This is a genomic window from Streptomyces sp. NPDC000348, from assembly GCF_042898795.1.
In the GTDB taxonomy this organism is placed as follows: domain Bacteria; phylum Actinomycetota; class Actinomycetes; order Streptomycetales; family Streptomycetaceae; genus Streptomyces.
This window is the reverse complement of the sequence record NZ_JBIAZD010000016.1, coordinates 1-56,062: the sequence shown is the minus strand read 5'-3', so window position 1 is coordinate 56,062 and position 56,062 is coordinate 1. Positions and strand designations below refer to the sequence as shown.

51 protein-coding genes, 2 pseudogenes and 1 riboswitch (1 of these 54 cut by a window edge) are annotated in these 56,062 nt (G+C 71.6%); of the genes and pseudogenes, 34 read left to right on the top strand and 19 right to left on the bottom strand.

Annotation, left to right across the window (positions count from 1 at the left end; translation table 11 throughout):
* The 5 genes from ACFY3N_RS27100 to ACFY3N_RS27080 all read right to left on the bottom strand — a co-directional run.
* Nucleotides 1–447: the 5' portion of a hypothetical protein gene (locus tag ACFY3N_RS27100; RefSeq protein ID WP_390819354.1), read on the bottom strand. The gene continues 159 nt to the left of window position 1, outside the view; 447 of the gene's 606 nt are visible here — the first part of the coding sequence; its start codon is at nt 445–447; the stop codon falls past the left edge of the window.
* 31 nt (nt 448–478) lie between these two features.
* Nucleotides 479–874 carry a hypothetical protein gene (locus ACFY3N_RS27095; protein ID WP_390819353.1) on the bottom strand — a complete coding sequence of 132 codons (396 nt, stop codon included), beginning with the start codon at nt 872–874 and terminating at the stop codon, nt 479–481.
* Nucleotides 875–900: 26 nt separating this feature from the next.
* Nucleotides 901–2,481 carry a putative T7SS-secreted protein gene (locus ACFY3N_RS27090; RefSeq protein ID WP_390819352.1) on the bottom strand — a complete coding sequence of 527 codons (1,581 nt, stop codon included), beginning with the start codon at nt 2,479–2,481 and terminating at the stop codon, nt 901–903.
* Nucleotides 2,482–2,575: 94 nt separating this feature from the next.
* Nucleotides 2,576–2,779: a DUF397 domain-containing protein gene (locus tag ACFY3N_RS27085; RefSeq protein WP_390819351.1), complete on the bottom strand. Its 204-nt coding sequence runs from the start codon at nt 2,777–2,779 to the stop codon at nt 2,576–2,578.
* A gap of 8 nt (nt 2,780–2,787) precedes the next feature.
* Nucleotides 2,788–3,639, bottom strand: a complete 852-nt coding sequence (locus ACFY3N_RS27080) for a helix-turn-helix domain-containing protein (protein WP_390819350.1) — start codon at nt 3,637–3,639, stop codon at nt 2,788–2,790.
* A 216-nt stretch (nt 3,640–3,855) separates the two neighbouring features.
* Here ACFY3N_RS27080 and ACFY3N_RS27075 point away from each other — a divergent pair, with 216 nt between their 5' ends.
* The 6 genes from ACFY3N_RS27075 to ACFY3N_RS27050 all read left to right on the top strand — a co-directional run bounded on the left by ACFY3N_RS27075 (nt 3,856) and on the right by ACFY3N_RS27050 (nt 10,918).
* On the top strand, nt 3,856–4,281 hold the full coding sequence (locus tag ACFY3N_RS27075) for an ATP-binding protein (RefSeq protein ID WP_390819348.1): 426 nt from the start codon (nt 3,856–3,858) through the stop codon (nt 4,279–4,281).
* A gap of 33 nt (nt 4,282–4,314) precedes the next feature.
* Nucleotides 4,315–5,196 (top strand): hypothetical protein, encoded by an 882-nt coding sequence (locus ACFY3N_RS27070; protein WP_390819347.1) that lies wholly within the window; start codon nt 4,315–4,317, stop codon nt 5,194–5,196.
* Nucleotides 5,197–5,332: 136 nt separating this feature from the next.
* Nucleotides 5,333–8,287: a BTAD domain-containing putative transcriptional regulator gene (locus ACFY3N_RS27065; RefSeq protein WP_390819346.1), complete on the top strand. Its 2,955-nt coding sequence runs from the start codon at nt 5,333–5,335 to the stop codon at nt 8,285–8,287.
* Nucleotides 8,284–9,042 (top strand): prepilin peptidase, encoded by a 759-nt coding sequence (locus ACFY3N_RS27060; RefSeq protein WP_390819345.1) that lies wholly within the window; start codon nt 8,284–8,286, stop codon nt 9,040–9,042. Before ACFY3N_RS27065 ends, ACFY3N_RS27060 begins: the two co-directional genes overlap by 4 nt.
* 69 nt (nt 9,043–9,111) lie before the next feature.
* Entirely contained in the window at nt 9,112–10,311 is a 1,200-nt protein-coding gene (gene mqnC / locus ACFY3N_RS27055; RefSeq protein WP_390819344.1) for a cyclic dehypoxanthinyl futalosine synthase, read from the top strand.
* A 7-nt stretch (nt 10,312–10,318) separates the two neighbouring features.
* Complete coding sequence (locus tag ACFY3N_RS27050) at nt 10,319–10,918, top strand: hypothetical protein (RefSeq protein WP_390819342.1); 600 nt, start codon at nt 10,319–10,321, stop codon at nt 10,916–10,918.
* 37 nt (nt 10,919–10,955) lie between these two features.
* On the opposite strand, the gene ACFY3N_RS27045 is transcribed toward ACFY3N_RS27050, so the two are convergent.
* Entirely contained in the window at nt 10,956–11,981 is a 1,026-nt protein-coding gene (locus ACFY3N_RS27045; protein WP_390819341.1) for a chitinase, read from the bottom strand.
* Between the two features lie 187 nt (nt 11,982–12,168).
* Between ACFY3N_RS27045 and ACFY3N_RS27040 the strand changes: the two genes are divergently transcribed.
* Genes ACFY3N_RS27040 through ACFY3N_RS27025 form a run of 4 tightly spaced genes read left to right on the top strand, consistent with a single transcriptional unit; the run spans nt 12,169 to nt 16,650 of the window.
* Entirely contained in the window at nt 12,169–12,540 is a 372-nt protein-coding gene (locus ACFY3N_RS27040; RefSeq protein WP_390819340.1) for a hypothetical protein, read from the top strand.
* Nucleotides 12,537–14,798, top strand: a complete 2,262-nt coding sequence (locus tag ACFY3N_RS27035; RefSeq protein ID WP_390819339.1) for a bifunctional polysaccharide deacetylase/glycosyltransferase family 2 protein — start codon at nt 12,537–12,539, stop codon at nt 14,796–14,798. Before ACFY3N_RS27040 ends, ACFY3N_RS27035 begins: the two co-directional genes overlap by 4 nt.
* Entirely contained in the window at nt 14,798–15,958 is a 1,161-nt protein-coding gene (locus tag ACFY3N_RS27030; RefSeq protein ID WP_390819338.1) for an acyltransferase, read from the top strand. The genes ACFY3N_RS27035 and ACFY3N_RS27030 overlap by 1 nt, the downstream gene beginning before the upstream one ends.
* Nucleotides 15,955–16,650, top strand: coding sequence for a demethylmenaquinone methyltransferase (locus tag ACFY3N_RS27025; protein WP_390819337.1), 696 nt, complete (start codon nt 15,955–15,957; stop codon nt 16,648–16,650). The genes ACFY3N_RS27030 and ACFY3N_RS27025 overlap by 4 nt, the downstream gene beginning before the upstream one ends.
* Here ACFY3N_RS27025 and ACFY3N_RS27020 read toward each other — a convergent pair.
* Entirely contained in the window at nt 16,637–16,978 is a 342-nt protein-coding gene (locus ACFY3N_RS27020) for a PASTA domain-containing protein (RefSeq protein WP_390819336.1), read from the bottom strand. The two genes, ACFY3N_RS27025 and ACFY3N_RS27020, sit on opposite strands and share 14 nt — an antisense overlap.
* 119 nt (nt 16,979–17,097) lie before the next feature.
* A complete protein-coding gene (locus tag ACFY3N_RS27015; protein WP_390819335.1) occupies nt 17,098–17,604 on the bottom strand; it encodes a GNAT family N-acetyltransferase in 507 nt (168 codons plus the stop codon).
* A 97-nt stretch (nt 17,605–17,701) separates the two neighbouring features.
* On the opposite strand from ACFY3N_RS27015, the gene ACFY3N_RS27010 reads away from it, so the two are divergent.
* Complete coding sequence (locus tag ACFY3N_RS27010) at nt 17,702–18,985, top strand: geranylgeranyl reductase family protein (protein ID WP_390819334.1); 1,284 nt, start codon at nt 17,702–17,704, stop codon at nt 18,983–18,985.
* Nucleotides 18,986–19,276: 291 nt separating this feature from the next.
* Here the strand turns inward: ACFY3N_RS27010 and ACFY3N_RS27005 are convergent, their stop codons facing one another.
* Nucleotides 19,277–20,119 carry a C40 family peptidase gene (locus ACFY3N_RS27005; protein ID WP_390819333.1) on the bottom strand — a complete coding sequence of 281 codons (843 nt, stop codon included), beginning with the start codon at nt 20,117–20,119 and terminating at the stop codon, nt 19,277–19,279.
* Nucleotides 20,120–21,034: 915 nt separating this feature from the next.
* Here ACFY3N_RS27005 and ACFY3N_RS27000 point away from each other — a divergent pair.
* The 15 genes from ACFY3N_RS27000 (at nt 21,035) to recQ (ending at nt 39,235) form a co-directional block, all read left to right on the top strand.
* Nucleotides 21,035–21,394, top strand: a complete 360-nt coding sequence (locus tag ACFY3N_RS27000) for an NADH-quinone oxidoreductase subunit A (RefSeq protein WP_003974383.1) — start codon at nt 21,035–21,037, stop codon at nt 21,392–21,394.
* Nucleotides 21,395–21,407: 13 nt separating this feature from the next.
* Entirely contained in the window at nt 21,408–21,962 is a 555-nt protein-coding gene (locus ACFY3N_RS26995; protein WP_010041554.1) for an NADH-quinone oxidoreductase subunit B family protein, read from the top strand.
* Nucleotides 21,959–22,702: an NADH-quinone oxidoreductase subunit C gene (locus tag ACFY3N_RS26990; RefSeq protein ID WP_390819332.1), complete on the top strand. Its 744-nt coding sequence runs from the start codon at nt 21,959–21,961 to the stop codon at nt 22,700–22,702. Before ACFY3N_RS26995 ends, ACFY3N_RS26990 begins: the two co-directional genes overlap by 4 nt.
* On the top strand, nt 22,699–24,030 hold the full coding sequence (locus tag ACFY3N_RS26985) for an NADH-quinone oxidoreductase subunit D (RefSeq protein ID WP_390819331.1): 1,332 nt from the start codon (nt 22,699–22,701) through the stop codon (nt 24,028–24,030). The genes ACFY3N_RS26990 and ACFY3N_RS26985 overlap by 4 nt, the downstream gene beginning before the upstream one ends.
* Nucleotides 24,027–24,896, top strand: a complete 870-nt coding sequence (nuoE, locus tag ACFY3N_RS26980; protein WP_390819330.1) for an NADH-quinone oxidoreductase subunit NuoE — start codon at nt 24,027–24,029, stop codon at nt 24,894–24,896. The genes ACFY3N_RS26985 and nuoE overlap by 4 nt, the downstream gene beginning before the upstream one ends.
* Nucleotides 24,896–26,245, top strand: coding sequence for an NADH-quinone oxidoreductase subunit NuoF (gene nuoF / locus ACFY3N_RS26975; RefSeq protein WP_390819329.1), 1,350 nt, complete (start codon nt 24,896–24,898; stop codon nt 26,243–26,245). The genes nuoE and nuoF overlap by 1 nt, the downstream gene beginning before the upstream one ends.
* Entirely contained in the window at nt 26,242–28,770 is a 2,529-nt protein-coding gene (locus tag ACFY3N_RS26970) for an NADH-quinone oxidoreductase subunit G (RefSeq protein ID WP_390819328.1), read from the top strand. Before nuoF ends, ACFY3N_RS26970 begins: the two co-directional genes overlap by 4 nt.
* Nucleotides 28,767–30,143 (top strand): NADH-quinone oxidoreductase subunit NuoH, encoded by a 1,377-nt coding sequence (gene nuoH / locus ACFY3N_RS26965; RefSeq protein WP_390819327.1) that lies wholly within the window; start codon nt 28,767–28,769, stop codon nt 30,141–30,143. The genes ACFY3N_RS26970 and nuoH overlap by 4 nt, the downstream gene beginning before the upstream one ends.
* Nucleotides 30,136–30,777: an NADH-quinone oxidoreductase subunit NuoI gene (nuoI, locus tag ACFY3N_RS26960; protein WP_390819326.1), complete on the top strand. Its 642-nt coding sequence runs from the start codon at nt 30,136–30,138 to the stop codon at nt 30,775–30,777. Before nuoH ends, nuoI begins: the two co-directional genes overlap by 8 nt.
* Nucleotides 30,774–31,631, top strand: a complete 858-nt coding sequence (locus ACFY3N_RS26955; protein WP_390819325.1) for an NADH-quinone oxidoreductase subunit J — start codon at nt 30,774–30,776, stop codon at nt 31,629–31,631. The genes nuoI and ACFY3N_RS26955 overlap by 4 nt, the downstream gene beginning before the upstream one ends.
* Nucleotides 31,628–31,927 (top strand): NADH-quinone oxidoreductase subunit NuoK, encoded by a 300-nt coding sequence (gene nuoK, locus ACFY3N_RS26950; RefSeq protein ID WP_003974374.1) that lies wholly within the window; start codon nt 31,628–31,630, stop codon nt 31,925–31,927. The genes ACFY3N_RS26955 and nuoK overlap by 4 nt, the downstream gene beginning before the upstream one ends.
* A gap of 14 nt (nt 31,928–31,941) precedes the next feature.
* On the top strand, nt 31,942–33,906 hold the full coding sequence (gene nuoL, locus ACFY3N_RS26945) for an NADH-quinone oxidoreductase subunit L (RefSeq protein WP_390819324.1): 1,965 nt from the start codon (nt 31,942–31,944) through the stop codon (nt 33,904–33,906).
* 5 nt (nt 33,907–33,911) lie between these two features.
* Nucleotides 33,912–35,483, top strand: coding sequence for an NADH-quinone oxidoreductase subunit M (locus tag ACFY3N_RS26940; protein WP_390819323.1), 1,572 nt, complete (start codon nt 33,912–33,914; stop codon nt 35,481–35,483).
* Nucleotides 35,480–37,129 carry an NADH-quinone oxidoreductase subunit NuoN gene (gene nuoN, locus ACFY3N_RS26935; protein WP_390819322.1) on the top strand — a complete coding sequence of 550 codons (1,650 nt, stop codon included), beginning with the start codon at nt 35,480–35,482 and terminating at the stop codon, nt 37,127–37,129. The genes ACFY3N_RS26940 and nuoN overlap by 4 nt, the downstream gene beginning before the upstream one ends.
* 171 nt (nt 37,130–37,300) lie before the next feature.
* Nucleotides 37,301–39,235, top strand: a complete 1,935-nt coding sequence (recQ, locus tag ACFY3N_RS26930) for a DNA helicase RecQ (protein ID WP_390819321.1) — start codon at nt 37,301–37,303, stop codon at nt 39,233–39,235.
* A 157-nt stretch (nt 39,236–39,392) separates the two neighbouring features.
* Here recQ and ACFY3N_RS26925 read toward each other — a convergent pair whose 3' ends face one another.
* A complete protein-coding gene (locus ACFY3N_RS26925; RefSeq protein ID WP_390819320.1) occupies nt 39,393–40,331 on the bottom strand; it encodes a M56 family metallopeptidase in 939 nt (312 codons plus the stop codon).
* A 168-nt stretch (nt 40,332–40,499) separates the two neighbouring features.
* Nucleotides 40,500–41,714 (bottom strand): fumarylacetoacetase, encoded by a 1,215-nt coding sequence (gene fahA, locus ACFY3N_RS26920; protein WP_390819319.1) that lies wholly within the window; start codon nt 41,712–41,714, stop codon nt 40,500–40,502.
* 179 nt (nt 41,715–41,893) lie between these two features.
* On the opposite strand from fahA, the pseudogene ACFY3N_RS26915 reads away from it, so the two are divergent.
* Together ACFY3N_RS26915 and ACFY3N_RS26910 are read left to right on the top strand one after the other, a co-directional pair.
* Nucleotides 41,894–42,013: pseudogene (locus tag ACFY3N_RS26915) on the top strand (DegT/DnrJ/EryC1/StrS family aminotransferase); the annotation flags it as partial.
* A gap of 361 nt (nt 42,014–42,374) precedes the next feature.
* A complete protein-coding gene (locus ACFY3N_RS26910; RefSeq protein WP_390819318.1) occupies nt 42,375–43,247 on the top strand; it encodes an HAD family hydrolase in 873 nt (290 codons plus the stop codon).
* Here ACFY3N_RS26910 and ACFY3N_RS26905 read toward each other — a convergent pair.
* Entirely contained in the window at nt 43,211–43,684 is a 474-nt protein-coding gene (locus ACFY3N_RS26905; RefSeq protein ID WP_390819317.1) for a transglycosylase SLT domain-containing protein, read from the bottom strand. The two genes, ACFY3N_RS26910 and ACFY3N_RS26905, sit on opposite strands and share 37 nt — an antisense overlap.
* A 5-nt stretch (nt 43,685–43,689) precedes the next feature.
* A riboswitch (cyclic di-AMP (ydaO/yuaA leader) is annotated at nt 43,690–43,858 on the bottom strand.
* 572 nt (nt 43,859–44,430) lie between these two features.
* On the opposite strand from ACFY3N_RS26905, the gene ACFY3N_RS26900 reads away from it, so the two are divergent.
* The 4 genes from ACFY3N_RS26900 (at nt 44,431) to ACFY3N_RS26885 (ending at nt 48,794) form a co-directional block, all read left to right on the top strand.
* Nucleotides 44,431–45,441: a polyprenyl synthetase family protein gene (locus tag ACFY3N_RS26900; RefSeq protein ID WP_390819316.1), complete on the top strand. Its 1,011-nt coding sequence runs from the start codon at nt 44,431–44,433 to the stop codon at nt 45,439–45,441.
* 241 nt (nt 45,442–45,682) lie between these two features.
* Nucleotides 45,683–46,903 (top strand): outer membrane lipoprotein carrier protein LolA, encoded by a 1,221-nt coding sequence (locus ACFY3N_RS26895; RefSeq protein ID WP_390819315.1) that lies wholly within the window; start codon nt 45,683–45,685, stop codon nt 46,901–46,903.
* Nucleotides 46,904–46,960: 57 nt separating this feature from the next.
* On the top strand, nt 46,961–47,938 hold the full coding sequence (locus tag ACFY3N_RS26890) for an ABC transporter ATP-binding protein (protein WP_390819314.1): 978 nt from the start codon (nt 46,961–46,963) through the stop codon (nt 47,936–47,938).
* The gene (locus ACFY3N_RS26885) at nt 47,925–48,794 is read left to right on the top strand and encodes an ABC transporter permease (protein WP_390819313.1); all 870 of its coding nucleotides are present in this window, start codon (nt 47,925–47,927) and stop codon (nt 48,792–48,794) included. Before ACFY3N_RS26890 ends, ACFY3N_RS26885 begins: the two co-directional genes overlap by 14 nt.
* A gap of 164 nt (nt 48,795–48,958) precedes the next feature.
* Here ACFY3N_RS26885 and ACFY3N_RS26880 read toward each other — a convergent pair whose 3' ends face one another.
* From ACFY3N_RS26880 to ACFY3N_RS26870, 3 genes are all read right to left on the bottom strand, one after another.
* Nucleotides 48,959–49,543, bottom strand: coding sequence for a flavodoxin family protein (locus tag ACFY3N_RS26880; protein WP_390819468.1), 585 nt, complete (start codon nt 49,541–49,543; stop codon nt 48,959–48,961).
* A 103-nt stretch (nt 49,544–49,646) separates the two neighbouring features.
* Nucleotides 49,647–50,822, bottom strand: a complete 1,176-nt coding sequence (locus tag ACFY3N_RS26875; protein ID WP_390819312.1) for an amidase — start codon at nt 50,820–50,822, stop codon at nt 49,647–49,649.
* A 34-nt stretch (nt 50,823–50,856) separates the two neighbouring features.
* The gene (locus tag ACFY3N_RS26870; RefSeq protein WP_390819311.1) at nt 50,857–51,345 is read right to left on the bottom strand and encodes a DUF6668 family protein; all 489 of its coding nucleotides are present in this window, start codon (nt 51,343–51,345) and stop codon (nt 50,857–50,859) included.
* 158 nt (nt 51,346–51,503) lie between these two features.
* On the opposite strand from ACFY3N_RS26870, the gene ACFY3N_RS26865 reads away from it, so the two are divergent.
* Complete coding sequence (locus tag ACFY3N_RS26865) at nt 51,504–52,688, top strand: tetratricopeptide repeat protein (RefSeq protein WP_390819310.1); 1,185 nt, start codon at nt 51,504–51,506, stop codon at nt 52,686–52,688.
* A gap of 86 nt (nt 52,689–52,774) precedes the next feature.
* On the opposite strand, the gene ACFY3N_RS26860 is transcribed toward ACFY3N_RS26865, so the two are convergent.
* The 3 genes from ACFY3N_RS26860 to ACFY3N_RS26850 all read right to left on the bottom strand — a co-directional run bounded on the left by ACFY3N_RS26860 (nt 52,775) and on the right by ACFY3N_RS26850 (nt 55,375).
* Complete coding sequence (locus ACFY3N_RS26860) at nt 52,775–53,248, bottom strand: VOC family protein (protein WP_390819309.1); 474 nt, start codon at nt 53,246–53,248, stop codon at nt 52,775–52,777.
* 39 nt (nt 53,249–53,287) lie between these two features.
* Nucleotides 53,288–54,358 (bottom strand): EamA family transporter RarD, encoded by a 1,071-nt coding sequence (gene rarD, locus ACFY3N_RS26855; protein WP_390819308.1) that lies wholly within the window; start codon nt 54,356–54,358, stop codon nt 53,288–53,290.
* 162 nt (nt 54,359–54,520) lie between these two features.
* Entirely contained in the window at nt 54,521–55,375 is an 855-nt protein-coding gene (locus tag ACFY3N_RS26850; RefSeq protein ID WP_390819306.1) for an SDR family oxidoreductase, read from the bottom strand.
* A gap of 140 nt (nt 55,376–55,515) precedes the next feature.
* On the opposite strand from ACFY3N_RS26850, the gene ACFY3N_RS26845 reads away from it, so the two are divergent.
* A complete protein-coding gene (locus tag ACFY3N_RS26845) occupies nt 55,516–55,854 on the top strand; it encodes a winged helix-turn-helix transcriptional regulator (protein ID WP_390819467.1) in 339 nt (112 codons plus the stop codon).
* Nucleotides 55,855–55,888: 34 nt separating this feature from the next.
* Here the strand turns inward: ACFY3N_RS26845 and ACFY3N_RS26840 are convergent.
* Nucleotides 55,889–56,062 (bottom strand): annotated as a pseudogene (locus ACFY3N_RS26840) (2-oxoacid:ferredoxin oxidoreductase subunit beta); the annotation flags it as partial.

The window sequence follows — 56,062 nt, the reverse complement described above, 5'->3', positions numbered from 1 at the left end:
GTCGCCCTGGGCGACGGGGACGTCCTCGACGCCGTAGGTCCGCGCGGCGAGGCCGACCTCGGGGATCTCGACGGTCGTCACCTTGCGCCAGGCGTCGCCCTCACGGCGGGGTGTGACGGTCCGCAGGCTCTCGGCGATGGCGCGCGGGTCGGTGGACAGGGCGACACCCTGCCGGTTCCTGGCGCCGAGCACCGAGACCGTGACGGTGGCGGAGAGCGGCACCCCGTCGAAGTTCTCCGCCATACAGCCCAGGTAGACCGCACCGGAGTCGTGGGCGTCCTTGGCCATCCTGCGGAGCATGGTGGTCAGGTCGCCGCGGTAGGGGGCGAGTTCGGGGGTTTCCCGCACCCGTTCGTCGACAAGGGCACGGATGGTCGCTTCCCGCCCCTCGGGACGGATGGCGAACTCCCACCAGGAATCCGGAACCGCCAACGAAAAGCTCGGCATCGATGGAATCTTTCTGATTCGGTCCGGCAGCCTAGTCCAGGCTGATTCCGAGGTCCTCGGTCGAGATTTCGATCAGTCGGCTCTCCGGCACTGTCGGTGCCGCGTAATCCAGGGACCGGATGTGTTCGAGGAAATCGTCCGGAAGGGATACATGATATTTGGCGATGTAGTAGGGGAGGTCTTCCCGCCAGAGCCAGGTTCCGTCCGTGATCAGCGATCCGATGCCCGTCATGTTGGGTGCCTCGGGGTCCAGGACATCCGGTCCGGCGCTCATCTCGCTCCAGATTTCCGTTCCGCTCCTCAGATAGTCCAGAATCCTCCGCTCGTCTGGATGCCCGGAGGGCCTGACGGCGTCCTTGATGGACCCGTTCTCGGGAAGTCCCCATCCAGGTGACAGTTCAGTGAAGAATCCAACAGGCCGAATCATCGATACTCCTTGCAGCGCCGCTGTCCTCAGACCATGGGAAGGAAAGTGAGCCAGACTCCGCCGTCCTTGATGTGTGGTGTGAAGGGACCCTCGCCGTAGCTCGGGACGCCGACAGCGTTGGTCGGAGCCTTGACAGGAACTCCAAGGGAGTTCGCAAGGTTCTGAATCACCTGCGGCTGGGCGGCCCCTGAATGGCAGGTGAGCATCCTTATGGGTTCGCCGGTGTAGCCCGGTATTCGGTTGATTGTATCAAGAACGTGATTCGGGTGAACGATGTGACCCCCCGCCCTCGCTCCTGCGCGGTTTGCCTCACCGGCAATCATGAGACCGTCTCTCGTGCCGTGGATGATGACATCCTGATATCCAGGGAGTCGCTTCGCCACATCGAAGTTCCGCAGAGTGGCGGGATCGTAGCCAATGGCGGTTGCTCCGTCCTTGTGGTAAACCGGGACGTCTGAGGGGAGAGCGTCGTCGGCGGCCCGCCCAGGAGGGCCCACATGTAGGGAATCCGCCTTCCACCAACGGCTCTTCCCCATCATGCTGAAGGTGAGCAGCCGGACGTTCTTCAGTGCGCGGACGCTGTTGGCGAGGTTCTTGAGGCCACCGCCGATTCCCCCCATGAAGCCGCCACCGAGTGCCTTGAGGCCGCCGGCTTTCCACAGCTTGCCCAGCTTGGCGAGGCTGGTGAAGCCCTTCGTGGCGGGAATGCAGTCCAGGGCGGCCCACAGCAGGTCGCCCCAGCCCGCCTGGCCCTTGATCACTTTTCTTAACGTGTCGGCGAGTACGACGAGGGCGGCCGCGAAGACCAGCCACCCCAGGGGCCCGCCCACGATCATCACGATGATGCCGACGACCGTCACGACCCATTTGCAGACGGTGACGATCTCGTCCCAGTTGTCGGTGACCCAGTCGCCGATCTCCTCCCACCAGCTGCGGTTGGGGATGCCGGCGTCGGACGCCTCCCTCAGCTTGGTCACCGTGCGGCGGGCGGCCTCCTGCCGGAGGCCCTTCGCCTGGGCGGCGAGTTTCCTGGCCGCTTCGAGTGCGCTCTCGGCCGCCTCGACCTTCCGCTCGGCCGTGTCCTGGCGGGACTTGGCGTGCTGGGCGTTGCGCGTGGCGTGGCGGACCTCGTCCTCGTCGGGCTTGGGAATCTCCTTGCCGCCGCTCTTCGACGGGTCGTAGGAGTCCGCCTTCGCGGTGGCGGTGCGTACCCAGTCGTTGGCATCGGTCAGCGCCTGCTGGGCGGTGGTGAGTTCGGCGCGCGCCTTGCGGCCGTCCCGCAGTGCCTTGTCGGCCTTCTCCTGGGCGTCCTCCAGGTCCGGCCAGAAGCCGGCGAGGGCGTCACCCGCCAGGTCGTACGACTTCTTCAGCTTCCGCAACCGCTTGGGCGCGTCCGCGAACTCCTCCGCGAACACGTCGGCCGTCTTGCCGGCCCAGGAGAGGATCTCGTCCTCCTTGGCGATCCCCTTGAGGTCCCGCAGGGCCTCGCCCACGTCGTCGGCGAAGTCGTGGAGGACACCGGCGAGTTTCCGTATGCGCTGAGGATCGCCCGGAGTCGGGTCCTCCTCCAGGTCGAGTATGTGCCAGTCCGTCGGCCTGTGTGACACGTGTGTACCCCCGTAACGCCTGCACCGTCCGTGTCGGAACGCGCTGCGAACTTACCAGGAGTGATTCGAACGGGGGTGTGGCCGACCGCTCCGGTCATCGACTGGTGCGTGAGTCACCTGACTTGAGGGATTCGACGAAGGCGTGGAAAGCGGGGGACGGGAAGGAGAGGGGGCCGTGGGTGGGGTGTTTGGAGTCGCGTATGGCGACTCGGGTGTGCAGCGGTGCGATCTCCACGCAGGTATTGCCGTCGCCGCCGCCGGAGAACGAGGACTTCCGCCAGTGCAAGGGCTCGGTCATGGCTCGTCTCACAGTTCCTTCGTCACGTGGTGGATGAAATCCAGCGAAGCTGCGGGATCCAGCGACGCCCGCTCCACTTTACGGAACAGTGTTCGAAGTTGGTTCAGCTGAGGTTCCGCGTCGATGAAGGCGGTCCCGGTGGGGAAGTCCCTCAGCACGGTGTCCAGTTGGGGCAAGGGGCCGCATGCGTGCATCATCGAGGCGTCGGCACCCGCGAAGCCGTCCTGATCGGTGGGGATGACGCGCACGGTCGCGTGACCGTCCTCGATCTGCGTCAGGATCTGGCGGAGTTGCGCCTGGGTCACCCGGCGGTCGGCCACGCGGACCCGGAGGGCGAACTCGTGGATGATCGTCTCGTACGGTGTCGGGTTGTCACCCCCGATCACGGCGCGCCGTCTCATCCGGTGTTCGACGCGAGGTGCCAGTTCGCTCTCGGGCAGGCCCGGCATCATGTAGGTGTACACCGCGCGGGCGTAGTCAGGGGTCTGAAGCAGCCCGGGAACGTGCGTGATCACGATCTCGCGCAGGGCCGTGGCATGGTGCTCGACCTCGGCGGTGTCCAGGAACACCGGAGGCAGTACTCCCCGGTACTCCTCCCACCACCCGTGCGTGCGGTCGGTGGCCATCGTGACGAGCGCGTCGATCAAATCCTCGTCCGTGCAGGCGTAGTGCGCCGCGAGGCGACGCACGCGTTTGGCGCTCACGCCCGCGACGCCGGACTCGATCTGGCTCATCTGCACGGAGTCGGCTCCGAGCAGCTCCGCGGCCTCCCTCGACTTCATGCCCATCGCCTCGCGCAGTTTGCGCAGCTCGGCGCCCAATCGCACCCTGCGGGCCGTGAGATGTCTCTTCGGCGGCAACCCCTGCCTCCTGGTCTCAAGTGCCTGGCCCACGTACCTCGTTCGAGGGTCAGAATACGGCAGGCGCTTGCGACTTCCTAAAGTTAGGAAATACCGTCGGTGATGTTCCGCACACGGTGTGGAACCGTCTGATGCCGGAAGTGCACCGCTTCGTCGTGCCTTGGCGGAGCGGCGGTGCCACCGGCCGACATCCCTTTCTCCGAGCGGAGTTCACTCATGCCCGAAAGCGAGTCCATCGACCCGGCGACCCCGTGGGAGTACACCTTGTCCATCCCCAACGACCCACGAGCCGTGACCATCTGCCGCCGCACCCTCCGGCTGATCCTCACGATGCACGGCCTGATCGGCCTCGTCGACACCGCCGAACTGCTGGCCACCGAGCTGGTCGCCAACTCCGTACGGCACACCAAAGGGCCGGCGGCGCTGCGCGTGCGCTGGGCGGACGGTGTGCTGCGGATCGGGGCGTGGGACACGGACCCGGAACCGCCCGGGCCGCCGGGGCGCTGGGAGCGGCTCGCCGAGGCGGAGGAGGGGCGGGGGCTGGCCCTGGTGCGGGCCTGCGCGGACCTGTGGGGCTGGCAGCCCCACGCGAGGGACGGCAGCCGGGGCAAGTACGTGTGGTGTGACCTCGTCGCGGCCTGACTCGTTAATCGTGCCGACCAGGAAGGAGAGCTGATGGTCAGCTCGTCGCACGAGGCGCTGCACAGGGTCTTCCAGAAGGACCCCGCGCTGCTGACGCGGGCATTGCAGCGTGTGTTGAACATCCACTTCCCCGAGCCGCGAGAGTTCGCGGTGCTGAACGCGGACCTGACCGAGATCGAGCCGGTCGAGCGGCGCGTGGACACGCTGATGCGCGTGGAGACGGATCAGGGGACGTACCTCCTGGTCGTCGAGGCGCAAGGGAAAGTGGACGAAGCCAAGCGGGGCAGCTGGGCTTACTACCTGTCGTACTTGTATGCGAAGTACCGTTGCGAGCCGGTTCTCATCGTGATCACTCAGAGCAGGGCCACGGCGCGGTGGGCGGCTCGGCCGATCAGGCTCGGACTGCCCGGCTGGCACTCGCTGACCGTTCGGCCACTTGTGCTGAGCCCGGAGAACGTTCCGGTGATCACGGACGAACAGGAGGCGGAGCGGGATGTGCCGCTTGCGGTGCTCTCGGCCATGACACATGGCCGGGGAAAGCGGGCTGCCGCCATACTGGAACCGCTGGCTACCGCCTTGCGGACCATGGACGCCGAGAGTGCGGCCGTTTTCGTTGCGTTCGTCGACTCGTGCCTGATCGATACCCAGGCCAAGGAAATCTGGAGGGACCTGATGGCGGCGATCCACTACTTCTTCCGGCACCCGGTGGCGGAACAGGTGCGCGAGGAGGGCCGGGAGGAGGGCCGGGTCGAGGATCGTGTCGCGATGACGCTGCGCATCCTGGAGTGGCGGGGAATCCCCGTGCCCGATGTCGTACGGGAGCGGGTCCAGGCCTGCACCGACCTCGATCAGCTCGAGCTCTGGGCCCAGCGGGCCGTTCACGCCACCCGGGCCGAGGACCTGTTCGGCGGTTGACCGGCCGATCCGCCGGTGCGGTCCGGGAGGTTGGGGCGGGAGGAACGGCTTTGGCCTTCGACTGCGGCCATTCGAGTCAATAAGATCCCCGTAGGCTCAGCAGACCCTCCTCCCACACGACCCCAGGACACCCGCCATGCCGCGACGCCGCAGTCCCAGCCCGTCCAGCTCGACGGCTCCGAGGAACAGGACGCCGCAGCCGGTGCGGGTGCGGCGGCGGTCGTTCGGGGACTTCGTCAAGGCGTTCCTCGCCTTCGTGGCGCTGCTCGTGCTGCTCGTCGGTGTGCCGTACGCGTTGGCCGTCACCGCCGGCTGGCCGTTCCCGAAGACGTTCGAGCCGATGGACTGGCTCAGGCAGGACGTCTCCGTCGAGACCTTCCTCGGCATCCTCACCTTCGTCGTCTGGCTCGCCTGGGCGCAGTTCACCGCGTGCGTGCTGGTCGAGATGAAGGCCGCGCTGTCCGGGGTCGGGGTGCCGGGACGGGTGCCCGGGGCCGGGCCCAGCCAGCTGCTCGCCCGGCAGCTCGTCGCCGCGCTGCTGCTCGTCGGCGCGACCGCCGCCGGTTTCACCCCGGGACTCGGCCAGCTCGGGCAGAGCCTCGAGGGCAACCAGCGGCCCGCCGTGGCCGCCGCCCAGCAGACCCCCGGCTTCTTCGCCCAGCAGCAGGAGCAGGCGGCCGGCGCCGCCGCCGCGCTTGCCGAGCAGGCCTCGCACGCCGAGGCGGCGGCGAGCGGCAGCAGCGCCCAGCAGCAGGGCGACACGAAGTTCTACCGGATCCAGCCGCCCGAGGGACGCCACCACGACTCCCTCTGGGAGATCGCCGAGCGGCACCTCGGTGACGGACGCCGGTACAAGGAGATCTTCGAGCTCAACAAGGACCGTACGCAGCCCGACGGTTCCAAGCTGTCCGAGGCCAGTCTGATCCGGCCCGGCTGGATCATGGAGATGCCCGGCGACGCCCGCGGCGGCGACCTCGTCGAGATGCCCGACGAGGCGCCCGAGGTCTCGCCCGAGGTGCAGCAGCAGATCCGCGACTACGACAGGACCGGGGACCACGCGCAGGGCGGTGGCGGCGGCAGCGGTGCCGCCCAGGTCTCCGTTCCCGAGCAGCGGCCGGCCCCCGCGCCCGCGCCCGCTCCCGCGAACGAGGACGCCGGTCAGCGGCAGGAGCGGCAGCACGCCGCCCCCGTCCAGGAGTCCTCCTCCTTCGGTCTCCCCGAGGCCCTCCTCGCCGCGCCCCTCCTCGCCGCCGGTCTCCTCGGCGCGCTCGGGCACCGGCGCCGGCAGGCGCTGTGGCAGTCGGCGTTCGGCGGCGTCGGCGGGCGGCGCGGGATGGAGCCGCCCACACCGGCCGGGGACGCCCAGGACGTCCAGGACGCGCTGCTGGTCGGCGCCGACCCCGAGGGCGTACGGCTGCTCGACCGGTCGCTGCGCGGGCTCGCCGCGTCCCTCGCCGCCGAGTCCCGTCCGCTGCCCACCGTCTACGCGGCCTGGCTCAGCAACGGCGACCTGCACCTCCAGCTCGCCCAGCCGTCCGGGAAGCCGCCGGCGCCCTGGCGGCTCGGGCAGGACCAGACGTTCTGGATGCTCGCCAAGGACGACGCCGAGCGGTACGAGGACGCCGACACCGCCGCCCCCTACCCCGGCCTCGTCAGCCTCGGCACCATGGACGACTCGCGGCTGCTGCTCAACCTGGAGTCCGTCCCCGGCATCGTCTCGCTGAGCGGCGACGAGGCCGACCGGGCCGCCGTGTTCGCCTCCGTCGCCGCCGAGCTGGCCACCAACGGCTGGTCGGACCGGATGACCATCACCCTCGTCGGGTTCGGCGAGGACCTGACCCCGCTCGCGCCCAACCGACTCCGCCACCTCGACGGCATCGAGGCGCTGATCGAGACCATGGAGGCCGAGACCCGGCAGCGGCGCGGCGCGCTCGGCGCCGCCGGGCACGACTCCGTGCTCACCGGGCGCACCGGGCCCGCCCAGCACACCCGTTGGGCCCCGCACCTGGTGCTGCTCGCCGCCGAGCCGTCCGCCGAGGAAGCCGTCACGCTCGCCGAACTCGCCGCCGACGCCAGCCGCCTCGGCATCGGCTACCTCGTCGGCACCGGCGGCGGCGATCTGCCGGGCGCCGCCTGGGAGATGGAGATCACCGGCGAGGGCAAGCTGCTCGCGCCCCTGCTCGGACTCGAACTCGACGCCCAGCTCCTGCCCGCCGCCCAGCAGCGCGCGGTGGTCGAGCTGTTCACCGACGCCGATCCCGAGCGCGGACCCGACGGGCCCGGCGCCACCCCGCCGTTCCTCGTCGACATCAGCGAGCAGGGGCGGCCCGCCGTCTACGCGCGCCTGGTCGGACCGTACGAGATCATCGGCCTCGACACCCCGGACGGCGAGCGCAGCGCCCTGCTCCACGAGGCGCTCGCGCTGCTGCTCCTGCACCGCGAGGGCGTGCACCCGCGCGTGCTGTCGTCCGCGCTGTGGCCGCGCGGGGTCACCGACGACGTGCGCGAGGCGCTGATCGAGCGGCTGCGCGCCTGGCTCGGCGCCGATCCCGACGGCACCCCCCGCCTCGGCACGGACTCCACCGGGCGGCTCACCCTCGCCAAGTCCGTCGTCTCCGACCTGGACGTGCTGCGGTCGCTGTACCACGAGGCCACCCAGGGCAAGGGCGTCGACAGCCGGGCCGTGCGCGGCCGGCTGCTCACCGACGCGCTGGTGCTGGTGCGCGGTCCGCTGCTCGCCGACCGGCCCGAGGGCCGCTACCGCTGGCTCACCCACGAGATCGTCGACGCCCAGCTCCCGCTGCTCGTCGCGGACACCGGCCTCGCGCTCTCCGAGTTCCACCTGGAGAAGAACCGCGCGGAGAAGGCCATCGAGGCGCTGAACGCCGCGCTGCGCACCGCCCCGGCCGACGAGCGGCTGTGGAACGAACTGCTGCGCGCCACCCACGCCCTCGACGACCCCGAGCGGCTCACCGCCCTCGCCGCCGACCTCGTCGGCCGCAGCGGCGCCCGCGGACTGCCGCCGCGCACCGAGGCGCTGCTCGACGAACTGCTGCCGGCCTGGCGCGACACGGTCGCGGCGGCGGGATGAGCGACCACCTGAGCGAGCATCTCAGCGCCCACCTGGACGTCTGGCTGATCGCCGCCGCCGCGCTGTGGGGCGCGGCGGCCGGCGCGGTGCTGCCCCGCGCGGCCTACCGGTTCTCCGCGCCGGCCGGCGAGGCGTGGCACACCGAGTGCCCCGGCGGGCACCCGGTCGGCGGCTGGCTCGGACGGGCCCGGTGCGGGTCCTGCGCGGGACCCCCGTACGGACCCGGCGCGGCTCCCGTCGTCGTCACCGCCCTCGTCTGCGCCGCCCTCGCCGCCGCCACCGGCACCCGGCCCGAGCTGGGCGTCTGGCTGCTGCTCGCGCCCGTCGGCGTGCTGCTGGCGGTGGTCGACCTCCGGGTGCAGCGGCTGCCCGACCCGCTCACCCTCCCCTTCGCCGGGACCGCCCTCGCCCTGCTCGGCCTCGCCGCCCTCGCCCCCGAGCACGCGGGGGAGTGGACCACCGCCCTGCTGGGCGCGCTCGCGCTGGGCGCCGGCTACTTCGTGCTGTTCCTCGTCAACCCGGGCGGCATGGGCTTCGGCGACGTCAAGCTCGCGCTCGGCGCGGGCGCCGTCCTCGGCTGGTACGGCTGGCCGACCGTGATGCTCGGCACCCTCGCCGGGTTCGTGCTCGGGGCGCTGTACGGGGGTGCGCTGGTCGTCGCCCGGAAGGCGGGCCGCAAGACGGCGATCCCGTTCGGGCCGTTCCTGATCAGCGGTGCCTTCGCCGGGCTGCTGATCGGGGCCTACGCGGCCTGACGTCGGCCGCCCACAAGCGCTGGCGTACGCTGGATCGGTCCGTCCACAACCCCTCCGAAAGGGACGCCGGTGACCGAGAAGGCCGACCTTCAGACCGTCCTCGACCGTGCCGCCGCCGGTGGGCGGATCACCCCCGAAGAGGCCCTCGACCTCTACCGCGACGCCCCGCTGCACGCGCTGGGCGCCGCCGCCGACGCCGTGCGCAGGCGCCGGTACGCCGGTACGGAGCACATCGCGACGTACATCATCGAGCGGAACATCAACTACACGAACGTGTGCGTCACGGCGTGCAAGTTCTGTGCCTTCTACGCGGCCCCCAAGGACACCGCCAAGGGCTGGACCCGCGACCTCGACGACATCCTGCGGCGCTGCGCCGAGACCGTCGAACTCGGCGGTACGCAGATCATGTTCCAGGGCGGTCACCACCCGGACTACGGCGTCGAGTACTACGAGGAGCACTTCGCCGCCATCAAGAAGGAGTTCCCGCAGCTCGTCATCCACAGCCTGGGGGCGAGCGAGGTCGAGCACATGGCGCGGATCAGCGGGGTGGGCGTCGACGAGGCGATCCGGCGCATCCACGCGGCCGGGCTCGACTCCTTCGCCGGAGCGGGCGCTGAACTGCTCCCCGCCCGTCCCCGCAAGGCCATCGCGCCGCTCAAGGAGTCCGGGGAGCGCTGGCTGGAGATCATGGAGATCGCGCACAACCTCGGTGTCGAGTCCACGTCCACCATGCTCATGGGGACCGGCGAGACCAACGCCGAGCGGATCGAGCACCTGCGGATGATCCGTGACGTGCAGGACCGCACGGGCGGCTTCCGCGCGTTCATCCCGTACACCTACCAGCCCGAGAACAACCACCTGAAGGGCCGCACCCAGGCCACCCTCTTCGAGTACCTGCGGATGATCGCCATCGCCCGCCTGTTCCTCGACAACGTGGCCCACATCCAGGGCTCCTGGCTGACCACCGGCAAGGAGGTCGGCCAGCTCTCCCTGCACTACGGCGCGGACGACCTCGGCTCCATCATGCTGGAGGAGAACGTCGTCTCCTCCGCCGGCGCCAGGCACCGCTCCAACCGGCTGGAGATCATCGACCTGATCCGCAAGGCGGGGCGGGTCCCGGCGCAGCGGTCGACGACGTACGAGCACCTCGTCGTCCACGACGACCCGGCGAACGACCCCGCCGACGACCGCGTGGTCTCCCACATCTCCTCCACCGCCATCGAGGGCGGCACGGCCCACCCGGAGCTGAAGCTCCTGGCGTCCAACTGACGTACCCGTGCTGACCCTTCACACCGCCGACGCCTCGCCCGAGATCGCCGTCGTGGTCGACGGCGCGCACATCGCCGCCGTCGGCCCGTACGAACAGCTGGCCGCCGGTCATCCGGGCGCCCGGCTGCGGCGGTGGCCCGGCATCCTGACGCCCGGTCTGCTCAACCCCTACGGTCCGGAACTGCTGGAGCAGGCGTACCACCCCGACCCGCGCGAGGCGGACCGGCTCGGTACCGAGCCGGTGTTCGGGGAGCGCGCGCGGGCACTCCTGGCCGCCGGACCGTCCGCACGGGGCGCCAGCGCACGCCGCGGAGTGCAGCGCATGCTGGCGCACGGAACGGTCGCGGTCGCCGGTGAGCTGCGCGGCCGCGAGGCCCTGGACGCGGTGCGCAGGGCCGGGCTCGCCCTGGCGGGGCGTCCGGCCGCACTGCCCGGACCCGCGGCGCTCTCCCCGGTTCCCCTCGTGCTGCTGCCGGGCCTCGGCGCCGGGAGACCCGCGCGGTTCGCGGTGTTCGACGTGCCCGACCGGGACGCCCTCGTGCGGGACGGCGCGTCCACGTGCGTGGCCACCGTCGTGGGCGGCCGCCTGGTGTACCGGCGGCGCTGACCTCGTGGCGGCGCCGGACCCCGGGCGGCGCCGGCCCTCACCCCGCGAACGCCTCCCCGAACGCGCCGTCCTCCTGCTCCACCCCGCTGCAGTCCGTCAACGGGTCGTCCGCGGAGGCGTCCTCGCCGCACGGCCGGTCCCGGAACGTCGACCACATCGACACCCACGCGATGCCCTTCTCCTCCGCGAAGGCCCGCACCTCGGCCGCGTCCGCGAGCGTGAGGGTCTCCCCCTCCACGTCGTTGACGCCGATCATCGAGGTGAGCGCCATGCCCCGCCAGGCATCGGCCTCCGACAGCCCGAAGACCTCCTGGAGCTGGGCGTTCGCCGCCTCGGCGGAGGTGAGGGCGTACTCGCCCATGTCACCGTCGTAGGACTCGCCGTAGTTCATCGTCATGAGGTTGACGGTGGAGACCTGGACGCCGTGGTTGTTCGCGGACGCCAGCAGGGCCAGCCCGTCCTCGTCGAGCCCGGACGGCATGACCGGGAGCGTGAACGTCACCTCCAGGTCCGTACGTTCCTCCTGGAGCAGCGCGATCGCCTCCGAACGCAGGTCCACGGAGGCGGAGTCGGCGAGTTCGTCGCCCTCGATGTCGAAGTCGGCGCGGGTGGCGCCGGCCGCGTCCAGCGCGGTGCCGTACGCCTCCGCCAGCTCCGCCGCGGTGTCGCAGGTGGCCGCCAGTTCGTCGCCGGAGGCGCCGCCGAAGGAGACGCGGACGTCGGCGCCGGACCCGGTGAGCCCCGCGATCCGGGACGTCACGGTCGCGTCGTCGATGTCCTGGGTGCCGTTCCAGTACGGGGTGCAGCCGCTGCCGGAGGAGATCACGAACGCCAGGTTGTACGTCGTGGGGGAGCCCGCCGAGTCGGTGCCGGAGGCCGCCGAGGCACTGACGTACGGGGCGTACGCGGTGACCGGCGCGGACGACGACGAGGCCGAGGGGGCGGGATCCGCCGGGGCCGCGTCCGTCGTGGTGTCCCCGGCGGAGCAGCCGGCGGTGGCCGCGACCAGGGCCAGGGCCGGGAGGAGGGCGAGCCCGGCAACGGACTTCAGTGGACCGCGCATCGTGCTCGTTCCATTCGTGAGACGTCGGGTGGACGGCCAACGTGGCACACGGGTCTGTGTGCTTTCTGAGGATGTACGCCCGGTTCCCGGATGATTCTCAGGGGACGGAGAGGTTCGCGGCCTTCCCACGGGAGACTCACAGGGAACGCCGGGTTTTCCCTACGCAACGGCCTCTACCGTCCGGGCCATGCATTCCGATCCCGCCATCGAGAGCCGCGCCGCCGCGCGCGGCCGTCGCCGCAAACGCCCTGACGGGCCCGGCGAAGGACCCGTCTTCGTCGACTCCTCCGGACGCCGGGCCAGGCTGCTGCGCCGGATCGGTCTCCTCCTGGGGACCGTGTGCGCCGGATACGCGGTCGTGCTGGGTATGGCCTTCATGGGCATCGGCACCTCGGTCACACCGGCCTCGCTGCTGCCGTTCGGGGTCGGACAGGGACAGGCCGGTCCCGGTGGCGGCGCGGGTCCGCAGGGCGGGGCGGCCCCGACCGGCGCACCGCCGTCCCCGCCGGCCGGCACCCCGAGCGCCACCACCGTACCCACCCCCTCGGCGACGTCATGACCGCCGCGCCCCCCGCGCGCGGCCGACGCCGCGCCCCCACCCGTATCGAGCGCGCCGCCGGGCGGGCCGCCGCGCTGCACCGGCCGCGGGTCCTCCTCGCGCTGCTGCTCCTGCTCGCCCTGACCTGCGTGATGCTGCTCGACGGCTATCTGCGGGCCGAGGTCGGTGACGACCAGCGGGTCCGCACCGGGGCCTCGTCCTCCGAGGTGCCCGACGAGGTCCTCGACGGCGGCCCGATCCTCAGCTTCCCCGGCGGGCAGGCCGAGACCACCTCCGTCCCGGACAAGACGATCGTGCTCACCTTCGACGACGGACCGGACCCCACCTGGACACCGGAGGTCATGGAGGTGCTGGAGAAGTACGACGTACCCGGCACGTTCTTCGTGGTCGGCTCGATGGTGTCGCGCTACCCCGACATCGTGAGGGACCTGGTCGACCAGGGCAACGAGATCGGCGTCCACACCTTCACCCACGTCGACCTGTCGTACCAGAGCTCCGCCCGCGTCACCCGCGAGATGGAGCAGACCCAGCTCGCGCTCGCGGGCGCGGCCGGGATCACCTCCACGCTGTTCCGGGCGCCGTACTCCTCCAAGCCGGACGCCATCGACAACTACAGCTGGCAGGTCTACCAGCAGCTCGGCGAGGAGGGGTACACCAGCGTCTTCATCGACACCGACAGCGAGGACTGGAAGGAACCGGGCGTCGCGAAGATCGTCGAAGGGGCCACCCCGGAGGACGGGGAGGGCACCTCGGTGCTCTTCCACGACTCCGGCGGCGATCGCACGCAGACCGTCGAGGCGCTGGCGGAGTACATCGAGAACATGCAGGCGGAGGGCTACACCTTCACCACCGTCAGCGGTGCCCTGGCCGAGCAGCGGCAACAGCAGCAGCCCGCCGGGGCCGACGGATCCGGAGCGGGCGGGCTCGCCGCCGGCGCTCCGTCCGGCACCGGCAGCCAGCTCCAGGCCTCCCACCGCACCGCCACCGGCACGACCCTCTACGAGGGCAAGGCGCTCATCGCGGCCGTCACCGTCGCCGAGTGGACGGTGCCCGCGCTCTCGGCCGGCCTGGTGATTGTGGGCGTGGCCGTCATGGGGCGGTTCGGTCTGATGCTCGTCCTCGCCCGGCGCCACTACCGGCAGCGCAACAGACGCCGCTTCAGCTGGGGGCCGCCCGTGACCCGGCCGGTCAGCGTGATCGTCCCGGCGTACAACGAGAAGGAGTGCATCGAGAACACCCTGCGGTCGCTGGCCGGGAGCACCCATCCGATCGAGATCGTCGTCGTCGACGACGGATCCACGGACGGCACGGCGGAGCTCGCCGAGGCGCTCGGCCTGCCCAACGTCCGGGTGATCCGGCAGGAGAACGCGGGCAAGCCGGCCGCCCTGAACAACGGCATCCGCAGCGCCCGTCACGACATCGTCGTGATGATGGACGGCGACACCGTCTTCGAACCGGACACCGTGGGCCGTCTGGTGCAGCCCTTCGCCGACCCGTCGGTGGGCGCCGTCGCGGGCAACGCCAAGGTCGGCAACCGCTCCACGCTCATCGGCGCCTGGCAGCACATCGAGTACGTGATGGGCTTCAACCTCGACCGGCGCATGTACGACCTGCTGCGCTGCATGCCGACCATCCCCGGCGCGATCGGCGCCTTCCGCCGCGAGGCGGTCCTGGAGGCCGGCGGCATGAGCGAGGACACCCTCGCCGAGGACACCGACATCACCATCGCGCTGCACCGCGCGGGATGGCGGGTCGTCTACGAGGAGCACGCGCGCGCGTGGACCGAGGCCCCCCGGTCGCTGCGGCAGCTGTGGTCGCAGCGCTACCGCTGGTCGTACGGCACCATGCAGGCGCTGTGGAAGCACCGCAAGTCCCTGACGGACAAGGGGCCCTCGGGACGGTTCGGGCGGGTCGGCATGCCGCTGGTGGTGCTCTTCCAGGTCGTCACGCCGGTGTTCGCGCCGCTCATCGACGTGTTCACCGTGTACTCGATGCTCTTCGTCGACTTCCGGGCGGCCCTGCTGGCCTGGTTCGCCGTCCTGGGCGTGCAGCTGGTGTGCGCCGCGTACGCCTTCCGGCTCGACCGGGAGAAGTACCGGTACCTGCTGATGATGCCGCTGCAGCAGCTCGCGTACCGGCAGATGATGTACCTCGTCCTCATCCACTCCTGTGTCACCGCCCTGACCGGTGGCCGGCTGCGCTGGCAGAAGCTGAAGCGGACGGGCGAGGTCGGGATGCCGGCGGGGACGGGCGGCTGATGGGGGCGCACCGCAAGGGGGCCGCACGGGCCGCACGGGCCGGACGCCCGGAACCGGCGGCCGCGCCGACCGCGCCGACCGCGGCGGCCCCCCCGACCGCGCCGGCCCCGGCGGCCCGCGACGGGTACTTCGACCTGCTCCGTGCGGTGGCCCTCGTCCGGGTCGTCGCGTACCACACCTTCGGCTGGGCCTGGGCGAGCATGGTCTTCCCGTCGATGGGGGTGATGTTCGGACTGGCCGGCACCCTGATGGCCAGATCGCTGCGGCGTCCCGCGCTCACGGTGATCCGGGGCCGCGTCCGCCGCCTGCTGCCGCCGTTCTGGTTCTGGGGCTTCTTCGTGGTCACCGCGATGCTGGTGCACGGCTGGATGCCGGGATGGCAGATCGTGTACTGGATCGTGCCGCTCGGCGACCCGCCGGGCAGCGCCTGGGCCGAGCAGGCCTGGGACATCGTCTGGTACCTGCGCACCTACCTGTGGTTCGTGCTGCTCTCCCCGCTGCTGCTGCGGGTGTTCCGGCTCTCCCCGGTCGTGGTGCTGGTGCTGTCGCTCGTCCCCGTCGTCGTCCTCACGTACGGGTGGCAGCCGCCGGAGGGCCGGCTCGGCAGCGCCCTCACCGACCTCGCGACGTTCCTGTTCTGCTGGCTCCTCGGCTTCGCCCACCACGAGGGGGTGCTCGCACGGCTGCGCCCCCTCGCCGTCGGCGCGGCGTCGCTCGCCGCGCTCGCCTACGGCGGCTGGTACGCCCTGGCCCACCAGTCCGCCTACGGCGGCACCTACGACCTGGACGACAACCCGCTCGCGCAGGCCTTCTGGTCGGCCGGGTTCGTGACGCTGCTGATGTACGCCAAGGAGTACCTCCCCGCCCGGCCGGCGAGGGCGTCCCGTTCCCGCCTGGTCACCGTGTTCAACGCGCGTGCCGTGACGATCTACCTCTGGCACGAACTGGCGCTGATCCTGGCCGTGCCGCTGATCGACCGGTTCTGGGAGGTGCCCGCGTTCGAGGCGCATCTGCCGCTGGAGAGCCAGTGGTTCCTGTTCGGCGTGGGCTGGGTCCTGATCGCGGGCTTCGTGCTCGCGTGCGGCTGGGTCGAGGACGTCGCCGCACGACGGAAGCCGACGCTCCTGCCGGGCGGGCGGGCTGCAAGAATGAGCACGTGACCCGCGCATCCCTGGACAAGCAGCCGCACGAAGTCGCCTCGATGTTCGACGACGTCGCGGAACGATACGACCTGACGAACGACGTGCTGTCCCTCGGTCAGGACCGGCGATGGCGCAAGGAGGTCGCGAAGGCCGTCGACGCCCGGCCCGCGCAGCGGATCCTGGACCTGGCGGCCGGCACGGGCACCTCGTCGATGCCCTTCGCCCGCGCCGGCGCCTACGTCGTGCCCTGCGACTTCTCGCAGGGCATGCTCCGGGTCGGCAAGCGGAACAACGTCTGGCTCCCGTACACGGCCGGCGACGCGACCCGGCTGCCCTTCAAGGACGACGTCTTCGACGCCGTCACCATCTCCTTCGGGCTGCGCAACGTGCAGGACACGGACGCGGCCCTGCGCGAGATGCACCGGGTGACCCGGCCCGGCGGGCGGATCGTCATCTGCGAGTTCTCGCACCCCACGTGGGCGCCGTTCCGCACCGTCTACACCGAGTACCTGATGCGGGCGCTGCCGCCGGTCGCCCGGTCGGTGTCGTCCAACCCGGACGCGTACGTCTACCTCGCCGAGTCCATCCGCGACTGGCCCGACCAGCCCGCGCTCGCCGGACGGTTGCGGGGCGCCGGCTGGTCGAAGGTGGCGTGGCGCAACCTCACGGGCGGGGTGGTGGCGCTGCACCGGGGCTTCAAGGAGAGCTGAGCACCACCGGGTGGGGCGGGGCGGGTTCCTCCAGTTCCCGTTGGAGCCCGCCCGCGGGCGGCACCGGCCCGCGCGGCTCGCGCACCCCGCCGCCGCCCTCGCCCTCGCCGGGGTCCAACCACACGTGGACCACGGAGTCCCGCGGCACCTCGGTGCCGGGCTGCGGATACTGGCGTACGACGTAGTCGACGACGGCGAGCCGGAAGTCCGGCCGGTCCGGGGCGTGCACGGACAGGCCCCGGGCCCGGGCCGACTCGCGCGCGTCCACGGCCATCAGCCCGACCAGACGCGGCACGCGCACTTCGGGCGTCGGTGTCCTGGGTGTCATGCGCACGGACGTCACCCCCAAGCGGTACCGGCAGAGTAGACCCGGTGCCGGGCCCGCCGGAAGCACCAAGTGGCTTTCCGTGACAATTGATTACTCAGAGTGGCGTTCGGGTGTCGGGGTCACAGGTCCAGCCGGTAGCAGTGGGCCTCCCGCGGGTCGGACGGGATCGTGAACGTCTCGGCGAGACGCATCCCGAGCCGCCGGGTGACCGCTATGGAACGGGTGTTGCGGGCGTCCACCATCGCCACCACGCCTGTCAGGCCCGCCGCCGTCACCCGCTCCAGTGTCTGCCGGGCCGCCGCGGTGACGTACCCCTTGCCCCAGTGCTCCCGCGCGAGCCGCCAGCCGATCTCGATCTCGCCCGTGGGGCCCCAGTCGCGCTCCCACGGCTGGGCGCCGGTGAAGCCGATGACCCGGCCGGACCCGTCGAGCATGCTCCACAGGCAGAAGCCGAGTTGGGCGTCGTGCCGGCGCTGGCGGGCGGTGAGCTCCTCGTAGACCGACAGCTCCGCCGAGGTGCCGCCGTGGAATTCCATGACGTCCGGGTCGTCGAAGATCCGGTGCCAGGCGAAGGCGTCCTCGTGGGTGGGGACGCGCAGCCGTACAGCGGGGAGAGCTCGGTTCACGGGGCAGCCCTTCAGCCGGGTGATCACTCGTGCTGAATAGACTGCCCGTGTCCAGTGCCGGTCGGCACGCAGATTTCGAACTTGGGGAGATCCCGCCGTGACCGAGCCCCTCTCCGACAACACCGCCGATGTGATCGTCGTGGGCGCGGGGCCAGCCGGCTCCACCACCGCCTACCACCTGGCCCGGTCCGGACTCGACGTGCTCCTGCTGGAGAAGACCGAGTTCCCGCGCGAGAAGGTCTGCGGCGACGGCCTCACCCCGCGCGCCGTGAAGCAGCTGGTGTCGATGGGCATCGACATCTCCGAGGAGGCCGGCTGGCTGCGCAACAAGGGCCTGCGCATCATCGGCGGCGGGGTCCGCCTCCAGCTGGACTGGCCGGACCTCGCCTCCTTCCCCGACTACGGCCTGGTCCGCAGGCGCGACGACTTCGACGAGCAGCTCGCCCGGCAGGCCCAGAAGGCGGGCGCCCGGCTGTACGAGCGCTGCAACGTGAGCGGGCCGGTCGTCGACGACCGCACCGGGCGCATCACCGGGGTGAGGGCCAGGCTCGGCGAGGACAAGCAGGAGGTCACCTTCCACGCCCCGCTGGTGGTGGCCGCCGACGGCAACTCCACCCGGCTCTCCCTGGCGATGGGCCTGCACCGCCGCGAGGACCGCCCGATGGGCGTCGCGGTCCGTACGTACTTCACCTCGCCCCGGCACGACGACGACTACCTGGAGTCCTGGCTGGAGCTGTGGGACCGCCGCGGCCCGCAGGACCGTCTGCTGCCCGGCTACGGCTGGATCTTCGGCATGGGCGACGGGACGAGCAACGTCGGCCTCGGCGTGCTCAACACCTCGGACGCCTTCAAGGAGCTGGACTGGCGCGAGGTCCTCAAGGCCTGGTGCGCGTCCATGCCGGAGGACTGGGGCTACACCCCGGACAACATGACCGGCCCGATCCGCGGCGCCGCGCTCCCCATGGCCTTCAACCGCCAGCCGCACTACACGCGCGGGCTGCTGCTGGTCGGCGACGCGGGCGGTCTGGTGAACCCCTTCAACGGCGAGGGCATCGCCTACGCCATGGAGTCCGGGCAGATCGCCGCCGACGTGATCGTCCAGGCCCACGCGCGGGCCACCCCGGCCCAGCGGGAGATCGCGCTCCAGCGCTACCCGCGCGTGCTGAAGGACACCTACGGCGGCTACTACACGCTCGGCCGGGCCTTCGTGAAGCTCATCGGCAACCCGAAGGTCATGCAGATCGCCGCCCAGCGCGGACTGACCCACCCGATGCTGATGAGGTTCACCCTGAAGCTGCTCGCCAACCTGACGGACCCGACGGGCGGCGACGCGATGGACCGCATCATCAACGGGCTGAGCAAGGTGGCGCCGAAGGCGTGACCGCCGTCCGGGACGGGTGAGCGGGCGCCCGCGGGGCGTGAAGGCGTGAACGGCGCCGTGGGCGGCCGGGGTCCGGAGGGCGGACTCCGGCCGTCGGCGTCCGTGCCGGGGCGCCGTGAGGGGCCGTCGCGGGGCCGTACGGCGTCCGGCCGGTGCGCACCGGCACCGTCAATCCGCCCGGACGGAGGGACAATTGGGGCAATCGGGTGATCTTGCCCCGGTGTGCGGGAACGGCGGAGGGCCGCTGCCCCCCGAGCGGCAGCGGCCCTTCGATCCCTGACGGGGCGCGGCTCAGAGCACGCGCACCGCACCCGACGCGGGGTAGCCGGAGAGGTCCTGGATGACGACGCCCTTGGAGGGGTTGGCGGCGTCCAGGTACTGGCCGCCCCCGATGTAGACACCCACGTGGTACGCGGAACCCTTGCCGCCCCAGTAGAGGATGTCGCCGACCTGGAGGTTGGACAGCGAGACGTCGGTGCCGGCCATCGACTGGTCCTGCGAGACGCGCGGCAGGTCGACGCCGACCTGCTTGAACGCGGCCTGCACCAGGCTGGAGCAGTCCCAGGCGTTGGGGCCCGAGGCGCCCATGACGTAGGCGTCGCCCACCTGCGCCTTGAGGAAGGCGATGACCGTCGCGACGCTGCCGCCGGCGGGCGCCGAGGCGGTCGTGGCGGAGGCGGTCGTGGCGGTGGTGGTGAGGGCGGGGCGCTCGGCGCTGCGGGCGGCGCGCTCGGCGGCGGCCTTGCGGGCCTCCTCGGCGGCCTTCTTCTTCGCCTCGGCCTTCTTCTTGGCCACGGCGAGGTCGGCCTTGGCCTCCTTGGCGGCCTCCTCCGCGGCCGCGTCACGCTCGGCCTGCAGCTGGTAGTTCGCGGCGGCCTGCTGGGTGGCGTCCGCGGACTGGGCGACCTGAGCGGCCAGGTCGGCCGTCAGGGTGGGCAGCTCGAGGGTCTGCGTCACCGGCTCGGCGGCGTTCGCCGAACCCGACGCCCCGGCCACTGCCAGGGTGCTGAGGACGCCACCGGCAACTCCGGCCCGCATCGCGATCGTGGACGGCGCGGTACGGCGGGGCTTCCGGTGGCTGCGTATGGGAGCGGTGTGGGACATGGGAACAACCGGTACCAGGCGCTGCTTCATATCTTCAAGAAACGTGTGCTGCGCCACAGTTGTTCAACCGGGGCTCCGAATCCCGGGCGTGTCGCTTTTTATTGACGCCCTAACGGACATTGCGGACGCTCGTGATCAGCCCGTGATCACGCACTTTCATCGTTACGTCCGAATTGCCCTCGACTTACCACTGGTTGGACTGGTTGGCCAACCCCTCCTCTCATGCACCTCTCATGAATGTGGCGGAGGTCACGGAACGATTACCCGCGCGGTCGCGTCGGGGAGCGCCGGCCGCGCCCCGATCGGCCGCTGGGGCCGACGTCGGCGCCGACGGTCGGAGCGAGGACCGGATCGACGGCCGGAGCGAGGACCGGATCGACGGCCGGAGCGAGGACCGGATCGACGGCCGGAGCGAGGGTCGGACCGACGGCCGGAGTGGGAGCCGGACCGGTGATCGGGTGGGCATCGGACCGGCGGCCGGAGTGATGGCCGGATCGCGTCGCCGGGACTTCGTGAACGCGTGCACACGTCCACATCCCGCCCCCGGTCCCCTCTGACGTGTGAACGCGCCTCTATCAAGAGATCGGGTCCAGCACCAATTTGCATGCGTGGGAACTCTCTTGATATGGAGACGGGCCCCGTGAGCTGCGCTGACGAGGGAAAATGTCACCTTTGGTGATCGACTGGATGCTTGGCGTGTGAAGATCACCGCTCATCCGACTTCATGATCGTTCGTCAGGTGGTGGAGATCACAAAGGTTGTGCAATACCCCGTGTCGCAGATCACAGACCCACAGGCATAAGATGCGGAGCGGTTGGGCTTGTGACCTGCTTCACATGTTCTCGATCTTCGCCGGGGCGGGCGTGGTTCGTGGGGCTGTTGAGGCCGGATCGGCCCGCTGCACATCCGCCAGCAGTCAGTGCCGACTGAGAGGAGCGAGGAGCGGTGAACGCGTATGCGCCCATCCTCGTACTGGGAGCCCTCGGGGCAGGCTTTGCGATCTTCTCCGTGGTCATGGCCACGCTGATCGGTCCGAAGCGGTACAACCGCGCCAAGCTCGAGGCCTACGAGTGCGGTATCGAACCGACCCCCACGCCGGCCGGCGGCGGGCGCTTCCCCATCAAGTACTACCTGACGGCGATGCTCTTCATCATCTTCGATATCGAGATCGTCTTCCTCTACCCCTGGGCCGTCACCTTCGACGCCCTGGGGATCTTCGGGCTCGTGGAGATGCTGCTCTTCGTGCTCACCGTCTTCGTCGCGTACGCGTACGTATGGCGGCGCGGCGGCCTGGAATGGGACTGAGGGGCCTTTAGTCATGGGACTCGAAGAAAAGCTGCCGAGCGGATTCCTGCTGACCACCGTCGAGCAGGCCGCGGGCTGGGTGCGCAAGTCGTCCGTCTTCCCCGCCACGTTCGGCCTCGCCTGCTGTGCCATCGAGATGATGACCACCGGCGCCGGACGCTACGACCTGGCGCGCTTCGGCATGGAGGTCTTCCGCGGCTCACCGCGGCAGGCGGACCTCATGATCGTCGCCGGGCGGGTCAGCCAGAAGATGGCGCCGGTGCTGCGGCAGGTCTACGACCAGATGCCGAACCCCAAGTGGGTGATCTCCATGGGGGTCTGCGCCTCCTCGGGCGGCATGTTCAACAACTACGCGATCGTGCAGGGCGTCGACCACATCGTCCCGGTCGACATCTACCTCCCCGGCTGCCCGCCCCGCCCCGAGATGCTGATGGACGCCATCCTCAAGCTCCACCAGAAGATCCAGACCTCCAAGCTCGGCGTGAACGCCGAGGAGGCGGCCCGCGAGGCGGAGGAGGCGGCGCTCAAGGCCCTGCCCACGATCGAGATGAAGGGGCTGCTGCGATGAGCGACGCGAACGGGTCGAACGGGGTCAACCCCGAGAAGGACCTGTCCGCCGAGAACCTCCCCGGCCAGCGCGGCCGGGGCGGCGAGGAGATCCGCGTCCAGCGCGGCATGTTCGGCGCCGCGGGCGGCGGCGACACCTCGGGCTACGGCGGACTGGTCCGCTCGGTCCGGCTCCCGGGACCGGCGGCCCGCCCCTACGGCGGGTGGTTCGACGAGGTCGCCGACGAACTCGAGGGCGCGCTGGAGGAGCAGGACCTGCTCCCGGAGAACGCCATCGAGAAGACGGTCGTCGACCGCGGCGAACTCACCTTCCACATCGAGCGCGAGCACCTGGTCCGCGTGGCGAGGACCCTGCGCGACGACCCCGCCCTGCGCTTCGAACTGTGCACCGGCGTCAGCGGCGTGCACTACCCGAACGACAAGGGCCGTGAGCTGCACGCCGTCTACCACCTGCGCTCGATCACCCACAACCGGCTGATCCGCCTGGAAGTCAGCGCCCCCGACAGCGACCCGCACATCCCGTCGCTGTTCTCCGTCTACCCGACGAACGACTGGCACGAGCGCGAGACGTACGACTTCTTCGGCATCGTCTTCGACGGTCACCCGGCCCTCACGCGGATCATGATGCCGGACGACTGGCAGGGCCACCCGCAGCGCAAGGACTACCCCCTCGGCGGCATCCCCGTCGAGTACAAGGGCGCCCAGATCCCGGCTCCGGACCAGCGGAGGTCGTACTCATGAGCACGTCGCACGCATCCGCCGCCTCGGCACGCGAGACCACCGAGGGAACCGTCTACACCGTCACCGGCGGGGACTGGGACGAGGTCGTCGAGACCGCGGCCCGAGCCGACGACGAGCGCATCGTCGTCAACATGGGTCCGCAGCACCCGTCCACCCACGGGGTGCTCCGCCTGATCCTGGAGATCGACGGCGAGACGGTCACCGAGGCCCGCTGCGGCATCGGCTACCTCCACACCGGCATCGAGAAGAACCTCGAGTACCGGACGTGGACCCAGGGCACCACGTTCGTGACGCGCATGGACTACCTGACGCCGTTCTTCAACGAGACGGCCTACTGCCTCGCGGTCGAGAAGCTCCTCGGCATCGAGGACCAGGTACCCGACCGCGCCTCGGTCATCCGCGTGCTCCTGATGGAGCTGAACCGGCTCTCCTCCCACCTGGTGTGCATCGCCACCGGCGGCATGGAACTCGGCGCCACCACGATCATGATCTACGGATTCCGGGATCGTGAACTCATTCTCGACATCTACGAGCTCATCACCGGGCTCCGCATGAACCACGCCTACATCCGCCCCGGCGGACTCGCCCAGGACCTGCCGCCCGGCGCGGTGGACCAGATCCGCGCGTTCGTGAAGAAGATGAGGAAGAACCTCCCGGAGTACGACAAGCTCGCCACCGGGAACCCCATCTTCAAGGCCCGCATGCAGGACGTCGGCTACCTCGACCTGGCCGGCTGCATGGCCCTCGGCGCCACCGGCCCGATCCTGCGCTCCACCGGCCTGCCGCACGACCTGCGCAAGGCACAGCCCTACTGCGGATACGAGACCTACGACTTCGAGATCCCGACCGCCGACACCTGTGACTCCTACGGCCGCTTCCTGATCCGGCTGGAGGAGATGCGCCAGTCGCTGCACATCATCGAGCAGTGCCTGGACCGGCTCCAGCCCGGACCGGTCATGGTCGCCGACAAGAAGATCGCCTGGCCCGCCCAGCTCGCCCTGGGACCGGACGGACTGGGCAACTCCCTCGACCACATCAAGAAGATCATGGGCACCTCCATGGAGGCCCTGATCCACCACTTCAAGCTGGTCACCGAGGGCTTCCGGGTACCGCCGGGACAGGCGTACACGGCGGTCGAGTCGCCCAAGGGCGAGCTCGGGGTGCACGTCGTCTCCGACGGCGGCACCCGCCCCCACCGGGTCCACTTCCGGGACCCGTCCTTCACCAACCTGCAGGCCATGGCGGCGATGTGCGAGGGCGGCCAGGTCGCCGACGTCATCGTCGCCGTCGCGTCCATCGACCCCGTGATGGGAGGCGTCGACCGGTGACCACCTCTTCTTCCGAGCGGTCCGAGCGGGGCGTCGGCCTGGGCATGCCCGAACTGCCCGCCCCCGCCTACCCGGACGACGTCCGGGCCCGGCTGGAGACCGACGCGCGCGAGATCATCGCCCGCTACCCGGACTCCCGGTCCGCCCTCCTGCCGCTGCTGCACCTCGTGCAGTCGGAGGAGGGACACGTCACGCGCACCGGGATGCGGTTCTGCGCGGACGTGCTCGGCCTGACCACCGCGGAGGTGACCGCGGTCGCCACCTTCTACACCATGTACCGGCGCCGGCCGAGCGGTGACTACCAGGTCGGGGTGTGCACCAACACCCTGTGCGCCGTCATGGGCGGCGACGCGATCTTCGAGGAGCTCCAGGAGCACCTGGGCGTCGGCAACGGCGGGACCACCGACGACGGCAAGGTCACCCTGGAGCACATCGAGTGCAACGCGGCCTGCGACTTCGCGCCCGTGGTGATGGTGAACTGGGAGTTCTTCGACAACCAGACCCCCGAGAGCGCCAAGCGCATGGTCGACGACCTGCGCGCCGGCCGTCCGGTCGCGCCCACCCGCGGGGCGCCCCTGTGCACGTTCAAGGAGACCGCCCGCATCCTGGCCGGCTTCCCCGACACGCGCGAGGGGGCCGTCGAGGCCACCGGAAGCGCCGGACCCGCCTCCCTGATCGGCCTGAAGCTGGCCAAGGGGGAGGCCGCACCCGCGCGGGTGGTGCACCCGCGCGGCGAGGCGCCCCGGGACACCCCGCCGCACGAGCCGTCACCGACGGAGCACCTCAGCTCGCACGACGCGCCGCAGGACACATCGGCCTCCGACCCCTCCCACCCGGCGGGGCCCGTCGCCGAGGAGGGGGAGTGATGACCTTGGCACCCGAACTCAAGGACACGGGCCCGGAGAAGCTGCTCGCACCCGTGCTGTCGGCCTTCTGGGACGAGGACGCGTCCTGGACGCTCGACGTCTACCGGAGGCACGAGGGGTACGAGGGGCTGCGCAAGGCGCTCGCCATGTCACCGGACGACGTCATCGCGTACGTCAAGGAGTCCGGTCTGCGCGGGCGCGGCGGCGCCGGATTCCCGACGGGAATGAAGTGGCAGTTCATTCCCCAGGGGGACGGCAAGCCGCACTACCTCGTCGTCAACGCCGACGAGTCGGAGCCCGGGACGTGCAAGGACATCCCGCTCCTCTTCGCGAACCCGCACAGCCTCATCGAGGGCATCGTCATCGCCTGTTACGCGATCAGGTCCTCGCACGCCTTCATCTATCTGCGGGGTGAGGTCGTCCCCGTGCTGCGGCGGCTGCACGAGGCCGTGCGCGAGGCCCACGCGGCCGGCTTCCTCGGCGAGAACATCCTGGGCAGCGGACTCGACCTCCGGCTCACCGTGCACGCGGGCGCGGGCGCGTACATCTGCGGTGAGGAGACCGCACTGCTCGACTCGCTCGAAGGCCGCCGGGGCCAACCGCGGCTCCGTCCCCCCTTCCCCGCCGTCGCGGGCCTCTACGCGTGCCCGACCGTGGTGAACAACGTCGAGTCGATCGCGTCGGTTCCCGCCATCATGAACCGGGGCAAGGAGTGGTTCCGCTCGATGGGCAGCGAGAAGTCCCCCGGCTTCACGCTCTACTCCCTCAGCGGCCACGTCGCGAACCCCGGACAGTACGAGGCGCCCCTCGGCATCACGCTGCGCCAGCTGCTGGAGATGAGCGGCGGGATGCGCCCGGGCCACCGGCTGAAGTTCTGGACGCCGGGCGGTTCCTCGACGCCGATGTTCACCGACGAGCACCTCGACGTCCCCCTCGACTACGAGGGCGTGGGCGCCGCGGGTTCCATGCTCGGCACGAAGGCCCTGCAGTGCTTCGACGAGACGACCTGCGTCGTCCGCGCCGTCACCCGCTGGACCGAGTTCTACGCCCACGAGTCCTGCGGCAAGTGCACGCCCTGCCGCGAGGGGACGTACTGGCTGGTCCAGCTGATGCGGGACATCGAGGCCGGCAAGGGGCGGATGGCCGACCTCGACAAGCTGAACGACATCGCCGACAACATCAACGGCAAGTCCTTCTGCGCCCTGGGCGACGGCGCCGCCTCACCGATCTTCTCCTCGCTCAAGTACTTCCGCGAGGAGTACGAGCAGCACATCACGGGCCGGGGCTGCCCCTTCGACCCGGCCAGGTCCACGGCCTGGGCCGACCACCGTACGGAGGTGAACGCATGACCGTTCAGCAGTCCGCAAGCGGCTCCGCCGCGGGCGAGCGCTCCTCCGGCGGAGGAGAGGCCGCGGTCCCGCCCGAGGACCTCGTGACGCTGACCATCGACGGCGCCGGGATCAGCGTGCCCAAGGGCACCCTGGTCATCCGGGCCGCCGAACGGCTCGGCATCGAGATCCCCCGGTTCTGCGACCACCCGCTCCTCGATCCGGCGGGCGCCTGCCGCCAGTGCATCGTCGAGGTCGAGGGCCAGCGCAAGCCCATGGCGTCCTGCACCATCACCTGCACCGACGGGATGGTGGTGAAGACCCAGCTCTCCTCGCCGGTCGCGGAGAAGGCCCAGAAGGGTGTGATGGAGCTGCTGCTCATCAACCACCCGCTGGACTGCCCGGTCTGCGACAAGGGCGGCGAGTGCCCGCTGCAGAACCAGGCGATGTCGCACGGCAACGCCGAGTCCCGCTTCGAGGGCAGGAAGCGCACCTACGAGAAGCCCGTCCCGATCTCCACGCAGGTGCTCCTCGACCGCGAGCGGTGCGTGCTGTGCGCCCGCTGCACCCGGTTCTCCCAGCAGGTCGCCGGCGACCCGATGATCGAGCTGATCGAGCGGGGCGCGCTCCAGCAGGTCGGCACCGGCGAGGGCGACCCCTTCGAGTCGTACTTCTCCGGCAACACCATCCAGATCTGCCCGGTCGGCGCGCTCACCTCGGCGGCGTACCGGTTCCGTTCCCGCCCCTTCGACCTGATCTCGTCGCCGTCGGTGTGCGAGCACTGCTCCGGCGGCTGCGCCACCCGCACCGACCACCGGCGCGGCAAGGTCATGCGGCGGCTCGCCGCCAACGACCCCGAGGTCAACGAGGAGTGGATTTGCGACAAGGGGCGCTTCGCGTTCCGGTACGCGCAGCTGAGGGACCGCCTCGACACGCCCCTCGTGCGCAACCCGGAGGGCGAGCTGGAACCGGCGTCCTGGCCGGACGCGCTGCAGATCGCGGCGCAGGGCCTGCTGGCCTCGCGTGGCCGCACCGGTGTCCTGACCGGCGGCCGGCTCACCGTCGAGGACGCCTACGCGTACAGCAAGTTCGCGCGGGTGGCGCTCGCCACCAACGACATCGACTTCCGCGCGCGCGTGCACAGCGCCGAGGAGGCCGACTTCCTCGCCGCGCGGGTCGCGGGACGCGGCCGTGACCTCGACAGCACGGGCGTCACGTACACCTCTCTGGAGAAGGCGCCCGCGGTCCTGCTGGTCGGGTTCGAGTCCGAGGAGGAGGCGCCCGGCGTCTTCCTGCGGCTGCGCAAGGCCTGGCGCAAGCACGGACAGAAGACCTTCGCCCTGGCCACGCACGCCACGCGGGGGCTCGAGAAGGCCGGCGGCACACTGCTGCCGGCGGCTCCCGGCACCGAGACCGAGTGGCTGGACGCCCTGGCGAGCGGCGTCGGCCTGGAGGACGACGGGGCCGCGGCCGCCGAGGCGCTGCGGGGCGAGGGCGCGGTCATCGTCGTGGGCGAGCGGCTGGCGGCCGTACGGGGCGGCCTCACCGCGGCCGTCCGGTTCGCCGCCGCGACCGGCGCCCGGCTGGTGTGGATCCCGCGCCGGGCCGGGGAGCGCGGCGCCGTGGAGGCGGGCGCGCTCCCGGCGCTGCTGCCCGGCGGCCGCCCGTCGACCGACCCGCGCGCACGCGCGGAGGTCGCCGCCCTCTGGGGTGTGGCCGAGCTGCCCCACCGCTACGGCCGCGACACCGGACAGATCGTCGAGGCGGCGGCGCGCGGTGAGCTCCAGGCGCTGCTGGTCGCGGGCGTGGAGGTCGCCGACCTGCCCGACCCGGCACGCGCGCGGGCCGCGCTCGCCGAGGCCGGGTTCGTGGTGTCGCTGGAGCTGCGGCCCAGCGAGGTCACCGCGCTCGCCGACGTCGTCCTGCCGGTCGCCGCGGTCGCCGAGAAGGCCGGCACCTTCCTCAACTGGGAAGGCAGGGTCCGCATGTTCGAGGCGGCGCTCAAGCCCGACCAGATGACCCGGCGGCTCGCGCCCACCGACGCGCGCGTGCTGCAGATGCTGGCCGACGCCATGGACGTCCACCTGGGGCTGCCGGACCTGCGCACGATCCGCGCGGAGCTCGGCCGGCTCGGCACCTGGGACGGCCCCGGGGCCACCGACCCGATGGAGACCGCGGGCGCGCTGCCCCGGCCGGCCGCCGGGGAGGCCGTGCTCGCCGGGCACCGGCTGCTGCTCGACGAGGGCCTCCTGCAACTCGGCGACGAGGCGCTCGCCGGCACCCGGCACGCCGCCCGCGCGCGCGTGTCGGCCGCCACGGCCGCCGAGGCCGGGGTCAAGGACGGCGACCTGCTCGCGGTGACCGCCGGCGCGGGAACGGTCGAGCTGCCCCTGGCCGTCACCGAGATGCCCGACCGCGTGGTGTGGCTCCCGCTGAACTCCGTCGGCGGCGGCGTCGCCTCCGGCACCGGGGCGCTGCCCGGCTCGCTCGTCCGTATCGGCCCGGCGGCGCCCGCCGACGAGACCCCCGAGGAGGTGGAGGCATGAGCCCGTACCTCGCCGCTGAAGACCTCTCGATGTTCGGCCGCGACCCCTGGTGGCTGGTCGTCGTCAAGGCGGTGTTCTGCTTCGCCTTCCTGATGGTGACCGTGCTGATCTCCATCGTCATGGAGCGCAAGGTCGTCGCCTGGATGCAGCTGCGCATCGGCCCCAACCGGCACGGCCCCTGGGGCATGCTCCAGTCGCTCGCCGACGGCGTGAAGCTGATGCTCAAGGAGGACGTCGTCGTCAAACGCGCGGACAAGGCCGTCTACGTCCTCGCGCCGATCGTCGCGGCCATCCCCGCCTTCATGGCGTTCGCGGTGATCCCCTTCGGCCCGGCCGGCAACGAGGTCTCGGTCTTCGGCCAGCGCACCACCATGCAGCTGACCGACCTGCCGATCGCGATGCTGTACATCCTCGCGGTCGCCTCGGTCGGCATCTACGGCATCGTCCTGGCGGGCTGGAGCTCCGGCTCCACCTATCCGCTGCTGGGCGGTCTGCGCTCCTGCGCGCAGATGATCTCGTACGAGATCGCCATGGGCGCCGCGTTCGCCTCCGTGTTCCTGTACTCGGGGTCGATGTCGACGTCGACGATCGTCGAGGCGCAGACCGACCGCTGGTACGTCCTGCTGCTGCCGGTCTCCTTCCTCATCTACATCGTGACGATGGTCGGCGAGACCAACCGCGCCCCGTTCGACATGCCGGAGTCCGAGGGCGACCTGGTCGGCGGCTTCAACACCGAGTACTCGTCGATCAAGTTCGCGATGTTCATGCTCGCCGAGTACATCAACATGGTGACCGTCTCGGCCGTCGCCGTGACCCTCTTCCTGGGCGGCTGGCGGGCCCCGTGGCCGGTCAGCACGTTCTGGGAGGGCGCGAACCACGGCTGGTGGCCGATGCTCTGGTTCACCGGCAAGCTGCTGACCCTGCTGTTCTGTTTCGTCTGGCTGCGCGGCACGCTCCCGCGCGTCCGCTACGACCAGCTGATGAAGCTCGGCTGGAAGGTCCTCATCCCGGTGTCCCTGGTGTGGCTGATGCTCGTCGCCACCGTGCGGGCGCTGCGGAACGAGAACTACGACTTCGCCGACATCGCCCTCTACATCGGCGGTGCCGTCCTCGTCCTCCTGCTGCTGTCCTTCGTCGCCGACCTGTTCCGCGGCAAGGGGAAGGAGGCCGGCCGGCCCGCCGAGGGCCCACCCGCCTTCGACCCCATGGGCGGCGGGTTCCCCGTACCGCCGCTGCCGGGACAGGAGCTGCCGCCGGTGCCGCGACGCCGTCCGCGCCGTGAGCGGGAGCTGATTGTCAGTGGTGCACCCGATACTCAGAGTGACGAATCTCCGGTCGGATCCAAGGATGGAAAGGAGGCGTCCGATGGCTGAGGAGCCCAAGGAGACCGAGCCCGGTTTCCTGAACCCCGTGGCCGGCTTCGGTGTGACCTTCAAGGCCATGTTCAAGAAGCGGCTGACCGAGCAGTACCCGGAGCAGCAGAAGACCACCGCTCCGCGTTTCCACGGACGGCACCAGCTCAACCGCCATCCGGACGGCCTGGAGAAGTGCGTCGGCTGCGAGCTGTGCGCCTGGGCCTGCCCCGCCGACGCGATCTACGTCGAGGGCGCGGACAACACCGAGGAGGAGCGCTACTCGCCCGGCGAGCGGTACGGCCGCGTCTACCAGATCAACTACGCCCGCTGCATCCTGTGCGGGCTGTGCATCGAGGCGTGCCCCACCCGCGCGCTGACGATGACCAACGAGTTCGAGCTGGCGGACTCCAGCCGCGCCAACCTCATCTACACCAAGGAGCAGCTGCTCGCCGGTCTGGAGGAGGGCATGGTCGACTCCCCGCACGCCATGTACCCGGGCACGGACGAACAGGACTACTACCGGGGCCTGGTGACCGAGGCCGCGCCCGGTACGGAGCGGCAGGTCGCCCACGGCAAGGGCGAGGTCGTGCAGGAGGCGGCCTCGACCTTCGGCGCGGAGGAACCGGCGTCGGAGAAGGTGATCGGGCGATGACCGGGCAGCTCGCCGCCGCGGCGACTCTCTCTGCCGGCACCTCCACCGGAGAGGCCGTCCAGTTCTGGATCCTCGGCACGGTCGCCGTGATCGGCGCCCTGTGCACCGTCTTCATGCGGCGGGCCGTGCACAGCGCGCTCTGCCTCGCCGGCACCATGATCGTCCTGGCGGTGTTCTACCTGGCCAACGGCGCCTACTTCCTGGGCGTCGTCCAGATCGTCGTCTACACCGGCGCGATCATGATGCTGTTCCTGTTCGTGGTGATGCTGGTCGGCGTCACCGCGGCGGACTCCCTGAAGGAGACCATCAAGGGCCAGCGCCGGCTGGCCCTGCTGTGCGGGCTCGGCTTCGGCGTCCTGCTGGTCGGCGGGATCGGGAACGCCTCGCTCAGCGAGTTCAACGGCATCGGCGAGGCGAACGCGGGCGGCAACGTGGAGGGCCTCGCGGCCCTCCTCTTCACCAAGTACGTCTTCGCCTTCGAGATCACCGGCGCCCTGCTCATCACGGCCGCCGTCGGCGCCATGGTGCTCACCCACCGCGAGCGCACCGAGCGCGCCAGGACCCAGCGGGAACTGGCCGAGCAGCGCGTGCGCGAGGGCACGTACCTGCCGCCCCTCCCGGCGCCCGGCGTGTACGCCCGGCACAACGCCGTGGACATCGCGGGCCTGCTGCCCGACGGCACCCCGTCGGACCTCACCGTCAGCAAGACGCTGCGGGAGCGCGGCCAGGTCCGTGACGTGTCGCAGGAGGCGATCAACGACCTGCGGGCGATGGAGCAGCGCGCCCAGGATCGTCTGGAGCGCACCGCGATCGACGCGCCGACCTTCAAGCGGGCCGAGGAGGCGTCGAAGTGAACCCCGTCAACTACCTGTACCTGGCCGCGCTGCTGTTCACGATCGGCGCCACCGGCGTACTGATCAGGCGCAACGCGATCGTCGTCTTCATGTGCATCGAGCTCATGCTCAACGCCTGCAACCTCGCGTTCGTCGCCTTCTCCCGGATGCACGGCAACCTCGACGGCCAGATCATCGCCTTCTTCACGATGGTCGTCGCCGCCGCGGAGGTCGTGGTCGGACTGGCGATCATCGTGTCCCTGTTCCGTTCCCGCCACTCGGCCTCGGTCGACGACGCCAGCCTGATGAAGCTGTGAGGGGCTGCTGAATCGTGGAGAACCTGATTGCGCTGCTGGTGGCGGCGCCCCTGCTCGGAGCGGCGGTCCTGCTGTGCGGCGGACGCCGGCTGGACGCCGTCGGCCACTGGATCGGCACGCTGCTCGCGGCCGTCTCCTTCGTGCTCGGCCTGGTGCTGTTCACCGACCTGCTGGGCAAGGGCGCCGAGGAGCGCACCGTCACGCAGCACCTGTTCAGCTGGATCCCGGTGGAGGGCTTCCAGGCCGACGTCGCCTTCCGGCTCGACCAGCTGTCGATGACGTTCGTCCTGCTGATCACCGGCGTCGGCTCGCTGATCCACCTGTACTCCGTCGGGTACATGGAGCACGACGAGCGGCGCCGCCGCTTCTTCGGCTACCTGAACCTGTTCCTCGCGGCGATGCTGATCCTCGTCCTCGCCGACAACTACCTGCTGCTGTACGTCGGCTGGGAGGGCGTCGGTCTCGCCTCCTACCTGCTGATCGGCTTCTGGCAGCACAAGCCCGGCGCGGCGACGGCGGCGAAGAAGGCCTTCCTGGTCAACCGCGTCGGCGACATGGGCCTGTCCATCGCGATCATGCTGATGTTCCTGTGGTTCGGCACCTTCGCCTTCGGGCCGGTGCTCGGCACCCTCGAGGAGCCCGGTCTCGCCGGGCAGGCCGGTGAGGGCAAGCTCACCGCGATCGCGCTGATGCTGCTGCTCGCCGCCTGCGGCAAGTCCGCCCAGGTGCCGCTGCAGTCCTGGCTCGGGGACGCGATGGAGGGCCCGACCCCCGTCTCGGCCCTGATCCACGCGGCGACCATGGTGACGGCGGGCGTGTACCTGATCGTCCGCTCCGCGGCCGTCTTCAACGGCGCCCCGGACGCACAACTGGTCGTCACCGTCGTCGGCGCGGTCACGCTGCTCTTCGGTGCGGTCGTCGGTTGCGCGAAGGACGACATCAAGAAGGCGCTGGCCGGCTCGACCATGTCGCAGATCGGCTACATGGTGCTGGCGGCCGGCCTCGGCCCCATCGGCTACGTCTTCGCGATCATGCACCTGGTGACGCACGGCTTCTTCAAGGCCGGGCTGTTCCTCGGCGCCGGCTCGGTGATGCACGGCATGAACGACGAGGTCGACATGCGCCGCTACGGCGGCCTCAGGAAGTACATGCCGGTCACGTTCGTCACCTTCGGCCTCGGCTACCTCGCGATCATCGGCTTCCCGGGCCTGTCCGGCTTCTTCTCCAAGGACAAGATCATCGAGTCGGCGTTCGCCAAGGGCGGCACCGAGGGCTGGATCCTCGGCGCCTGCGCCCTGCTGGGCGCGGCCATCACCGCGTACTACATGACGCGCGTGATGCTGATGACGTTCTTCGGCGAGGAGCGCTGGCGCAACGCGCCGACGCCGTCGCCGGCCGAGCCGGACGTGGAGCCCGCCGCCGAGACGCGCGGCGCGTACGCACCGCCGCACCCGCACGAGTCCCCGAAGGTCATGACGGTCCCGATGATCGTGCTGGCCGTCGGGTCGGTCGCGGGCGGCGCCTTCTTCAGCATCGGCGACCGCTTCCTGCACTGGCTGGAGCCCGTCACCGGCCACGACCACGGTCACGCGCCGATCGGCGCCGCGACCGTGACCGCCGCCACGGTCGCCGTGATGGTCGTCGGTGTGGCGATCGCCTGGGCCCAGTACGGGCGCCGTCCGGTGCCGGCCGTCGCCCCGCGCGGGTCGCTGCTCACCCGGGCCGCCCGGCGGGACCTGCTCCAGGACGACTTCAACCACGTGGTCCTGGTCCGCGGCGGTGAGCACCTCACCCGCTCGCTGGTGTACGTCGACCACACCCTGGTCGACGGGGTCGTCAACGGCACGGCGGCCTCCATGGGCGGCCTCTCCGGGCGGATGCGCAGGCTGCAGAACGGCTTCGCGCGGTCCTACGCGGTCTCGATGTTCGGCGGCGCGGCGGTCCTGGTCGCCGCGACCCTGCTGATGAGGGCGGTCTGATACCGATGTCCTTTCCTCTGCTGACGGCGACGGCGGTGCTCCCGGCCATCGGGGCGATCGCCACGGCCGCCGTACCGGCCGCGAAGCGCACGGCCGCCAAGTGGCTGGCCCTGCTGTTCTCGCTCGCCACGCTCGTGCTGGCGATCACCGTCCTGGTGCGGTTCGACCCGGACGGCGACCGCTACCAGCTCACCGAGTCCCACGCCTGGATCGCGGACTTCGGAGTGCGGTACGAACTGGGCGTGGACGGCATCGCGGTGGCGCTGATCGCGCTGACCGCCCTGCTGATCCCGTTCATCGTCCTCGCGGGCTGGCACGACGCCGACCCGCTGGAGACGGGAAGCCGGAGGTGGCGGCCGACGCAGGGCTTCTTCGCCCTGATCCTGGCCGTCGAGGCGATGGTGATCCTCTCCTTCGAGGCCACCGACGTCTTCCTCTTCTACATCTTCTTCGAAGCCATGCTGATCCCGATGTACTTCCTCATCGGCGGCTTCGGGGACCGCGCCCACGAGCACGGCGAGAAGACGGCGGCGACGCAGCGGTCGTACGCGGCGGTGAAGTTCCTGCTCTACAACCTGGCCGGCGGTCTGATCATGCTGGCCGCGGTGATCGGGCTGTACGTGGTCGCCGGGAACTTCTCGCTCACCGAGATCGCCGCGGCGCGGGCCGACGGCTCGCTGGACATGGCGACGAGCACCGAGCGCTGGCTCTTCCTCGGCTTCTTCTTCGCCTTCGCGGTGAAGGCGCCGCTGTGGCCGCTGCACACCTGGCTGCCCAACGCCATGCAGGAGTCCACCGCCCCGGTGGCCGTGCTGATCACGGCGGTCGTCGACAAGGTGGGCACCTTCGCGATGCTCCGCTTCTGCCTCCAACTCTTCCCGGAGGCCAGCAAGTGGGCGACGCCGGTCGTCCTCGTACTGGCGGTCATCAGCATCATCTACGGCGCGCTGCTCGCGGTCGGCCAGCGCGACATCAAGCGGCTGATCGCGTACGCGTCGATCTCGCACTTCGGCTTCATCGTCATGGGCATCTTCGCGATGACCAGCCAGGGCCAGTCCGGGGCGACGCTCTACATGGTCAACCACGGCATCTCGACCGCCGTGCTGATGCTGATCGCCGGGTTCCTGATCTCGCGGCGCGGCTCCCGGCTCATCGCCGACTACGGCGGTGTGCAGAAGGTCGCCCCGGTGCTCGCCGGCACCTTCCTGATCGGCGGGCTCGCGACCCTCTCCCTGCCGGGGCTCGCGCCCTTCGTCAGTGAGTTCCTGGTCCTGGTCGGCACGTTCACGCGCTACCCGGCGATCGGCATCGTCGCCACCTTCGGCATCGTCCTCGCCGCGCTCTACACCCTCGTCCTGTACCAGCGGACGATGACCGGCCCGGTGAAGCCCGAGGTCTCCGCGATGCCCGACCTGCGGGTGCGGGAGATCGCGGTGGTGGCGCCGCTGGTCGTGCTGCTGGTCTTCCTGGGCGTCTACCCGAAGCCCGTCACGGACGTCGTGAACCCGGCGGTGAAGCACACCATGTCCGACGTACAGAAGAAGGACCCCCGGCCCGAGGTGGAGGCGGCCAAGTGAGCGCAACAGCCGTCCACAGCCTGTGGACAACGGCGGCCGACCCGATCTCGAAGATCGACGCGCCGAAGATCGAATACGGGCAGCTCGCACCCACCCTGATCGTCGTCGGAGCGGCGGTCCTCGGGGTGCTGGTCGAGGCGTTCGTACCGCGCAGGTCGCGCTACTACGCGCAGATGTTCGTCGCCGTGGTCGCGCTGGCCGCCGCCTTCGCCGCGGTCGTGGCGCTCGCCGCGGACGGCTACGGCACGACCAAGGCGGGCATCGCGGCGATGGGCGCCGTCGCCGTCGACGGGCCGGCCCTGTTCCTGCAGGGCACGATCCTGCTGACGGCGCTGGTCGGCCTGTTCACCTTCGCCGAGCGCCGGCTCGACCCGGAGGCGCACGGCAACCGGGTGGACTCCTTCGCCGCGCAGGCCGCGTCCGTACCGGGCAGCGACAGCGAGAAGAAGGCGGTCAGGGCCGGGTTCACCACCACCGAGGTGTTCCCGCTGCTGCTCTTCGCCGTCGCCGGCATGTTGGTCTTCCCGGCGGCCAACGACCTGCTGACGCTGTTCGTGGCGCTCGAGGTCCTCTCGCTCCCGCTGTACCTGCTGTGTGCGCTGGCCCGCCGCAAGCGGCTGATGTCGCAGGAGGCGGCGGTCAAGTACTTCCTGCTCGGCGCGTTCGCCTCCGCGTTCACGCTGTTCGGCATCGCGCTGCTGTACGGCTACTCGGGCTCGATGTCGTACGCCACGATCGCGCAGGTCGTCGACGGCACGGTCCAGGACGTCAGCCCGGCGCTCGCCGACACCATGGGCAACGACGCGCTGCTGCTGGTCGGCGCCGCGCTGCTGGTCATGGGCCTGCTGTTCAAGGTCGGCGCCGTCCCCTTCCACATGTGGACGCCCGACGTGTACCAGGGCGCCCCGACGCCGGTGACCGGGTTCATGGCGGCGGCGACCAAGGTGGCGGCGTTCGGCGCGCTGCTGCGGATCCTGTACGTCGTGCTGCCGGGCCTGCGCTGGGACTGGCGGCCGGTCATGTGGGCCGTCGCCATCGTCACCATGCTGGCCGGCGCGATCGTGGCGATCACCCAGACCGACATCAAGCGGCTGCTGGCGTACTCGTCGATCGCGCACGCGGGCTTCATCCTCGCGGGTGTCATCGCGACCACGCCCTCGGGCATCTCGTCCGTCCTCTTCTACCTGGCGGCGTACTCGTTCGTGACGATCGGCGCGTTCGCGGTGGTCACCCTGGTCCGGGACGCCGGCGGCGAGGCGACGCACCTGTCGAAGTGGGCGGGCCTCGGCCGTCGTTCCCCGCTCGTGGCGGCGGTGTTCGCGGTGTTCCTGCTGGCCTTCGCGGGCATCCCGCTCACCTCCGGCTTCTCCGGGAAGTTCGCCGTGTTCAAGGCGGCGGCGGAGGGCGGGGCGGCCCCGCTGGTCGTGGTCGGTGTGATCTCGTCGGCCATCGCGGCGTTCTTCTACATCCGCGTCATCGTCCTGATGTTCTTCAGCGAACCGCGCCCCGAGGGCCCGACCGTCGCGGTGCCGTCACCGCTGACGATGACGGCGATCGGGGTCGGCGTGGCCGTCACGGTGGTCCTGGGCGTCGCACCCCAGTACTTCCTGGAGCTGGCCGGGGACGCGGGAGTGTTCGTGCGCTGACGCGGCGTCCACCGGCACGGCGACGGCCCGGCACCCCTGGAGGGGGTCGGGCCGAAGTCGTCGGGCGGGCGGCCTGTGGAAAACTCCGGGGCTGTCGGTGCGGACCCCTATCGTGGAGGCAGTGGTCGAGGGACGGCTCACGGGGGCACGGTGACGGGCGGTAGTGGCGGGATGGCAGTGACGGAGAGCGAGGCGCTGGCCGCGCTGCACCGGGTGTTCGGGTACGACGCCTTCCGCGGCGAGCAGAAAGCGGTCATCGAGCACGTGATCACGGGCGGCGACGCGGTCGTGCTCATGCCGACCGGTGGCGGAAAGTCGCTCTGCTACCAGATTCCGGCTCTGGTCAGGCCGGGCACGGGAGTCGTCGTCTCCCCGCTCATCGCGCTGATGCAGGACCAGGTGGACGCGCTGCGGGCACTGGGCGTGCGGGCCGGGTTCATGAACTCCACGCAGGACTTCGACGAGCGGCGGGTCGTCGAGGCGGAGTTCCTCGCCGGCGAGCTGGACCTGCTGTACCTCGCACCGGAGCGGCTGCGGCTGGACAGCACCCAGGACCTGCTCTCGCGCGGCAAGATCTCCGTCTTCGCGATCGACGAGGCGCACTGTGTCTCCCAGTGGGGGCACGATTTCCGGCCGGACTACCTCATGCTGTCGGTGCTCGGCGAGCGGTGGCCGGACGTGCCCCGCATCGCGCTCACGGCGACGGCCACGCACGCCACGCACCGGGAGATCACCGAGCGGCTCGGCATGCCGGACGCCCGGCACTTCGTGGCGAGCTTCGACCGGCCCAACATCCAGTACCGGATCGTGCCCAAGGCGGACCCCAGGAAGCAGCTGCTGAGCTTTCTGCGCGAGGAGCACGCGGGGGACGCGGGCATCGTCTACTGCCTGTCGCGCAACTCGGTGGAGAAGACCGCCGAGTTCCTCTCCCGCAACGGCATCGAGGCGGTGCCGTACCACGCGGGCCTCGACGCGCGGACGCGCGCCGCGCACCAGGCGCGGTTCCTGCGGGAGGAGGGCCTGGTCGTGGTGGCGACCATCGCGTTCGGCATGGGCATCGACAAGCCGGACGTCCGGTTCGTCGCCCACCTCGACCTGCCCAAGTCCGTCGAGGGCTACTACCAGGAGACGGGTCGCGCGGGGCGCGACGGGCTGCCGTCCACGGCCTGGATGGCGTACGGGCTCAACGACGTCATACAGCAGCGCAAGCTGATCCAGTCCGGTGAGGGCGACGAGGCGTTCCGGCGGCGGGCGGGCCAGCACCTGGACGCGATGCTCGGCCTGTGCGAGACCGTGGAGTGCCGGCGCGGCCGGCTCCTCGCCTACTTCGGCCAGGACCCCGACCCGGCGGGCTGCGGCAACTGCGACACCTGCCTCACCCCGCCGGAGACCTGGGACGGGACCGTCGCGGCGCAGAAGGTGCTCTCCACGGTGGTGCGGCTGCAGCGGGAGCGCGGGCAGAAGTTCGGCGCGGTGCAGATCGTCGACATCCTGCTGGGGCGGCGCACGGCCAAGGTCATCCAGTTCGACCACGACCAGCTGTCGGTGTTCGGCATCGGTGAGGAGCTGACCGAGGCGGAATGGCGGGGCGTGGTGCGCCAGTTGCTCGCCCAGGGGCTGCTCGCCGTCGAGGGGGAGTACGGCACGCTGGTGCTGACCGGGGCGAGCGGGGCGGTGCTGCGGCGGGAGCGGGAGGTGCCGCTGCGCAAGGAGCCGAAGAAGCCGGCGGCGGCCCGGGGCACGAGCGGCCGGGGCGAGCGCAAGGCCAGGGCCGCCGCGGCCGAGCTGCCCGAAGAGCTTCAGCCCGCGTTCGAGGCGCTGCGCGCCTGGCGCGCCGAGCAGGCCCGCGAGCAGGGCGTCCCGGCGTACGTCGTCTTCCACGACGCCACGCTGCGGGAGATCGCCACGGTGTGGCCCACGTCGGTGGGGGAGCTCGGCGGGATCAGCGGGGTGGGGGAGAAGAAGCTGGCGACGTACGGGGAGGGGGTGGTGGCAGTACTGGCCGGGCTGAAGGCACCGGGGGACGGCGGTGTCGGTGCCGCGTCCGAGGACCCCGGCCACCCGGACGACTGGCCCGAGGAAGAGCCGGAGCCCGACTGGACATAGGTGCCGCGTGGCCGGGCCGGGCGGGGAGTGTTGCGCAGCCCGGCGTCGGCGGTGCGCCGGTGCGCCCACCCTCCTCCACTCTCGACTTCGCTCGAGCGGGGGGACCCCCATGAGCGGGGACCCCCGTCGCCCTGCGGCACGATCGCCCGCCGTCGCGTCACGGCAGTGCCGTCAGGCCCGGGGCGAAGGTGATCAGCAGGGGGACGAAGGGGACCAGGGACGCCGCCGCCGTGGTCAGGGCGCGGTGGCGGCGGCCCAGCCGGGGCGGGGGAGCCAGGAGGCGGTCGACGCGTTCGCCGAGCAGGCGGTGGCTGGAGGCGCAGGACAGCACGCCGCGGTGCTGGTTGAGTTCGATCAGCGCCAGTGCCGTGGTCAGGTGGCCGCAGCGGCGGGAGGCCGTGTCGTCGGCGGACAGTTCGACCAGGCGATGGGTCTGTTCGCAGAAGTGCGCGAACAGCGGAATCCGGGGGAAACCGCCGGCCAGCGCGGTGGAGAGGTGCAGCAGCCAGTCGTGGCGGGCGCGGGCGTGGCCCCGCTCGTGGGTGAGGACGGCGTCGAGCTGGTGGTCGGTGAGCCGCTGCAGGGCGCCGGTGGTGACGATCAGCTGGGGCGGGCTGCCCGGCATCCACCAGGCGTCGGGGTACTCGTCCTCGAGCACCAGCAGGGGGCCGCGGGCCGCGGGCAGGCCGGCGGGCAGGTCGGGGGCGCGTTCCCGCAGATGCGCCCGGGCCCGGACGCGCCGGCGGCGGGCCTCGACCAGTTCGCGCCCGAGCATGGCCGTCGTCCAGGCGGCCCCGCACGCTAGCAGCATGGTGAGGGCGGTCGCCCACGGCGAGGCGGCGGACAGGTCGTACGCCGCGGTGACCGCGGGCGGGGCCGGGGCGAAGAGCTGGGCGCGGACGGTGCCGAAGACGGCGGCTGCGCCCAGGGCGAGAGCCGTGACGCAGCACAGCAGGACGGTGGCGACCAGGCACTGCCACACCCACAGGGCGACCACCGGCTCTCGTTCCGGCCACTTCGACCGGGTCAGTGCCCGGGGGACGGGCACGGCGGCCGTCACGGCGACAACGCTCAGCAGGAGCAGGCAGACGGTCATGCCACGGGCTCCGGATCCTGTCGGAAGAGGGCGGCTTCGGGTCGTGCTGGGGGCGTGCGGGACGTACGGGGGAGCGCGGCGCGAACGCGCACACCGCCCGACGCCCAGTATGACGGCGAAGGGCGGTGCGGGTCAGGGGTCGTGGAGGATCGGCGAGGGCCGGACGGGTCAGACCGTGGGGACCACCCGTCCCGTGACCTCGCCGAGGCCCACGCGGACGCCGTCCGGGCCCGGCGCCCAGGCCGACAGCGTCACCACGTCACCGTCCTCCAGGAACGTCCGCTTGCCGTCGGGGAGTTCGAGGGCGTCGCGGCCGTTCCAGGTCAGTTCGAGCAGCGACCCGCGTTCCCGCTCGGCGGGGCCGCTCACCGTGCCGGAGCCGTAGAGGTCGCCGGTGCGCAGGGAGGCGCCGTTGACGGTCATGTGGGCGAGCTGCTGGGCGGCCGTCCAGTACATGGTGGAGAAGGGCGGTTCGGAGACGGCATGGCCGTTGACGGTGACGGTGATCCGCAGGTCGTAGCCGCCGGGTTCCTCGTCCGCGTCGTCCAGGTACGGCAGCAGCTCGTGCGTGCGCTCCGGCGGCGCGACGCGCGCCTCCTCCAGGGCGTCCAGCGGGGTGATCCAGGCCGACACCGAGGTGGCGAAGGACTTGCCGAGGAACGGGCCGAGGGGGACGTACTCCCAGGCCTGGATGTCGCGGGCGGACCAGTCGTTGAGGAGGCAGAGGCCGAAGACGTGGTCGCGGAAGTCGCCGAGCGGCACCGGCCGGCCGGGCTCGGACGGCACGCCGACCACGAAGCCGACCTCGGCCTCGATGTCCAGCCGGACGGACGGCCCGAAGACCGGGGCGGCGTCCGTGGGCGCCTTGCGCTGGCCGGAGGGGCGCACGACGTCGGTGCCGGAGACCACGACCGTGCCGGCGCGGCCGTGGTAGCCGATCGGTAGGTGCTTCCAGTTGGGGGTCAGGGAGTCGGCGGCGTCGGGGCGGAACATCCTGCCGACGTTCCGGGCGTGGTTCTCGGAGGCGTAGAAGTCGACGTAGTCCGCGACCTCGAAGGGGAGGTGCAGGGTCACCTCGGACAGCGGGTGGAACAGCGGCTCGACGGTCTCCCGGTGCGCCGGGACGGTCACCCACGCCGTGAGCGCCCGCCGCACGTCCGACCAGGCCGTGCGGCCCGCCGCCAGCAGCGGGCCGAGGGTCGGACGGGCGAGCAGGGAGGCGTACGGCGAGCCCAGGGCGTGCGCCGCCGCGCCGGCGTCGAGGACGTGGTCGCCGAGCCGGACGCCCACGGTCCGCTCCGACGAACCGGGGGGCGAGAACACGCCGTACGGCAGGTTGTGCGGGCCGAAGGGGTCGCCCTCGGGGACATCGAAGGGGGGCATCGGGTGCTGCCTCTCTTTCGTGTGCGCAGGTGCTCCACGTGTCCGTGGCCATGCCACACGTTACGGGTGGGACGGCGGTCTTGGGCAGAGCCGACGTGGTGGCGCACCGGCGTCGGCGACCGGAGGGGCCGGCGGGGACGGGGCGCGGGCCCGCGGGGGACCATGCGCCGCTTCTCCCTCCGTTGATCGAGGACGGGGCGCACGCGATCGGCAGCGTGGTCGGCGGGCGGCCGGTCGGGGCCTGGGGCGCGGCCTCCGTCTTCAGCCTTTCCCAATGCGTGGGCGCCCGGGCCGGCGGCCGCACCCGGGCCGCGGCGACGCTGAACTCCGGTTCCGTGAAGGGGCTGCGCGGTGCGTCCGTCGCGTCGCGCAGTTCCCGCCGGCGTTCTGGTTCCCCCTCGCCGAGCTCCCCGGGCCTCAGCACGCGCACGCGTCCACCGCTCACCCGACCCCCCGATCAAGTCCCCCTGGACTCCTGGAAGGCACCGCCCGGGACCGGGCGGACGGTAGATAGCGGACCATGTTCTCGCCAAACGGGGAAAGAGTCCTGAACCGGTCCTTACCCGGTGTCGAGGGAAGTCGAGAGAAGGGAACCGCACCGAAAACGAGCGCAAACGGGCAGGGGGAATAGGGCCGTCGGGTTGTCCGTATTCTCTGATCATGGCCGCACCCACCGATTGCTCGCTCATCGCCACCGACCTGGACGGGACGCTGCTGCGCGGCGACGACACCCTCTCCGACCGGACCCTCGCCGCGCTCGCGCGGGTGGGGCGGGCCGGTGCGCAGCACCTCGTGGTGACGGGACGCCCGGCCCCCAGAGTGCGGCCGCTCCTGGACGACCTCGGCGGTACGGGGCTCGCGGTGTGCGGACAGGGCGCGCAGGTGTACGACGCCGGCGCGGACCGGCTGCTGTGGTCCGTGACGCTGGACCGGGAACTGGCGGAGACCGCGCTCGGCAAGATCGAGGCCGAGGTGGGGGAGGTGTACGCCGCGGTCGACCAGGACGGGGTCGACGGGCTGACGCTGATCGAGCCCGGCTACCTGATGCCGCACCCGACCCTGCCGGCGGTGCGGGTCGGGCGGCGCGGGCAGCTCTGGGACCGGCCGATCAGCAAGGTGCTGCTGCGCCACCCGGACCTGTCCGACGACGCGTTGGCGTCGGCGGCCCGGTCGGTGGTCGGCTCACTGGCCACGGTCACCATGTCGGGGCCGGGCACCGTGGAGCTCCAGCCGTGCGGGGTGACCAAGGCGACCGGGCTGGCGCTCGCCGCCGAACACCTGGGGCTGAGCCCGGAGCGGACGATCGCCTTCGGTGACATGCCGAACGACATCCCCATGTTCGACTGGGCGGCCCACGGCGTCGCCATGGCCAACGCGCATCCCGAACTGAAGGCGGTGGCGGACGAGGTCACCACGTCGAACGAGGACGACGGCGTGGCCGTCGTCCTCGAGCGACTGTTCGGCGGGGCGATGACGCTCGCCCCCCAGCGGGTGGCTCAGTACGCGCCGAAGACGTTGTCGATGGAGCCGTAGCGGTCGGCGGCGTAGTTGCAGGCCGCCGCGATGTTCGCGACCGGGTCGAACGGGTCGAAGGCGGTGCCGGGCACGTGGTACGCCTGGAAGGTCGGGTCGATGACCTGCAGCAGGCCCTTCGACGGGGTGCCGGCGGCGGCGTTGGAGTCCCAGTTGTTGACGGCGGCCGGGTTGCCGGAGGACTCGCGCATGATGTTGCGGTGGATGCCCTCGTAGCTGCCCGGGATGCCGTTCTGCGCCATGACGTCCAGCGCCTCGCGGATCCAGCCGTCGAGGTTGTCCGGGTACGCCGTCACGGAGGTGGCGGCGGTCGTCGTCGGCTCGGTGGTGGCCGCGGAGGCGCTGGTCGCGCCGAACAGCGGCAGGGCGACCACGGCGACGCCGGCGACGGCGAGGGAACGGGCGAGGCGGCGGCGGTGCTGACCGTAAGCAGGCATGTCTGGGTTCCTCTCCTACGCCTGCGAGGTGAGCTGTCGGGTTCGGGCGGGAGAGTGCCCGGCCGTGCCCCTGCGGGCATGGCTTCACCCCTAGCCGTTCCGGCGCGTGTCCGGCCCGGCGGCCTACCTGGGTCCCCCACTCCTGCCGTGCTGAGTGATCGTCGTCGGTTGATGCGGGCGGCGGCAGGATTAGGCGTCCACCCGGCAGGCCGGGAACGTATGCGAGAGCACATGTCGGGAACAAGTGCGGGAATCACACAAGGCGCCGTTTGATCTTGCAATGGGGGTTTTGAGGCACTTGATCCTTTGCGAGTGCCAAGGGTCAACTCCGTGTCGCGGAGGGGGAGAAGGCGGGTGGCGGCCCGTGGTGGGGGTATCGGTTCGCGCGTGAGCCACTTCACTGGGGATTGCCTGTGAGCGCATTTATCGCCAAGCGGAATTCGCTCAGTATTTGCGGCAAATCGGACGCCGGGAGGGGCAGGATGGTGCGCGCGGTGAACCGCGACCCGGGAGGCGGGTCGGGGGCCGGGTCGAGGAGTGGATTACTACGTCCGGGAAAGTCTGAGAATGTCCGTTGTTATCAAACGATCAAAAGCGCTCCGCCCTTGATTCCGTGCCGCCCTGCCGGTAACCCCGGGCGCTGGCGGTGATCGAAACGTGACCGGATACGCTGACTTGAGTGATGGCAGCGACCTATCGACATTCCGTGTAACCGCCAGTGGACACCAGCAGACAGGAGACCCCTCGTGACCGTCGTCGGGCCGTTCGGGCTGAGCGTGCGGGACCAGGCTCTGGAAGCCGATGTCCAGGCCGGGATGACGGCTGTCGAGGAAGGACTGCTCGAGGCCACCAAGAGTGAGGTCCCCTTCATCACGGGAGCCGCCCAGCACCTGGTGCGGGCCGGCGGCAAGCGGTTCCGCCCGCTGCTCGTGATGCTCGCCGCCCAGTTCGGCGACCCCTACGCGCACGGTGTCGTGCCCTCGGCCGTGGTCGTGGAGCTCACCCACCTGGCCACGCTGTACCACGACGACGTGATGGACGAGGCCGAGGTGCGGCGCGGGGTCGACAGCGCGAACGCCCGCTGGGGCAACTCCGTCGCGGTCCTCACCGGCGACTTCCTCTTCGCGCGGGCCTCGCACATCCTGGCCGACCTCGGACCGGAGGCCGTGCGGGTGCAGGCCGAGGCGTTCGAGCGGCTGGTCACCGGGCAGATCCTGGAGACCGCGGGACCGCAGGACGGCCGCGACCCGGTCGACCACTACCTCGACGTGCTCGGCGGCAAGACCGGCTCGCTGGTCGCCGTCGCCTGCCGGTTCGGCGCGATGATGTCCGGGGCCGAGGAGACGGTCGTGGACGTGCTGACCCAGTACGGCGAGCGGCTCGGCGTCGCCTTCCAGCTCGCCGACGACGTCCTGGACATCGCCTCCGACTCCCACGAGTCCGGCAAGACCCCCGGCACCGACCTGCGCGAGGGCATCGCCACCCTGCCCGTGCTGCGGCTGCGCGAACGGGCGGCCCGGCTCGGACGGGCCGACGACATCGCCCTGTGCGAGCTGCTCGACTCCGACCTCACCGACGACGCCCGGCACGCCGAGGCGCTGCGGCTGCTGCGCGCCCACCCCGCGCTGGAGCAGGCCCGCCGGGACACCGTGCGGTACGCCGAGGAGGCGCGCGCGGCACTGGCCCCGCTGCGGGAGTGCGAGGCGAAGACGGCACTCGTGCAGCTGTGCGACGCGGTGGTGCACCGCGCGGGCTGAGCCGGCCCGAACTCCCCCGCGACCCCTACTGGTCGGGGGAGGAAACCGTCCTCCGTGTCATACCCCAGCAGTACGTGGAGTTGCGTCCGGGGGCTGACGCGTCCGCCCGCCGGATTTGGTCGGATGGACCACGACGGACAACACCACTTCTCACCGGTTCGGGTGAGAATGGCGGCTCGGGGTGAGACTGGTGCGAGGACACGAGACGGAAGCCGCCGCCGACCACGGAGGTAGGGCACACATGGCACCGTACGAATCCGACGACATGACGACCGAGGGGGAGGCCGGCGAGCCGCGCACACGACGGCGCAGGGCCGCGCGGTACGTCGTCCCGGTCACCGTGATGGGAGTGGCGGCCGCGACCATCGGTCTGGTCCCCGCGCTCGCCGACTCCGGCGACCCCGACCTGCCGGAGATCACCGCCGCGCAGCTGATCGAGAAGATCGCGAAGTCGGACGTCGAGCGGTTCTCCGGCACCGTGAAGATCACCACGGACCTCGGCCTGCCGGACCTCGGCGGCCTGGAGAGCGGCCTCACGTCCGGCGCCGCGGGGCGGGACGGGGACGGCGGCTCCTCGGCCGACCCGTCCGCGAAGCTGGCCGAACTGGCGTCCGGCACGCACACCCTGCGCGTCGCGGCCGACGGCCCGGACCGGCAGAAGGTGTCGCTCCTGGAGAACGCCGCCGAGTACAGCCTGATCCACAACGGCACGGACGTCTGGGGGTACGACAGCGCGTCCAACGAGGTCTACCACGGCACGGTCGACGAGTCCGGCGAGGCCCGGGAGCAGCAGCCCCCCACCACCCCGGACGGCTTCGCCGAGGAGGCGCTGAAGGCGGTCGACGACACCACGTCCGTGACGGTCGACGGCACCGCCCAGGTGGCCGGCCGGGACGCGTACAAGCTGGTCGTCAAGCCCCGGCAGTCCGGCTCCACGGTCGGCGCGATCAGCATCGCGGTCGACCACGAGACCGGTGTGCCGCTGAAGTTCACGCTCACCCCGTCGAGCGGCGGCGCGGCCGTCGTGGACGTCGGCTTCACCAAGGTGAGCTTCGACCGGCCGGCCGCGTCGACCTTCGAGTTCACCCCGCCGAAGGGCGCCGAGGTGACCGAGGACGGCGAACTCGACCAGGGCCGGGAGCACTCCGGGAAGCCGGAGAAGGCCCCGAAGTCCGAGGAGGACCTGGCCAAGGGCCTCGACGGGCTGAAGATGCTCGGCGAGGGCTGGAACTCCGTCGCCGCCTTCGACACCGGCGGCGAGGGCGCTCTGCCCACCGGCGGGGCCGGCGGCGATCTCGGCGGCTTCCTCGGCTCGCTCGGCGACCGGGTCGAGGGCGGGTTCGGCACCGGCACGGTGTTCAGCACCCGCCTGGTGAACGCCCTGATCACCGAGGACGGCAAGGTCTACGCGGGCGCCGTCACCAAGGACGCGCTCGTGAAGGCGGCCGACGCGGGGAAGTAGGGCCCCGGAACCTTACGACGTGACGACGTGACGACGTGACAGGGAACGAGGGAGCCGATGGGCAACACGTCCGCCGAGGAGCCGGACGGCGCGCACCCGGGTGACGGTGTCGTCATCGCCACCCGCGCGCTCACCAAGCGTTACCGCGGCGGACAGCTCGCCGTCGACGGTCTGCACCTGACCGTCCCGGCGGGCAGCGTCTTCGGCTTCCTCGGCCCCAACGGCTCCGGCAAGACCACCACCATCCGCATGCTGATGGGCCTGATCGAACCGACCTCCGGCACGGCGCACGTCCTGGGGCGCCCCATGCCGCGCTCCGCGCGCGCCGTGCTGCCCCACATCGGCGCCCTCATCGAGGGACCGGCCCTCTACGGCTTCCTCTCCGGCCGGGACAACCTCCTGCGCCACGACGCCGCCGACCCGACCGCGGACCCGCGCACCCGGCGCGCCCGGGTCGCCGCCGCCCTGGACCGGGTGGGCCTCACGGCCGCGGCCGGCAAGAAGGCGAAGGCGTACTCCCTCGGCATGAAGCAGCGACTCGGCCTCGCGGCCGCCCTGCTCCGGCCGCGCCGGCTGCTCGTCCTGGACGAGCCGACCAACGGTCTCGACCCGCAGGGCATGCGGGAGATCCGCACGCTGGTGCGCGAGTTGGCCTCGGACGGCACCACCGTCTTCCTCTCCTCCCACCTGCTCGACGAGATCGAGCAGGTGTGCACCCACGCCGCCGTGATGGCCCGCGGCCGGCTGATCACCCAGGGGCCGGTCGCCGACCTGGCCGCGGGCGCCCGGGGCCGGCTGGTGGTGACCACGCCCGACCCGGCGGACGCGGCCCGGGTACTCAAGGAGCAGGGTGTCGCCGACGTCGTCGTGGACGGGGAGCGGGTGACCGGCGAGGTGCCCGGGCACGACCTCGCCCAGGTGAACGCCGCACTGGTCACCGCAGGTGTCCGGGTGCGCGGCTTCGGGGCCGAGCGGGCCTCGCTGGAGGACGCGTTCGTGGCACTGACCGGGGAGGGCTTCGATGTCGCGGGCTGAAGCGGTGCGGAGGGCGAACCCGCTGTGGACCCTCGGACTGCTGCGCAACGAACTGCTCACCACCTTCCGGCGCTGGCGCACCCTCGCCCTGCTCGGGGTGCTGGCCGCGGTGCCGGTCCTGGTCGGCGTCGCCGTACGGATCGAGACCGGTGACGGCTCGTCGGCCGGCGGCGGGGGCGGGGGCGGACCGGCCTTCATCTCGCAGATCACCAACAACGGCCTGTTCCTGGTCTTCACCGCGCTCGCCGCCACACTGCCGTTCTTCCTGCCCATGGCGATCGGGGTCGTCGCGGGCGACGCCATCGCCGGCGAGGCGAACGCCGGCACCCTGCGCTACCTCCTGGTCGCCCCCGCGGGCCGCAGCCGCCTGCTGCTCACCAAGTACGCGACGGTCATGGCCTTCTGTCTGGTCGCCACCCTCGTGGTCGCGGTGTCGGCCCTGGCCACCGGCGCGCTGCTGTTCCCGCTGGGCGACCTCACGACCATCTCGGGCACCCGGATCAGCTTCTCCGAGGGACTGGCCAGAGCCCTGCTGATCGCCCTGGTCGTCGCCGTGTCGCTGATCGGGGTGGCGGCGCTCGGCCTGTTCGTCTCGACGCTGACCAACAGCGGCATCGCGGCGATGGCGACCACGGTCGGGCTGCTGATCACGGTCCAGATCCTCGACCAGATCCCCCAGCTGCACGCCCTGCACCCCTACCTCTTCTCCCACTACTGGCTGTCCTTCGCCGACCTGATGCGCGAACCGGTCTACTGGGACGACCTGACGAAGAATCTCGGCCTCCAGGCCCTCTACGCGGCGGTGTTCGGCTCGGCGGCCTGGGCGCGGTTCACCTCGAAGGACATCACCGCGTAGGGGAAACGGGGTGGCACGGGCGGACCGGCGCGTGTGACGGTTCCGCCCATGGGCAACTCACGGGCGTACCCCGTCCTCCCTGCCCCGCGCCCGGAAGCTCGCCGCCCACATCGGCAGCGGGGTCCTGGGCGAGGGACAGCTCGGCTGGTGAGGCGGTGCCGGGGTCAGCCGGCCTCGTACGGGAAGCGGGCGAGGGGCGCTTCCCGCGCGAAGAACGTCTTGGCCCGCGCCAGCGCCTCCGTGTCCTTGAGCACGTCACCCGGCTTGCTGCCGTTGCCGAGGAGGACGCCGCCGAAGCGCATCCCCATGTAGGCGGCCGAGTTGTTCAGCGTGCCCACCAGCGGATCGGCGACCTCCGGCTCCTCGTGCGCGAGCGCGGTGACGCCCCAGAGGGTCCGTCCCGCCATGGTCGCCTTGAAGTCCAGGCCGGGGGTGCGCAGCCAGCCCGCCCAGTGGTCCAGGTAGCGCTTGGTCTGCGCGGACACCGAGTACCAGTACAGCGGTGAGGCGATCACCAGGTCCGTCGCCGCGAGGGTGGCGTCCAGCAGCAGGGCGACGGCGCCCTCCGTGGGGCGGACGTGGTCGCTGTCGTGGCGCAGGTCCTTGAAGTCGGGCAGGGGGTGGGCGGCGAGGTCGATCCACCGCTGCTCCACGTCCGGGGGCAGCTGCTCGGCGGCCCGGCGGGCCAGCAGTTCGGTGTTTCCGTCGGGGCGGGAGCTGCCCAGGACGAAGAGGAAACGGCGGGCCATGGTCATCCCCAGATAGTCGGCGTACGTCAATTACAGGCATCTGCATTATATGCACGTGCATTTATATGTCAACGGGTGCGGCGCGGCTCCGGACGCCGGGCGCTCATCCGGTGGCGGCCGCCCCGCGCCGTTCCGCCTCCCGGGCCACCGCGAGCAGCAGGTCCTCCCGCCCGCGCGGCGCGACCAGCTGGAGCCCCGCCGGGCAGCCGTCGGCGCCGAATCCGGCCGGGAGGCTCAGCGCGGGGTGCCCGCTGAGGTTGAACGCCCAGGTGAGCGCGGTCGAATAGAGCTCGCCGGGGCCGTCGTGGCCGTGCGGCGCGGTGGGTGCCGTGGGGGTGAGCAGCAGGTCGGCACCGGTGAAGAGGGCGTCCAGGCGCCGGTCGTTCTCCGCCCGGACGCGGTGGGCGTCGGCGAGGCCGGCACCGGGGGTGCGCAGGGTGAGCCAGGCGGACGCGGGATCGAGGAGCCGCGGCGGTGACGAGGACCGTACGAGCCGTACGACCCCGGCGTCGGCCAGCCGGCCGACCGCCGCCCGGGCCAGGGCGACGGGTTCCGCGTCGGGGCCGGCGAAGCCGAGGTCGGGGGACCAGCACGCGGAGACGGGGCAGGAGGCGGGGACCTCGACGGCGGTGGGCCGCTCCGACACCACCCGCCACCAGGCCGCCGCGTCCGAGGCCGTGCGGGCGAGGACTCCGGGCGCGGCCAGGCCCGTACGGTCGGCCGAGGGGAGCCGGCCGCCGGTGACCTTCAGCCCGACGACCCCGCACCACGCCGCCGGGATCCGCACCGAGCCCGCCCCGTCGCTGCCCGTGGCCAGGGGCACCAGCCCGGCCGCCACCGTCACCGCCGCCCCGGCCGAGGAGCCGCCCGGCGTACGGTCCGCCCGCCACGGATTGACGGTACGGCCGCGCGCCCCGAGCCCCCAGGTCTGCCAGGCCGTTCCCGGACCGGGCACCGAGGTGGCGCCCACGGCGACACCACCGGCCGCGAGCAGCGGCCCCGCCGCACGCAGCCCGTGCCGCCCCTTGACCGCGACCGGCACCCCGGCCAGCGGCAGACGCTCACCGGCGGCGACCCGCGTGTCCACCTCGTCCGCCCGCCGCAGCGCCTCCTCGCCCCACACCGCGAGGAACGCGCACAGCGCCGGATCGGCCCGCTCGATCCGCTCCAGCGCCTCCGCGACCACGTCCACGGCCCGCAGCCGCCGCCCGCGCACCGCGGACGCGATCCCCTCGACCGAGAGGGACGCACCAGAGCCCTGTCCCCGACCGTCCAGCACCCGTACCCCTCTTGAGATCAGCCGCGGTGCCCGCTCAGCGCGGCGCGCCCGTCAGGCGGGCCAGCGGCTCCGTCCCGCGGGGCGGCCGGCCGGACAGGTCACCCAGGCGCCACTCGTCCACCCAGGGCACGCGGTACACGTCGATCACCGACTCGATGAGCCGGATCCGGTGGACGAGGGGACGCGGCAACCGTCCCGGCGCGTCCGCCACCAGGACCACGGCGTCCAGATCGAGCCCCTGCGGCGACTCACCGCGCCGGACCGCCTCCACCGCCGGCACCACGGCGTCCAGGCCGGCCGCATGGGTCCGGGCGACGAACAGCACCGACCGCGGACCGGCGGGGCCGGGCCAGGCGCGGCCGCCGTCGTGACCGCCGTAGACCGCGGCGAGCGTGGAGACGCCCGCGCCGCCGTGCAGGCCGACCCAGGAGAAGCGGCGGGCCGCCGCCCGCGCGGGGTCGGGCTCCGCCGTCTCCGGCACCGCCACCGGCCCGCGGATCCAGATCTCCGGTCCCTGTCCCATGTCCCCTCTCCTGCTCGCCACCTCGATCCTCATGCCGCCGGCGGACGGGAAACCGGCGCGGACGGCCGTTGGGACGAGCCTGTGACAACGCGGTGACGTGAGAAGCGCGAGCGAACGGACAGACTCGACAGCAGGTGTACGACCCGAATGAGGGAACGATGTCTCGACTCAGCCGCGAGAAGAAGCGGGAACAGCAGCAGGCCGCGCACGCGGCGAACCTTGCGGCAGCGCCGATCGACGTCCGGGTCCCCGCGGGTGGGACGGACGCGGGCGGGGCGTCGGTCGGCGGTGCGACGGTGATCGCCGGACCCGGCGAGGAGATCCAGCAGGCGGTGCTGAACCGCCTCCACCGCATCGCCATCGCCTCCGGTCACGCCGTCCTCGCCACCGTGCACGACGAACGCATCGGCTGCGTCGTCCCGCTCCGGGTCGACCCGGACGGCTCCAGCCACTTCACGGCACAGCCGGTCCTGACCGCGCCGGCGCGGGAGCCCGGCGCGGACCGGCCGACGCACCTGCTGCGCCCCCTCCCCGGGCCGGCGCCGGAAGGGACGTCCGGACCGGCTCCCGTACGGGACGCCGCCCTCACCTTCGAGCTGCGCCCCGTGCCCGGGACGGAGGCCCCCCGGGACGCCGTACCGACGTTCGAACCACGGGCCGTCCCCGGGGCGGAGCGGGCCACGCCGCCCGGCACGGTCGCGCCCCCGACGGGCGAGTTCGGCCCGCCCCCGGCCATGGACGCGAAGCCGCGCCCCGGTCTGCTCCCGGCACCCGAAGCCGCACCGTCCGCCGGGTTCGCGCTCGATCCCGACCCCGGGCCCACCCCGCCCCGCGGGTTCGACGCCGTGGCGGAGGCGGTGCTCGGCGACGAGCCCCCCGCCGGCGAGAACCACCTCGCCGAACCCATGGCCCGGATCAACGAGGCCGTCCGGGCGGGCAGGCTCGACACGGCGGCCCGGCTGGCCGGGGAGACCGTCGCGGAGGCCTCGGGAACCCTGGGGGCGGAGCACCCGGAGGTGCTGCGGCTGCGCGAACTCGCCGCGTACATCGCCTACCTGGCCGGTGAGCCGCTGCGCGCCTTCCGGATCTCCCTCGACCTCGCCGTGATCTGCCGCCGCGCGGGGGACGCGGAGGCCGCCTACGGCAACGTCCGCAGCGCGGCGACCGCCTGGCGCGCGGTGCGCGACCCGCTGCTCGGACTGGAGCTCGGGCACGAGCTGATCGCCCTGTGGACCCAGCTCACCGCCGAGGACGGGCCCGCCGCCGACGAGATCGAGGAGCTGGAGTCCGCCCGCGCCCGCATGGGCCGGCTGACCGAACGCGCCCGCACCCGGCAGCCCTGAGAGGCCTCCGTCTCGGGGGAGGACGGGGAGAACAGGGGAGAACAGGGGAGAACGGGGGAGAACGGGGGAGAACAGGGCGGAACCCCCTAGTGCAGGCAGAACTCGTTGCCCTCCGGGTCCGTCATCACGAGCCATCCCCCGGACGGCTCCGCCACCCGCCGGAGCACGCGCGCGCCGAGCCCCTCCAGCCGTGCGAGCTCCTCCTCGCGGCGCCCCGCACCGGGATGCAGATCGAGGTGGAGCCGGTTCTTGACCGTCTTCTCCTCCGGCACGCGCTGGAACAGCAGCCGCCGTCCACGGCCGGTGCCGCTCTCCTCCTCGTACGGGTCGTCGGGGTGCCGTACCGCCGCCAGGTCCCGCCACGCCCGGCGGCCGTGGGACTCGACGGTCAGCTCGGCCGGGACGGCGCCCGCGGCCAGCAGTCTCCCGATGAGCGCGCTGTTGTCCTCGACCACGTACCGGAGGGCGGCGGCCCAGAAGTCGGCCTGCGCGTGCGGGTCGGCCGCGTCGACGACGACCTTCCAGTGCACGGGGGTGGGCGGTGTCGGTGTCTGCGTCATACGACCAGTTATAGGACGCCGCTCCGACAACGCCCGCTTCTACGGCCTGGCCGCCGGCCGGTTCGCCTCGGCCACGGCGGGCACGCTCCCGGCGCTCGGGTGCGCAGCCGCGCCCGCGGTGCCGGCCGGCACGCCGGTCCCGGTCGTCCCGGTCGTCCCGGTCGTCCCGGTCGTCCCGGTCGTCCCGGTCGTCCCGGTCTTCCCGGCGAGCGTGCGGGCGGCCCGGCGGGCGGTGCGCAGCGCGTCCCAGGTGAGGAGGGTGAGCGCCAGCCACACCAGCGCGAAACCGGCCCAGCGCTCGGGCGGCATGGCCTCCTTGAAGTAGAGGACCCCGAGCAGGAACTGGAAGACCGGGGCCAGGTACTGCAGCAGGCCCAGCGTGGACAGCGGCACGCGGATCGCGGCGGCGCCGAAGCAGACCAGGGGGAGCGCGGTGACGATCCCGGTCGCGGCGAGCAGCGCGGCGTGCCCGGCCCCTTCGGCGGCGAACGTGGAATCGCCCCGGGCGCTCAGCCACAGCAGATAGCCGAGGGCGGGCAGGAACTGGATCGCGGTCTCGGCGGCCAGCGACTCGACGCCGCCGAGGTTGACCTTCTTCTTCACCAGTCCGTACGTGGCGAAGGAGAAGGCGAGGCAGAGCGAGATCCACGGCGGCCGGCCGTAACCGATGGTGAGGACGAGCACCGCCGCGGCGCCCACCCCGACCGCCGCCCACTGCACGGGCCGCAGCCGCTCCTTCAGCAGCAGCACGCCCATCGCGATCGTGACCAGCGGGTTGATGAAGTAACCGAGGGAGGCCTCGACGACGTGCCCGGAGTTCACGGACCAGATGTAGACGCCCCAGTTGACGGTGATGACCGCCGCGGCGACCGTGATCAGCGCCAGCCTGCGCGGCTGCCGCAGCAGCTCGCCGAGCCAGGCCCAGCGGCGTATGAAGAGCAGGGCGGCGGCCACGAAGAACAGGGACCAGACCATCCGGTGGGCCAGGATCTCCACCGCTCCGGCGGGCTTGAGCAGGGGCCAGAACAGCGGGACGAGCCCCCACATCCCGTACGCCGCGAAGCCGTTCAGCAATCCTGTGCGCCGCTCCGCGGCCGGCTTCCCGGTCATGGATCCCTCCTTCGTGTCCGACGCGCGCCCTGTCTCCCGCGGTGCCCGCGCACGCGCGCGATGTCCGCCGGACGACGGTAACGCCGGACACCCCCGCGTGTCATGTCCGTACCGGCATACGGTCATGACGGGCGGGGATGGCGGGTTCGGCGGCCCTCCGGGTCAGCCCTTGAGCGCGGCGGCGACGGCCTCGGCGAGCGGGGTGGTCGGACGGCCGGCCAGCCGGGACAGGTCGCCGCTGTCGACGACCAGCTCCCCCTTCTCGATCGAGGCGTCCACGCCCGCCAGCACGGCGGCCATCGGCTCGGGCACCCCGGCGCCGGCCAGGATGCCGGTGAGCACCTCGGGCGTGACCGGGCGGTAGGCGATCTCCCTGCCGGTCTGCCGGCTCAGCTCGGCCGCGTACTCGGCGAAGCTCCACGCCTCGTCGCCGCCCAGCTCGTACGTCTTGTTCTCGTGTCCCTCGCCGGTCAGCACGGCGACGGCGGCGGCCGCGTAGTCGGCCCGCGAGGCGGAGGAGACCCGGCCCGCGCCGGCGGCGGCGACGACCGCGTCGTGGGCGAGCACCGGGGCGAGGTTCTCGGTGTAGTTCTCGTGGTACCAGCCGTTGCGCAGCAGCACGTACGGAACGCCCGAGCCCCGCAGCGCCTCCTCGGTGCCGCGGTGGTCGTCGGCGAGCGCGGCGGTCAGGGAGCCGGGGGCGCTGGTGTACGCGAGCAGGGCCACACCCGCGGCCTTCGCGGCGTCGATGACGACCCGGTGCTGGCCCACCCGGCCCTTGTCGAACTCGTTGCCGGAGACCAGCAGGACCTTGTCGCCGGCCGCGAACAGGCCGTCGAAGGTCTCGGGGGCGTTGTAGTCGGCGACCGCGATCCGGACGCCGCGCGCGGCGAGGTCCGCCGCCTTCTCCGCGCTGCGGACGACGGCGGTGACCTGCTCGGCCGGAACCTTCTCCAGCAGCTGTTCCACGACGTGACGGCCGAGGTGTCCGGTGGCGCCGGTGACGACGATGCTCATGGTGCAGAACTCCTGTGGGGATGCGTTTGCGGTATGCCACTCACCCTAAGGGTTGCGCTAACTAATGGAAAGTACCCACCTTGGAGTAAGGTACTGGCGTGACGGTAAGTGATGGTGGTCGGCGGAGCGAGGCCGAGGCGATGTGCCCGCACCGGCTGGTCCTGGAGCATGTGACCAGCCGCTGGGGGGTGCTGGTGCTGATCCAGTTGCTGGAGCGCCCGTACCGCTTCAGCGAACTGCGCCGGGCGATCGGCAGGGTCAGCGAGAAGATGCTCACCCAGACCCTCCAGACCCTGGAGCGCGACGGCCTGGTCCACCGCGACGCCAAGCCGGTCATCCCGCCGCGCGTCGACTACTCCCTCACCGGCCTGGGCCGCGAGGCGGCCGAGCAGGTGCGCGACCTGGCGCTGTGGACCGAGAAGCGGATGGCCGACGTCCTCGCCGCCCGGCAGGCGTACGACGAGGCCCGGGTGCCGTAGGGCACCCGGGCCTCGTTCCGGCCGTCGGCGGGGTTCAGCCCACGACGGTCCAGGTGTCGCCGCCGGTGAGGAGGGTGGCGAGGTCGCCCTTGCCGTGCTGCTGGACGGCGGTATCGAGCTGGTCGGCCATGAGGGTGTCGTAGACGGGCCGGTCGACGGAGCGGAAGACGCCGATGGGGGTGTGGTGCAGGGTGTCGGGGTCGGCGAG

What these genes read in the sequence shown, in the direction of transcription:
- ACFY3N_RS27095 (WP_390819353.1), bottom strand. Translation starts at nt 874, where the DNA reads ATGATTCGGCCTGTTGGATTCTTCACTGAACTGTCACCTGGATGGGGA.
- ACFY3N_RS27085 (WP_390819351.1), bottom strand. Translation starts at nt 2,779, where the DNA reads ATGACCGAGCCCTTGCACTGGCGGAAGTCCTCGTTCTCCGGCGGCGGC.
- ACFY3N_RS27075 (WP_390819348.1), top strand. Translation starts at nt 3,856, where the DNA reads ATGCCCGAAAGCGAGTCCATCGACCCGGCGACCCCGTGGGAGTACACC.
- ACFY3N_RS27070 (WP_390819347.1), top strand. Translation starts at nt 4,315, where the DNA reads ATGGTCAGCTCGTCGCACGAGGCGCTGCACAGGGTCTTCCAGAAGGAC.
- ACFY3N_RS27065 (WP_390819346.1), top strand. Translation starts at nt 5,333, where the DNA reads ATGCCGCGACGCCGCAGTCCCAGCCCGTCCAGCTCGACGGCTCCGAGG.
- ACFY3N_RS27060 (WP_390819345.1), top strand. Translation starts at nt 8,284, where the DNA reads ATGAGCGACCACCTGAGCGAGCATCTCAGCGCCCACCTGGACGTCTGG.
- ACFY3N_RS27045 (WP_390819341.1), bottom strand. Translation starts at nt 11,981, where the DNA reads ATGCGCGGTCCACTGAAGTCCGTTGCCGGGCTCGCCCTCCTCCCGGCC.
- ACFY3N_RS27040 (WP_390819340.1), top strand. Translation starts at nt 12,169, where the DNA reads ATGCATTCCGATCCCGCCATCGAGAGCCGCGCCGCCGCGCGCGGCCGT.
- ACFY3N_RS27035 (WP_390819339.1), top strand. Translation starts at nt 12,537, where the DNA reads ATGACCGCCGCGCCCCCCGCGCGCGGCCGACGCCGCGCCCCCACCCGT.
- ACFY3N_RS27030 (WP_390819338.1), top strand. Translation starts at nt 14,798, where the DNA reads ATGGGGGCGCACCGCAAGGGGGCCGCACGGGCCGCACGGGCCGGACGC.
- ACFY3N_RS27020 (WP_390819336.1), bottom strand. Translation starts at nt 16,978, where the DNA reads ATGACACCCAGGACACCGACGCCCGAAGTGCGCGTGCCGCGTCTGGTC.
- ACFY3N_RS27005 (WP_390819333.1), bottom strand. Translation starts at nt 20,119, where the DNA reads ATGAAGCAGCGCCTGGTACCGGTTGTTCCCATGTCCCACACCGCTCCC.
- ACFY3N_RS26995 (WP_010041554.1), top strand. Translation starts at nt 21,408, where the DNA reads ATGGGACTCGAAGAAAAGCTGCCGAGCGGATTCCTGCTGACCACCGTC.
- ACFY3N_RS26990 (WP_390819332.1), top strand. Translation starts at nt 21,959, where the DNA reads ATGAGCGACGCGAACGGGTCGAACGGGGTCAACCCCGAGAAGGACCTG.
- ACFY3N_RS26985 (WP_390819331.1), top strand. Translation starts at nt 22,699, where the DNA reads ATGAGCACGTCGCACGCATCCGCCGCCTCGGCACGCGAGACCACCGAG.
- nuoF (WP_390819329.1), top strand. Translation starts at nt 24,896, where the DNA reads ATGACCTTGGCACCCGAACTCAAGGACACGGGCCCGGAGAAGCTGCTC.
- ACFY3N_RS26970 (WP_390819328.1), top strand. Translation starts at nt 26,242, where the DNA reads ATGACCGTTCAGCAGTCCGCAAGCGGCTCCGCCGCGGGCGAGCGCTCC.
- nuoH (WP_390819327.1), top strand. Translation starts at nt 28,767, where the DNA reads ATGAGCCCGTACCTCGCCGCTGAAGACCTCTCGATGTTCGGCCGCGAC.
- nuoI (WP_390819326.1), top strand. Translation starts at nt 30,136, where the DNA reads ATGGCTGAGGAGCCCAAGGAGACCGAGCCCGGTTTCCTGAACCCCGTG.
- ACFY3N_RS26955 (WP_390819325.1), top strand. Translation starts at nt 30,774, where the DNA reads ATGACCGGGCAGCTCGCCGCCGCGGCGACTCTCTCTGCCGGCACCTCC.
- ACFY3N_RS26940 (WP_390819323.1), top strand. Translation starts at nt 33,912, where the DNA reads ATGTCCTTTCCTCTGCTGACGGCGACGGCGGTGCTCCCGGCCATCGGG.
- recQ (WP_390819321.1), top strand. Translation starts at nt 37,301, where the DNA reads ATGGCAGTGACGGAGAGCGAGGCGCTGGCCGCGCTGCACCGGGTGTTC.
- ACFY3N_RS26925 (WP_390819320.1), bottom strand. Translation starts at nt 40,331, where the DNA reads ATGACCGTCTGCCTGCTCCTGCTGAGCGTTGTCGCCGTGACGGCCGCC.
- fahA (WP_390819319.1), bottom strand. Translation starts at nt 41,714, where the DNA reads ATGCCCCCCTTCGATGTCCCCGAGGGCGACCCCTTCGGCCCGCACAAC.
- ACFY3N_RS26910 (WP_390819318.1), top strand. Translation starts at nt 42,375, where the DNA reads ATGGCCGCACCCACCGATTGCTCGCTCATCGCCACCGACCTGGACGGG.
- ACFY3N_RS26905 (WP_390819317.1), bottom strand. Translation starts at nt 43,684, where the DNA reads ATGCCTGCTTACGGTCAGCACCGCCGCCGCCTCGCCCGTTCCCTCGCC.
- ACFY3N_RS26895 (WP_390819315.1), top strand. Translation starts at nt 45,683, where the DNA reads ATGGCACCGTACGAATCCGACGACATGACGACCGAGGGGGAGGCCGGC.
- ACFY3N_RS26890 (WP_390819314.1), top strand. Translation starts at nt 46,961, where the DNA reads ATGGGCAACACGTCCGCCGAGGAGCCGGACGGCGCGCACCCGGGTGAC.
- ACFY3N_RS26885 (WP_390819313.1), top strand. Translation starts at nt 47,925, where the DNA reads ATGTCGCGGGCTGAAGCGGTGCGGAGGGCGAACCCGCTGTGGACCCTC.
- ACFY3N_RS26880 (WP_390819468.1), bottom strand. Translation starts at nt 49,543, where the DNA reads ATGGCCCGCCGTTTCCTCTTCGTCCTGGGCAGCTCCCGCCCCGACGGA.
- ACFY3N_RS26870 (WP_390819311.1), bottom strand. Translation starts at nt 51,345, where the DNA reads ATGGGACAGGGACCGGAGATCTGGATCCGCGGGCCGGTGGCGGTGCCG.
- ACFY3N_RS26865 (WP_390819310.1), top strand. Translation starts at nt 51,504, where the DNA reads ATGTCTCGACTCAGCCGCGAGAAGAAGCGGGAACAGCAGCAGGCCGCG.
- ACFY3N_RS26860 (WP_390819309.1), bottom strand. Translation starts at nt 53,248, where the DNA reads ATGACGCAGACACCGACACCGCCCACCCCCGTGCACTGGAAGGTCGTC.
- rarD (WP_390819308.1), bottom strand. Translation starts at nt 54,358, where the DNA reads ATGACCGGGAAGCCGGCCGCGGAGCGGCGCACAGGATTGCTGAACGGC.
- ACFY3N_RS26850 (WP_390819306.1), bottom strand. Translation starts at nt 55,375, where the DNA reads ATGAGCATCGTCGTCACCGGCGCCACCGGACACCTCGGCCGTCACGTC.
- ACFY3N_RS26845 (WP_390819467.1), top strand. Translation starts at nt 55,516, where the DNA reads ATGTGCCCGCACCGGCTGGTCCTGGAGCATGTGACCAGCCGCTGGGGG.